40 protein-coding genes, 1 tRNA gene and 1 pseudogene are annotated in these 50,457 nt (G+C 55.4%); 14 read left to right on the forward strand and 28 right to left on the reverse strand.

Annotation, left to right across the window (positions count from 1 at the left end):
* The 7 genes from VKV18_RS10615 to abc-f form a co-directional block, all read right to left on the reverse strand.
* Nucleotides 1-786, reverse strand: a 786-nt coding sequence (locus VKV18_RS10615) for a hypothetical protein (RefSeq protein WP_324204182.1), incomplete at its 3' end; no start/stop codon positions are given.
* Nucleotides 786-1,559 carry a DUF6754 domain-containing protein gene (locus tag VKV18_RS10620; RefSeq protein WP_324204183.1) on the reverse strand — a complete coding sequence of 258 codons (774 nt, stop codon included), beginning with the start codon at nt 1,557-1,559 and terminating at the stop codon, nt 786-788. The genes VKV18_RS10620 and VKV18_RS10615, both read right to left, overlap by 1 nt.
* Complete coding sequence (locus VKV18_RS10625) at nt 1,543-1,869, reverse strand: hypothetical protein (RefSeq protein WP_324204184.1); 327 nt, start codon at nt 1,867-1,869, stop codon at nt 1,543-1,545. The genes VKV18_RS10620 and VKV18_RS10625 overlap by 17 nt, the downstream gene beginning before the upstream one ends.
* On the reverse strand, nt 1,869-2,351 hold the full coding sequence (locus VKV18_RS10630; protein ID WP_324204185.1) for a hypothetical protein: 483 nt from the start codon (nt 2,349-2,351) through the stop codon (nt 1,869-1,871). Before VKV18_RS10630 ends, VKV18_RS10625 begins: the two co-directional genes overlap by 1 nt.
* A 135-nt stretch (nt 2,352-2,486) precedes the next feature.
* The gene (locus tag VKV18_RS10635) at nt 2,487-3,926 is read right to left on the reverse strand and encodes a glycosyl hydrolase family 79 C-terminal domain-containing protein (protein ID WP_324204186.1); all 1,440 of its coding nucleotides are present in this window, start codon (nt 3,924-3,926) and stop codon (nt 2,487-2,489) included.
* A 99-nt stretch (nt 3,927-4,025) separates the two neighbouring features.
* Complete coding sequence (locus tag VKV18_RS10640) at nt 4,026-4,268, reverse strand: hypothetical protein (RefSeq protein ID WP_324204187.1); 243 nt, start codon at nt 4,266-4,268, stop codon at nt 4,026-4,028.
* A 363-nt stretch (nt 4,269-4,631) separates the two neighbouring features.
* On the reverse strand, nt 4,632-6,635 hold the full coding sequence (gene abc-f / locus VKV18_RS10645) for a ribosomal protection-like ABC-F family protein (RefSeq protein ID WP_324204188.1): 2,004 nt from the start codon (nt 6,633-6,635) through the stop codon (nt 4,632-4,634).
* Between the two features lie 331 nt (nt 6,636-6,966).
* On the opposite strand from abc-f, the gene VKV18_RS10650 reads away from it, so the two are divergent.
* Together VKV18_RS10650 and VKV18_RS10655 are read left to right on the forward strand one after the other, a co-directional pair.
* The gene (locus VKV18_RS10650; protein WP_324204189.1) at nt 6,967-7,818 is read left to right on the forward strand and encodes a hypothetical protein; all 852 of its coding nucleotides are present in this window, start codon (nt 6,967-6,969) and stop codon (nt 7,816-7,818) included.
* Between the two features lie 63 nt (nt 7,819-7,881).
* Nucleotides 7,882-10,278 carry a tetratricopeptide repeat protein gene (locus VKV18_RS10655; RefSeq protein WP_324204190.1) on the forward strand — a complete coding sequence of 799 codons (2,397 nt, stop codon included), beginning with the start codon at nt 7,882-7,884 and terminating at the stop codon, nt 10,276-10,278.
* A 77-nt stretch (nt 10,279-10,355) separates the two neighbouring features.
* Here VKV18_RS10655 and VKV18_RS10660 read toward each other — a convergent pair whose 3' ends face one another.
* A complete protein-coding gene (locus VKV18_RS10660; RefSeq protein ID WP_324204191.1) occupies nt 10,356-14,084 on the reverse strand; it encodes an alpha-mannosidase in 3,729 nt (1,242 codons plus the stop codon).
* Nucleotides 14,074-14,679, reverse strand: a complete 606-nt coding sequence (locus tag VKV18_RS10665) for an isochorismatase family protein (RefSeq protein ID WP_324204192.1) — start codon at nt 14,677-14,679, stop codon at nt 14,074-14,076. The genes VKV18_RS10660 and VKV18_RS10665 overlap by 11 nt, the downstream gene beginning before the upstream one ends.
* A gap of 235 nt (nt 14,680-14,914) precedes the next feature.
* Between VKV18_RS10665 and VKV18_RS10670 the strand changes: the two genes are divergently transcribed.
* Nucleotides 14,915-16,570: a PQQ-binding-like beta-propeller repeat protein gene (locus VKV18_RS10670; protein ID WP_324204193.1), complete on the forward strand. Its 1,656-nt coding sequence runs from the start codon at nt 14,915-14,917 to the stop codon at nt 16,568-16,570.
* Complete coding sequence (gene dprA / locus VKV18_RS10675; protein WP_324204194.1) at nt 16,557-17,723, forward strand: DNA-processing protein DprA; 1,167 nt, start codon at nt 16,557-16,559, stop codon at nt 17,721-17,723. Before VKV18_RS10670 ends, dprA begins: the two co-directional genes overlap by 14 nt.
* Before the next feature lie 2 nt (nt 17,724-17,725).
* Here the strand turns inward: dprA and VKV18_RS10680 are convergent, their stop codons facing one another.
* From VKV18_RS10680 to VKV18_RS10700, 5 genes are all read right to left on the reverse strand, one after another.
* Nucleotides 17,726-19,033: an MFS transporter gene (locus VKV18_RS10680; RefSeq protein ID WP_324204195.1), complete on the reverse strand. Its 1,308-nt coding sequence runs from the start codon at nt 19,031-19,033 to the stop codon at nt 17,726-17,728.
* Complete coding sequence (locus tag VKV18_RS10685) at nt 19,026-20,321, reverse strand: ABC transporter permease (protein WP_324204196.1); 1,296 nt, start codon at nt 20,319-20,321, stop codon at nt 19,026-19,028. The genes VKV18_RS10680 and VKV18_RS10685 overlap by 8 nt, the downstream gene beginning before the upstream one ends.
* Nucleotides 20,322-20,327: 6 nt before the next feature.
* Nucleotides 20,328-21,110 (reverse strand): ABC transporter ATP-binding protein, encoded by a 783-nt coding sequence (locus VKV18_RS10690; protein WP_324204197.1) that lies wholly within the window; start codon nt 21,108-21,110, stop codon nt 20,328-20,330.
* Nucleotides 21,110-22,888: an HlyD family secretion protein gene (locus VKV18_RS10695; protein ID WP_324204198.1), complete on the reverse strand. Its 1,779-nt coding sequence runs from the start codon at nt 22,886-22,888 to the stop codon at nt 21,110-21,112. Before VKV18_RS10695 ends, VKV18_RS10690 begins: the two co-directional genes overlap by 1 nt.
* Nucleotides 22,889-23,226: 338 nt before the next feature.
* A tRNA-His gene (locus tag VKV18_RS10700) sits at nt 23,227-23,300 on the reverse strand.
* 121 nt (nt 23,301-23,421) lie between these two features.
* Here VKV18_RS10700 and VKV18_RS10705 point away from each other — a divergent pair.
* Genes VKV18_RS10705 through VKV18_RS10715 form a run of 3 tightly spaced genes read left to right on the forward strand, consistent with a single transcriptional unit; the run spans nt 23,422 to nt 26,942 of the window.
* The gene (locus tag VKV18_RS10705) at nt 23,422-24,522 is read left to right on the forward strand and encodes a glycoside hydrolase family 53 protein (protein ID WP_324204199.1); all 1,101 of its coding nucleotides are present in this window, start codon (nt 23,422-23,424) and stop codon (nt 24,520-24,522) included.
* Nucleotides 24,523-24,549: 27 nt separating this feature from the next.
* Nucleotides 24,550-26,001, forward strand: a complete 1,452-nt coding sequence (locus VKV18_RS10710; protein ID WP_324204200.1) for a hypothetical protein — start codon at nt 24,550-24,552, stop codon at nt 25,999-26,001.
* 5 nt (nt 26,002-26,006) lie between these two features.
* Entirely contained in the window at nt 26,007-26,942 is a 936-nt protein-coding gene (locus tag VKV18_RS10715; protein ID WP_324204201.1) for an ABC transporter ATP-binding protein, read from the forward strand.
* 12 nt (nt 26,943-26,954) lie between these two features.
* Here the strand turns inward: VKV18_RS10715 and VKV18_RS10720 are convergent, their stop codons facing one another.
* From VKV18_RS10720 to panD, 3 genes are read right to left on the reverse strand one after another with little or no spacing between them, the layout of a single operon-like run.
* On the reverse strand, nt 26,955-28,040 hold the full coding sequence (locus VKV18_RS10720; RefSeq protein ID WP_324204202.1) for a quinone-dependent dihydroorotate dehydrogenase: 1,086 nt from the start codon (nt 28,038-28,040) through the stop codon (nt 26,955-26,957).
* Entirely contained in the window at nt 28,037-28,855 is an 819-nt protein-coding gene (locus VKV18_RS10725; protein WP_324204219.1) for a metallophosphoesterase family protein, read from the reverse strand. Before VKV18_RS10725 ends, VKV18_RS10720 begins: the two co-directional genes overlap by 4 nt.
* Entirely contained in the window at nt 28,824-29,171 is a 348-nt protein-coding gene (gene panD, locus VKV18_RS10730) for an aspartate 1-decarboxylase (RefSeq protein ID WP_324204203.1), read from the reverse strand. The genes VKV18_RS10725 and panD overlap by 32 nt, the downstream gene beginning before the upstream one ends.
* 358 nt (nt 29,172-29,529) lie before the next feature.
* Between panD and VKV18_RS10735 the strand changes: the two genes are divergently transcribed.
* Entirely contained in the window at nt 29,530-29,979 is a 450-nt protein-coding gene (locus VKV18_RS10735) for a cell division protein SepF (RefSeq protein WP_324204204.1), read from the forward strand.
* Between the two features lie 502 nt (nt 29,980-30,481).
* Here VKV18_RS10735 and VKV18_RS10740 read toward each other — a convergent pair.
* The gene (locus VKV18_RS10740; RefSeq protein ID WP_324204205.1) at nt 30,482-31,768 is read right to left on the reverse strand and encodes a hypothetical protein; all 1,287 of its coding nucleotides are present in this window, start codon (nt 31,766-31,768) and stop codon (nt 30,482-30,484) included.
* 88 nt (nt 31,769-31,856) lie between these two features.
* A complete protein-coding gene (locus tag VKV18_RS10745; RefSeq protein ID WP_324204206.1) occupies nt 31,857-32,894 on the reverse strand; it encodes a Gfo/Idh/MocA family oxidoreductase in 1,038 nt (345 codons plus the stop codon).
* Nucleotides 32,895-33,103: 209 nt separating this feature from the next.
* On the opposite strand from VKV18_RS10745, the gene VKV18_RS10750 reads away from it, so the two are divergent.
* The 3 genes from VKV18_RS10750 (at nt 33,104) to VKV18_RS10760 (ending at nt 35,237) form a co-directional block, all read left to right on the forward strand.
* The gene (locus VKV18_RS10750; RefSeq protein ID WP_324204207.1) at nt 33,104-34,570 is read left to right on the forward strand and encodes a glutamate synthase subunit beta; all 1,467 of its coding nucleotides are present in this window, start codon (nt 33,104-33,106) and stop codon (nt 34,568-34,570) included.
* A 139-nt stretch (nt 34,571-34,709) separates the two neighbouring features.
* Nucleotides 34,710-34,928, forward strand: a complete 219-nt coding sequence (locus VKV18_RS10755; protein ID WP_324204208.1) for a hypothetical protein — start codon at nt 34,710-34,712, stop codon at nt 34,926-34,928.
* A 99-nt stretch (nt 34,929-35,027) separates the two neighbouring features.
* The gene (locus VKV18_RS10760; protein WP_324204209.1) at nt 35,028-35,237 is read left to right on the forward strand and encodes a hypothetical protein; all 210 of its coding nucleotides are present in this window, start codon (nt 35,028-35,030) and stop codon (nt 35,235-35,237) included.
* Here the strand turns inward: VKV18_RS10760 and VKV18_RS10765 are convergent.
* Both VKV18_RS10765 and VKV18_RS10770 read right to left on the reverse strand, forming a co-directional pair.
* Nucleotides 35,234-37,486, reverse strand: a complete 2,253-nt coding sequence (locus VKV18_RS10765) for a hypothetical protein (protein ID WP_324204210.1) — start codon at nt 37,484-37,486, stop codon at nt 35,234-35,236. The two genes, VKV18_RS10760 and VKV18_RS10765, sit on opposite strands and share 4 nt — an antisense overlap.
* Before the next feature lie 132 nt (nt 37,487-37,618).
* Nucleotides 37,619-42,322 carry an MG2 domain-containing protein gene (locus VKV18_RS10770; RefSeq protein ID WP_324204211.1) on the reverse strand — a complete coding sequence of 1,568 codons (4,704 nt, stop codon included), beginning with the start codon at nt 42,320-42,322 and terminating at the stop codon, nt 37,619-37,621.
* 293 nt (nt 42,323-42,615) lie between these two features.
* Between VKV18_RS10770 and sat the strand changes: the two genes are divergently transcribed.
* From sat to cysC, 3 genes and pseudogenes are all read left to right on the forward strand, one after another.
* Nucleotides 42,616-43,788, forward strand: a complete 1,173-nt coding sequence (gene sat, locus VKV18_RS10775; RefSeq protein ID WP_324204212.1) for a sulfate adenylyltransferase — start codon at nt 42,616-42,618, stop codon at nt 43,786-43,788.
* Between the two features lie 11 nt (nt 43,789-43,799).
* Nucleotides 43,800-44,585, forward strand: a complete 786-nt coding sequence (locus VKV18_RS10780) for a sulfite exporter TauE/SafE family protein (RefSeq protein ID WP_324204213.1) — start codon at nt 43,800-43,802, stop codon at nt 44,583-44,585.
* Between the two features lie 48 nt (nt 44,586-44,633).
* Nucleotides 44,634-45,191 (forward strand): annotated as a pseudogene (cysC, locus tag VKV18_RS10785) (adenylyl-sulfate kinase); the annotation flags it as partial.
* A 1,167-nt stretch (nt 45,192-46,358) separates the two neighbouring features.
* On the opposite strand, the gene VKV18_RS10790 reads toward cysC, so the two are convergent.
* From VKV18_RS10790 to VKV18_RS10820, 7 genes are all read right to left on the reverse strand, one after another.
* Nucleotides 46,359-46,748 carry a YraN family protein gene (locus VKV18_RS10790; RefSeq protein ID WP_324204214.1) on the reverse strand — a complete coding sequence of 130 codons (390 nt, stop codon included), beginning with the start codon at nt 46,746-46,748 and terminating at the stop codon, nt 46,359-46,361.
* Nucleotides 46,735-47,373 carry a ribonuclease HII gene (locus VKV18_RS10795; RefSeq protein WP_324204215.1) on the reverse strand — a complete coding sequence of 213 codons (639 nt, stop codon included), beginning with the start codon at nt 47,371-47,373 and terminating at the stop codon, nt 46,735-46,737. Before VKV18_RS10795 ends, VKV18_RS10790 begins: the two co-directional genes overlap by 14 nt.
* Before the next feature lie 23 nt (nt 47,374-47,396).
* Nucleotides 47,397-48,215, reverse strand: coding sequence for a signal peptidase I (lepB, locus tag VKV18_RS10800; protein ID WP_324204216.1), 819 nt, complete (start codon nt 48,213-48,215; stop codon nt 47,397-47,399).
* Between the two features lie 9 nt (nt 48,216-48,224).
* A complete protein-coding gene (gene rplS / locus VKV18_RS10805) occupies nt 48,225-48,533 on the reverse strand; it encodes a 50S ribosomal protein L19 (RefSeq protein WP_044950560.1) in 309 nt (102 codons plus the stop codon).
* Between the two features lie 130 nt (nt 48,534-48,663).
* Nucleotides 48,664-49,512 carry a tRNA (guanosine(37)-N1)-methyltransferase TrmD gene (gene trmD, locus VKV18_RS10810; protein ID WP_324204217.1) on the reverse strand — a complete coding sequence of 283 codons (849 nt, stop codon included), beginning with the start codon at nt 49,510-49,512 and terminating at the stop codon, nt 48,664-48,666.
* Nucleotides 49,513-49,536: 24 nt separating this feature from the next.
* Nucleotides 49,537-50,085 (reverse strand): ribosome maturation factor RimM, encoded by a 549-nt coding sequence (gene rimM / locus VKV18_RS10815; protein ID WP_324204218.1) that lies wholly within the window; start codon nt 50,083-50,085, stop codon nt 49,537-49,539.
* 26 nt (nt 50,086-50,111) lie between these two features.
* A complete protein-coding gene (locus VKV18_RS10820) occupies nt 50,112-50,378 on the reverse strand; it encodes a KH domain-containing protein (RefSeq protein ID WP_324199273.1) in 267 nt (88 codons plus the stop codon).
* Nucleotides 50,379-50,457: the final 79 nt, after the last annotated feature.

Raw genomic sequence — 50,457 nt, forward strand, 5'->3', positions numbered from 1 at the left:
GTTTCCGCGCTCCAGCCCAAGCCATATCCGTAGCGACATCGCGAGAGCGCCTATATCGAGGCCAAACGCGATAGCACGTATTACCGCCACATTGGCCTGCGTGAGAATCCAGTTGCGGATGTTCTCCACCCGCAAGGGGGCGGGAAAGGTGTGCGTAAGATAGGTACCAACCGGAATTTGGCCCAACATCACCACAAGCGCGGTGACGAGCAGAATAGTGGCCTCCAACGAGCGCACCCGAAACGCCCGATAGGCTGCGGAGGCGATATAGAAGGCGATGAGCGAAAACATGGTGGCGTCGAGCGACTGGAGAAGGCCATCGAACAGAATGTGGTTCAGCGCTCTGCTGAGGGCGTTCGGGTGACTATGATGCCACAGGCTCACAAGGAACATGGCTAAGAAACTTAGAAAGAAGGCCAAACTAAACATCGCATCGCTCGATCGCTTTACAAGACGTCCGAGATGTACCTGAAAAAGATTGATCACCCCCAATCCAATGGTAAAGCCGACAATGGCCTGACTAATGTTTCCGAAGGCGGTGGTGTAGGGGGTTAAAACGTTTTGGTCGGCGTGAGGGCCGCTTTTGGCAACCGGCAAAAAGAACTCAAGGGCGTAGAAAAGCCCGCCAAGAAACGTAACGAACCGGATAACATGCCGTCGTGCCGGCACAGGAATGAGCTGTAGCACCAAAAAGAGCACAAGACACGCAAAAAGCACCCCCGCTATATATAATGCCAACAGGGTTTTGCTATGAACCGGGTGAAAGAACCCACTCCACAAGCCCACTATCCCGCTCCCAATAAGAAACTCTTGATTAGAGGGAGATAGATCGGCCAAATAGAGGCCACAACAATTCCGACCAGCACGCCGAGGATGAGAAGAAGCTTGCAGAGGTCTTGGCCGATGATGCTGCCCAACAGAACCGGTTCGCGCGTGAGGTAGGCGCTGGCAGCATAAAACTCATCTCCGATGATCACATAATCGCAGGTAGCGATGAAAAAGGGTATCTGAAGCGTCGAGGGCGTCCCCGCGATCTGAATCGCACCAATCTGCTGGCCAACTTCAGAAAAGATAAGGGCCTCGGCGTAGAACAACCCAAAATAGAAGCAGGCTGCCGTGCGCTCTCGCAGAATCGTTCCGGCGACCGCAGCGGCGAAGGAGAACTGGCGATTCGAGAGAAAGCGCACGTTTTCGGGGTCAAAAAGTTCGGGCTTTCCTTCCGACACATAGACATCCTGCAGTGTCTCTTGCATCAAGGGCAGAAGGGTTGTGTCGGCAACAGGCACAAGCAGTGGGGTTCGGTAGCGACAACCGATGCGCGCTACGTAGGCCAGGATAGCAACAGCCTGTAAAGTAACAATGTCAATGCCGCCTAAACCGGGGACGCCCAGCATCGGCCTACCCATTTCCGTAGCTCTGCCCACCGCCTCTTCAATAGCCGTGAGGCCGTAGATACGCCGTATAAAGAGCGAGCGTTGACGTGCTACATAGATCGCAGCGAGGATGATGAAGCTCAACAGAGGGACGAAAATGCGCACGGCACTATTGGCATGAAGCATGCTTCTCTCCTTCCGAAGCTCCGGCGTTAGGAGCCGATGCCAGCGTCTCGATGCGCTGTATAAGCCGCTCTATGTTTTCTCGGTTTTCAAGCAGCCGCGAAAACTCCTGCACCTTTTGGGCGCCGAAAAGCGGGGCGAGCAGTGTAGCCGAAAACACAACCCCCTGCCCCATAAAGAAAGCGATCGGCTTGTGCATCTCCAGCAACATAATGGCCGGAACGTGTAATTGACGACGATGCACCCATTGGGCTATCTCTTCGATTAGGGCTTCCAGGCGCTGCTGGTCGAGCGGGCGGTTCCAATCGAACATTAGAGTGCCTCGTTGATCATAAGATGAGGTGCCCACCTGGTAAGCGCGTCTAACACCATAGTGCGGTCACCGACAGAGCCGTCGTTTGCAAAACGGAGGCGGAGGCCGCGAAATCGCTCTAACGGTGAGGGAACGGCAAAAGGAGAGACGTACAACCCATTCTCCTCGCTTACCAGGCGTTTAGCCTCCTGCCACCGAAGCCCTTGACGCAACAGAAATCCGTTCAACCACACGCCATCGGCATCGAGACGATAGGTCAGCGGAAACAGATATTCGCCAGCAGCCTTGCAAAGCAGCATAAGCGCCACCAACGCCAACAGCGGTTGGCCAAAAAGCACCCAAGCGCTTAAAACGCCAAGCAGAACAACGGCTCCTACGAACGGCAGCTTTTGCGGTTGACGGCGTAACAGATGCACCTGCCACACCACGGCATCCTTAGGAACAGTAGCGTCAGCATGGAGTTGTTCATGGCCGTTTTGCATACGTCCATTATATCATCTCCTTGCAGATTTTCAAGTGTGAGGTGCCGGGTGGGCAATGTGGATGCCGCCTCAGTCTCGCTCCGGAAGCAGCCTTTTCCGGGATTTCGCAGAGGCTTTTAGGGAATACAAGCGGAACTACTTGTAGAACGTGATCAGAGCGGCACTAAGCGCAGGGACCGAGACAACCGCCATTCGATCGCTCACCTTCACACGTTCGGGGTCTGCCGGGCTCCAGGTCCCATCTGCCGACACCGTTCGACCTCCCAGCGTTATGCCCTCTTGGGCATTTGCGGCCGGCCCGCTTAGGCGAAGCATCTCGCCATGCCGAAAAGACGATGGCAGTTGCAAATGCACCTCGGCGCCGTTCTGAAAATCCTTGTTGATGATCGCCACGTAGAGCCGACCCCTTGAGCCGGCCACCGCATGGGCCACCACATTGAGATCGGAAGGCACATCCACTTGCACCTGAACCGGTCGGCCTTGGGCTGCCTTGTGGAACAACAGGATGCCGTAGTACTCCGGTGCTGCCGAGAACACCCCGTTCTGTTCCCAAATAGGGCTATAGCCGCCTCTAAAAAAGCCACCATGAAAATTGACTCCGCTCAGACCATGTTCGGCCACACGAAAGAGGTAGTCGGCAACCCAAAGCGCGGCGACATAGGTATCGCTCACGCCCGGCATACCCCCTCCTGCAACGGAGTTCGTCTCCGCCATGCGCAAAGGCAAATGGTAGGGTGCCACATCGGAGGCCAGCTCTTGCAAATGCTGATCTTCCCAATTCGCCACCTTCGTACTCAGCAGCTGTTCTGCCGTAGGCCCCTTGCTGCCGGGCGCGTGATACAACGGATACATATGGAACGAAACGAGATGGATTTTTGAGGCGTCATCTCGAAGGAGCTGCGGTAGCCAACGATAGCCTTGAGAGCAACAAAAAGCTGGAGCGACGATCGGGGTGCCGGGTGTCTTCTGCTCGATGGCGCCGACATAGGCAGTGAAATCGTGATGATACTGCGTATAGTTCCACTCCCTTGTGCGCCACCCGTTGCCGCCATAGAGATCGGCCTCATTACCGATTTCAATGCCCGTTAGCGCGCTGCCCCCATGCGTCACCGCATAGTGCGCCTCATCGGCCGCCATCTGTGGGTCGAAATGCCCTAAGTTCACTCCGAGAATGACATGCCAGCCGATGGCGTGCGCGAACCTAAAAACCCTATCGAGATCAGAGCCTGTTATCACGGTGGGGCGTCGAAGAGGTCGGCGAGCCGTCTGATTCGCGCCTATAGGCGCCTGCAGCCAAAACGTGCTTTCCACGCTGTTGCCGCCGAATCGAAAAGAGCCTGGCCCCAAATTCCGCAGCAGCTGTACATAAACCTTATTCGAGAGATCAAAATAGGGGCTTGTGAGGGCGGGCGCCTCATAGCTAAGCCCCAAAAAGTCCTTGGGAATCGCCGGGGCTATCGGCTCTTGTGTCACGCGAACGTTTACCACCGGCGCTGATTGGGCAAAGGCATAAAGAGGCCACAACAAGGCAGTAAAAAGCAGCCCGATCCAAGACGATGATTGACGAAAACGCATCCTCTCTCCTTTCTGAAAGGAAATTCCTCGCTAACACGCAAAATCCTCGACCTTTTAGACGTAACAAGGCCGAGGATGTTCATCCGTTGCGAAGAGACCTCAGGAGGAGAGAAGAGAATAGTCGGTCGGTTTTTCTACCGTAGGTTGCTGCTGTTGGATGAGGGCCCAGGAGTAGACACGCCGATAGCAGGCGACGCGCCCATCGAGACTTGCAGGTAACACGTCCTCCTTATCGAGCCACACCTCTCGCTTCCCATCCACCTGCCGGTAAAGCCCCGGCATCACGCGCTCTCCGGCCAAATAGAGGTCTTGAAACTCTTCGCGCTCTACGAAGTCCCACATCACGATGATTCTCCTTGTAAGCTATCGCCTATGGCGAAAATGCAAAGTAGGGTCTCTGTGTCTTAGGCGTGCCCGAAAGCCTTCTAGGGCCTCCGAGCACGCAAGGGGAAGAAACGATAGTGCACAAGTCTGGCCACTCGATAAGCGGCTCCGAGATGGCTCCAGACGTACTGCGAGTGCTCTACCAAGTAATATTATCGGGTTGAATTGAAAACTTATGTAGAGTGTTTTAAGCGAACAAGAGGGTAAGGATTCCTGTCTGAGCGAATCACAAGCGTTTTGATAGCCAGCACTAGCCCTAACTAAACACGAATGGAGACAACTCCGTCTTCAAACCATTCGGCTTTTTGAGATTTAAGGTGGTCAGGCGCCGATCTTTTCGGCATAGCGTGCAGCTTCCTCCCATAATCGCATGGCCTCCTCAAGCGCCTGCTGAACGCCACGATACTCTTGAGAAAGAGCTACCACATTGTCGGAAGGGGTTGGATGAAAAAGGCGCTCTTCTAGCTCCTTCAAGCGATTTTCGAGGGCCTCCACGCGCTTCTCAGCCTCTTCCACCTGCCTGCGCGCTTTGCGGCGCTCCGCGTTTAAAGCGTGCAAGCCGGGTCGTGCTCCAACCAAGCCCGCCGGCCTGTGAGGCCGCTCTGAGAGCAGACGTTCAAGAGCGGGATTGGAGGTGGCAGATTTCGCCACAGGGCCAGCCGAACCCGAAACACGCGCGCTTATCGGCTGGCATCGCTCTCTATACAGGCTGTAGGGCATATCGTACCACCGTGCTTGGCCACCGGCGATCTCCAAAGTCTTTTCCGTTGTCTGATCTAAGAGGTAACGGTCATGCGAAACAAGCAGGAGCGTTCCTTCGTACTCTTTTAGCATCTGCACGAGCGCTTCGCGCGATTCGATGTCGAGGTGGTTTGTCGGCTCGTCCAACACCAGAAGATTGGGCTTAAGCCAGGTGATCTGGGCCAACACAAGCTTATTTTTCTCGCCGCCCGATAAGAACTTCACCTGGCGAAAAACATCGTCGCCCACAAAGAGAAAGTGCGCGAGGTGGGTGCGCGCTTCAAGTGGGGAGATCGTCCCTACCTCCAGCATATTTTCCAGAACGGTGGCCTCCAAATCAAGATCACTCGTATCTTGCGCGAAGTAGCCCACGGTAACGTTCTGCCCGAAACGCACGGTTCCTGCATCGGGCATCTCCCGCCCTAAAAGGATACGCACAAAGGTAGATTTACCGGCCCCGTTTGGCCCTACAATCCCAAGGCGATCGCCGCGCTGCACAACCCCGCTAACGTTTTCAAAAAGCTTTTTGCCCTCATACTGTTTGGTAAGTCCCTCAAAAACAAGCACTTCGCTTGCGCTCAACCGTTCCGACTTAGGAGAAGGGCGTTGGCTTTGAAGTTTTATGCGAAGATTTTTACCGGTTGCTTTAGGTGGCTCGACAAGTCGGGCTTCCAGACGCTCGGCCCATCGTTTCCGGGCCATCGCCTGATTGCGTCGCGTGGGTGTGCTCTTCCATTTTTCGCAGAACTCCATCAGACGAGCTATTTCGCGCTTTTCACGCTCGTATACCTCCTCCATACGTTTCTGACGAGTCTGCTTCTGTAGTTGAAAGTGGGTATAGTCGCCTCGATAGAACGTCAATTTACCTGCCTCCATCTCGGCGATCTGAGTGGCGATGCGGTCTAAAAAATAGCGGTCGTGTGATACCAGAAGCAGGGCACCGCCAAACGCTTTCAAATAGCTCTCTAACCACTCGATGGCCTCGATATCGAGATGGTTTGTAGGCTCGTCCAAATAGAGAACATCTGGGCCAGAGAGAAGTAGCCTTGCAAGTGCCAGTCGGGTCTTTTCTCCTCCCGACAGGTACCCGCAGGGCTTTGACAAGTCCTCCGGAGCAAAACCAAGCCGATAGAGTACCTGGGGGACATCACGAAGCACCGCATATCCTCCCATAATCTCAAAGCGCTCCTGCAGTTGACTATATTCCCAGATGACCGGTTCCAAATCTTTTTGCTGCACCTCCGCCGGAGAGAGAGCGCCCATCTCGGCTTCGATCTGACGCATGCGCCGCTCCATCGCCAAAATAGGAGCGAAAGCTGCCTGCGCTTCCTCTAGCACGGTCTTCTTCGGATCAACGGCATCCTCTTGACGCAGGTATCCAAAGCGAACACCGCGTGCATAACGCACATGCCCCCGATCCGGCTCCTCTTCACCGGCAAGAATGCGCAGGAGGGTTGTCTTGCCGGCTCCATTGCGCCCTACCAACCCCACCTTCTGACCCCAATCCAAGCGAAAGGTTACATCGGCAAAGAGGGGGTCGCTGCCATAGGATTTTTCGAGGTTTTCGACATACACTAAGCTCATGGTGCGCTTTCCGCTTCGTCCACCATTTTATGCTGACTTCTAGACGTTCTTACTATGCGAAGCGGAGTCTATATACCAGATTTGATGAGGAACTAACAGCGAGGGTAAGCTGTTTCTTTTTAAAGGGGACACCACCTAATTACGCACAACTTTGGCCGACTAGGCAGCAGCAGCTTCAAGGAGGTCATCGAGGTTCCCTAAAATTTTTTCGTTGAACAGAATCGCCTTGCACGTCGTCAAAGCATTAGGATATAATAATTTAGACTATTCAAGCTAAGATGGATGGGCCACAGCGCTTTTCATAACACACTTATGGAGGGAGAAAACACCTATGACACATCCGTTAACCGGTCTGGCTTCTTTCGGTAAGAAGGCCGTCGCTTTCATCATTCTAAGTGCTGGTGGCCTGCTTCTTCAAGGGGCCTTGCCTGCAAAGGCTGCCCCCGGTGTGCCCCCCGGGGCGTTTTTGCTTTATCCGGCCAATAGCACCCGCGAACTCGTCCAAGAAGTTGAACGCGAACCAATAGTTGCCGATAGGTACAAACGCCATTTCGATATCGCAACAACGGGCGATGTAGAGCTTGCCCTTGCCCAACTTCACCTTACACGCCTTTCCTCCGATCGCGACCTTCCTGTGTGGTATGTCCACATCATCAACGGGGCTGAAATCATGGGCTATAAGCTGCGCCACGTTCCGGCAGGAACCTTAGTGTTCGCCGACAGTAAAAACGCGCCCGTCCTGATCGCCGAATGCGGTAACCCCATCGGAACCGTGTCTTTGCCACCGGCTAAGAGCGTGGCTCATAACCAGTTTGACTTAACGCCCTCCTTAACCACGCCCGTCTCACCGATCAACCCACAGCCCTACACTCCTATCTCTACGCCAACACGGATCGCCGATCTCGAAATTCCCGCTTCAGCGGATGCCCTCCCCTTGCGTCCTCCAGGCTTGCCGCAAGCCCATTTTTCTGGCCTGCCGTACACCGGTGCTCTAGCTCTGCCCTTTTTCTTTCACAGCGGTGGCTCTAGTGGGGGTAACCTCCTTGGAGCGCTGCCACCGCAGTTTTCCAGCTCAGGCGGTTTCTCACCGCATGGCATCGTGCCAGAAGGGGGTTGGCTCTCCTTTGTCGCCGGTATGGGGCTTCCTCTGGTGTTTATGAGAAAATATAAGAAGCGAGGCTAGTTTTACCCTATGCAAGGTCGAACCTCATGCTTTATCAGATGTTCTGCATGGGTCACTCTGAGCTTGCTTTCCATTTGTTCTTTTTCTGTGGCCTATGCCGACTCGGTGCAAGAACACTTCGATAGAGGGTTTCATCTCTACGAGTCCTGGGTGCAAAACCATCAGTCAAACGATCTAGAGCAGGCGCTCAAAGAGATGCAAGCCGCCCACCGTGAGGCCCCTAAAAGCCCCATCATTCTCCAGTGGATAGGGTTTTTACAAATCGCGCGGGCCGACTACGCGGACGCCATAGACCCACTTCAGCAGGCCATCCTCCTCGACCCCAAGCAAGGCCTTCCTTATGTGGATTTAGGGTTTGCTTACCATAAACTCGGTCTCTATCCGGACGCTGCCGAGGCCCTACAGCACGCCATTACGATCTATGGCGCTATGCCGAAGCCCGATGTACGCGATCCTTATCTCTATCGCTGTTACTTCGACCTCGGCACCGTCTATTTTGATGCGGCCACAAAAGCTCAAAACAGCTCCCAGAAAACCGAGTTTTTGAAGGATGCCATCGCTGCCTACCAAAAAGCAGCGGCCTTACCTCCTAGCGCCTCCGTTACGGCGCCAACGGGCATTCCAAGCTTGCCCCCCCAATCCCTCGACCGTCCAGCCCTCTACATCGCCCTTGCTTCCGCTGCACTAAACGTGGGAGACATCCAACTTGCTACCGATTCGGCCACACAAGCCACGCAACTTGCACCCGACCGAGAAACCGCCTGGCGCCTTCTCGGCTTTATTTGGCTTAAAGCAGCCGATCAATCAAAAAATCTAAACGCGCTGTCTAATGCCCAAACCGCCTTCGAAAAGGCATTGTCTCTCAATCCAAAAGACTATGAGGTGCGCGAGGGGCTAGGACGTATCTACCTCGCTCAGAACCACTATAAAGAGGCCTATGAGGCGTTTCAACAGGCTGCGGCCGACCGCCAAGTAGCAGGTCAACAGGCAGCTTTACCCCCAAATGTGCTTTATAATAGCGCCGTCGCGGCTCAAAAAGTAGGAAAAATCGAAGAGGCCATCCAGCTCTTCCAAACCTATCTTAAGACCAACCCCCACGATGAGAGCGCCCTCGCCTGGCTCGGTGCGTGCTATCTTCAACAACACCAATACGATCAGGCAACCGCAACCCTCCGTCAAGCACTCGATCTATCTCCGTCCGACACCACAGCCCGTCTTAATCTTGCCAGCGCCCTTATTGCGCAACAGCAGTATGCATCGGCTACCAAACAGTTGCAAGAGCTTGCCCAACAAGAGCCTAACTCCCCCTTAGTCGCCTACCTACTCGGCACCACCTTGGCCAATACCGGCGACTATGCAGCCGCAGTAACCGCCCTGCAACGCTATACCCAACTCGATCCTCAGGGCAATGCGGTGCCTAACGGCGATGGATTTTGCGCCCTCGGCGATGCCCTTCAGCACCTCGGCCGCTATAGCGAAGCGATCGCCGTCTACCAAAAAGCCACAGAGATCGCTGCCTCTAACGCCGTGGCATGGCACAACCTCGGCATTCTTACCCTCCAGGAAGCCCTCCAAAAAAAGCTTCCTCTCTCCGATCCGGCATGGCAAACGGCCAAAACGGCGCTCGATAACGCCACCCGACTTCAGCCCAACGACTATGCTGCCCTAGAGGCCCAAGCCACCCTACTTGCCCAAGAAGGCAACAATGCCGCAGCGGCAGAAAAACTCCAGGCTGCCTTAAGTCTCCATCCCGATTCGCTCTCTGCGCTACTTCTACTCGCCAAAACCCAAACCCAGTTAGGGCACTATCCGGATGCCGACAGCGCCTATCAGCAAGCTCTCAACCGAGACCCACAGAATGTGGATATCGCTCTTCTCTATGCGCAAAACCTTTTGCATGAGCAGAAATACGCAGAAGCGTCCCATGTGCTGGCGCCGATCTACACGGCCAATCCCTCTCATCTTCAATTGGCCCTGTTCTATGCCCGCAGCCTTCAGCTTGACGGCCAAAAACAGGCGGCAATGCAGGTTCTTCAGAAGACAGTTGCCCTCCCTCGACATGGGCCGGAGATGGCTCTCGCCCTACGCATGTTAGGCTACCTGCTTGTTACCAGTGGAGATCGTGAGAATTGGCATCGTGCCAAAGAGGTGTACCGGCGTGCCTTGATAGAACAACCTAACAACGCCGAAGCCCTTAACGGACTTGGGCTTGCTGTTCTCGAACTCGGCCAGCCGAAGGAGGCAATTCCCTACTTTAAGAAGGCCATCACCATAGACCCTTCCTACGTAGATGCCATTAACAACATTGGGGTTGCACGTGAGCAGCTGGGCGATATCCCCGGTGCGCTTGGCGCTTTTCGCCGCGCCCTCCAAATCGATCCGCAGAACCAGGTAGCACAGGAGAACATCCAGCGCTATCGGGGCTGGATCAAGGTGTTCGAGAAAGGTTCCTCTTCTTAACGGAGCCTGCTTCCGTATAAATGAAAGAAGAGGCGGCGCATTGGATGCGCCGCCTCAATACGCTTCCAGTTCCTTTGTTAGTCCGGTTCGGGCAACGCCGGATTCGGAGGCGGAGCGACCCCAGCATCCGGTAACCCAACAATGTGCAAGGTCACGATCTTATCGTGGCCGACGGGTAGGGTGAATACCTTCCCTTTACCCCGAAAGCCGCCGGGCAACGGATGCTCCAAAATATCCGTTTGCGTAACCTGCACCGGCACCGAGAAATGTAGCACGGCCACGGTATCGCGTCCCTGTGTCTCGAAAAACCGGAGGATAAAGCCTTTACCGTCCTCGCAGTGCTTGAGCGCTCCAGCTACCAGATCGCCCCATCCTTTCGCATCGGTTAGCTTAAAGGAAGGGATGTCATCAGACTTAGCCGGATGGGCGCTCGTTAGCACAGCCTGCAGGGGTATGTTAAAGGCCTTTCCCAACTCTTCGGCCCGTGCCGCCCGCCAATCCCCAGAATGTGGTATCAGGGCATAAGCGAAACGCTGCTCGCCCTCGTCCGGATCGGGGTCTGGGTCATGGGAGGAACGTAGCAAACTAAGGCGAAAGACCGGCCCGTTCGCATCGTTCCCATATTTGCTGTCGTTCACAAAGGTAACTCCCCACAGCGCCCTGCCGGGGCTTACCGTCGCCACCGTCGCCGCAAAGAGATGCAGATTCGGATTTTGCGGCAACTGCATGCGTACCACCCTCTCCCCATTCGGCAAAGCGACAGAGATCATCCAAAGGTGAGCCGGCGTGTTCTCTTTATCGGTGCCGTTGTTGATGAGTCGATAGGGAAAATCCATGACGTCGGTTTCCGATTGTCCGCCGGTTACCCAGTCGCCCATAGCGATGGCTAGAGTGATCTCCTGTCCGTTTGCAAGTTGCAGCTTCAACAGCCCGCCCTGGCTGCCCAATGCGCCGGCTCCTACAAGAAAGAGGGTATTGCCTTTTGCCGTCGGCGGTAGCGAGACGGTTTGGCCTTCACAGGCGATGTTATCCGGGCCGGGTGCATCGCCATGGAGAACGATGGGAAGCTTCATGCTGCCTACGGCGCGAAGGCCGGGTGGTGGAAACAGGTTACGAGGATAGCCACGCCCTTGTGAATCGAAATCGGCGTTACTATCCGAATTAAACCAGGTGTGCAGGTCGAGAGGAGTCGCCGCCAGCACTTTGGCACCGCTATAATTGGTCATATCCATCCATTTCTGGCCGGGGTTTTCCTGCCCGTTATCCGGTCGGTCTATACTTCCGTAAGGGATGGAGACGTGCAACTTGGGGTGCTGCATGGCCAACGGAAACGCCACCTTCAGCATCTCGTTGTGCTCATGCCATTGCACATCGTTCTGCACATCCACTCGATCAAGCCCATCATAGAGCGATATCTCCTGCACGTAAGAGGATTTGTCTAGCGCGTGCGTTACCTGGATGGTCGCCATAACCGGGCCGCTTGATAGCAGGCGGACTTGGGCGCCCTGGGTTGTCAGTAGCTGCTGTTGGCCGGTGAAGTTGATGTTCCAGGCACTGCCCGTATCCCCCAGCAACTGCAGTTCGTTGCCTGAAGCCGCCAAAAGCTCTCGTCCCATACGAAGGTCTTCCAAACGCTGTATAAGCCCGGTTCTGGGGTCGATCTCAAGGCGTAGAAAGGCGTTTTGCAGCACATAATCGCCGGTGCGGCCTTTTGAAACCGAGAGATGCGATGCACAGGATTTCGTAGAGAGAAAATAGAGTTTATGCCCAAAACCGGGGACATCCCTAGCGATAAACAGTAGCGTGTCAGACGATAGAGCCTGTGCAGGGAAGAGATGGCCTACTGCGTCTCTAACGGAATGATATAAAGTTGCCTGAGGAACGCTCACTTTGACCGGACCGGTGCAAGCATAGGAAAGGGCATTCCAAACAACAACTGTTTTTTCTCCCTTTTTCGCCCCACGAGTATCTACATGGCTCGTGAGCGTTTGGATGGCTCTGGCGGTTTGCTGCTCTGCCCATTGGCGCGCCGGAGTTAAATAGCTCTCCATCCAAGGATAGGTCGAATGGATGGCCGAACCGCACATGATGTCGTGGAACTGCGCAAAGGCTGTCGGTTTCCAAGCCTCCTCAAACCCCTGCACCGGATAGGGAAGACCGCTCATCGCAGCCAGAGAGGAGAACGCCTCTGCTGTGTAAAGTGCATTCTCGGTGCTGCGCACCGCCTTTTTAATGTCGGCGTGTGTCGTGTAGCATCCCTCGAATGTGTACTGTAAATCTCTATCCACGACCGGGAGTTGAGCCGTATTGGGGTCGGAGCGGAGAATATCGAAGAACTTATCGGCGGTGCAAAAATGTACTTTTGGCATAAGAGGGTCTTGCTGAAGCTGCTTGCCCACCAGGATCATCTGGCGTGTCGGCCCTCCTCCGTGGTCTCCTACCCCGAAAACAACCAAAGCCTTTTTCAGCCCAAAGCCGTTCTCTATTTGCCATGGGCGCACCATCTGGTCTACCGTTACCGGTTCGTCGTAGCTGTTTGTGCTGGCTTTCAAAACACGAGAGCCATCCGGCGATTCCCACCAGCTGAAGTAGATGCCATCGTTACAGCGCATGTGGTAGTAGTTAACGATGCCTACATTACGCAGCAATTGTGGGATTTGCCATGAGTGGCCGAACGAATCCGGCAGCCACCCGGTTATGGCATAGCGTCCAAAATGCTTGTAAAAGTAGCGCTGGCCTAAGAAAAGCGAGCGAGCAAGGGCTTCACCGGAGGGCATGTCGGTATCCGATTCGTCCCAAAAACCGCTCACCGGGTCCCATTGGCCGCGTTGAACCGCCGCTTGCATAGCGGCGAACTCTTGCGGATACCGATGCTGAATCGGCACGTAGGCGCCTGGCTGGCTTTGCACAAACCCAAAGTCGGGGAAGGCGTTCATCAGCTTTAACGCGCTGGCCCAGGTACGATGACATACATCTATGGTCTCCGGCCAGGGCCACAGCCAGTTCATGTCTATGTGGGCATGACCTACATAGTAGACATCATAGTTTTGAGTAAGTGGACGTAGGCTCATGAGGGTTTCATGAGCTGCGGCCAGTTGCGCTGCCGATTGCTCTAACGGGAGGCTCGAAAGATGATCGATATCCACCTTGGCCTCGGCTGCGGCCAGCGTGCTACGAATTCGCTCGCTCTCTTGGGCGGGCACCTGCGAGGCAAGCTGCTGTAGAAACTGCGTCTCCTGAACCACCCAATCAAAATTGGGCTGCCATAGACCCGGCGGCCCAAAAACCAAACGGCTAAACATCAGCCGCCCGTCTCCTGGCCCGTTGATGCCGCGTACGGCGATCAAAAACTTCTCACCCGGCCGTACATGGGGAGAGATCAGCACATTGCCTTCATCCCAATGAAAACTATCTCGCAACTCTCCATTTACGTAGACTTCCCCGTCGTCGTCCACGCCTATCTGCAGGTACATCGGGGCTCCTTCTGTTGAGACCCCTGCAACCTCGCCGGGCACCACGATCTGGGTGCGGAACCAGACGCGTGTGTTCTCTCCATGCCAAACAAACCCAGGATGAACCGTCTGCCAATCCGCATCCGACACTTCAGGCATCTGGCCATTTGGGATATCCGGCTGGTGGAACTTCCAATCGTTAACTGTTATGACACGACTATCGCGCAGGAGGACAAGGGCATCTGTAAAGGAATCGGCGCGTGCCCTACCGGGCGAGCCGATGAGAAGAGCAAGGAACCCGACAACAGCCCCCCACAAACCGATTGTTTCGAGAATCTGTCTCCTACTTCGCATGAGAACCTAACTCCTTACGTTGATTCTGATGTGCTTTAATAAGCGGTAATATCGCACGAAACGCGGTGCTTCCCGCCTCCCCTACCCATTCATAGAGCGCCATTTCAACCGAAGAGGGCAGCGCTCCTAACTGAAACATCTTCTTTAGCCCCAGCTCATGATCCCATTGGGAACGTGCAGCCACGGCATCGGCAACGATATGCACCTGATAGCCCTCTGCAAGCATCCCTAAAGCCGTTTGGCATACGCAGATATGGGTTTCCACTCCACATAGCACCACCTGCCGCCTTTGTAGCGCCTGCAGCCGTACTAGAAAATTCGATGCCCCGGCACAATTAAAGCAGAGCTTGTCGAGCCAGGTATCTTCCTTTGGGAGCAGGTCGGCTAGCTCCTGCGTAACTCCACCGAGCTTGGCGCGATTTTGCGTTGTAACCAACAAGGGTATCCCCAGCGCCTGCGCCCCCTGTAATAAGAGGCGCGTGCTCCTCAAGAAACTTTCGGTATTGGGCAGGGCGCGTAGGAGGGAGTCCTGAAGGTCAATAGCAACTAAAACGCTTTCGGTAGCGCAGAGCGTGGCCGTATGTCTTGTCGTCATCAAAACTCCTCGATTCGTGTTTTCTGGTCACGTTTTAAGTTTCTCCTCGAAAACAAAAATTCCTACCTTATAGAAAGCCCTCTCTTGACAGAGAGGGCTTTTGGGTTTATAATTGCAACGATTAAGCGGTTGGTCTTCACGGTGTTACCTCGCCAACGTTTCCATCGTCCAATATTCGAGGAAATCACAATACAAACACGAACAACGTTTTAGAAGAGGGGGGTCTCAGAGAATCATGCTGCCAACACCGCCGGGCGGTCTAAAAAAATCGCTTTCCATCCCACTGATGCTGCTTGCCGGAGTGTTTTGGGCGCTGAGTGGTTCGCACCCACAAGCCATTGCCGACGACAGCCTCACCGGCAACGCGCTTAAAGCGCCGTTAGCGGTAGACTGGAAATACACCGGGCAAGCCTATCCCAACAACCCAACCGGCCCCGTTGTTGCCGATGGCACCATCTACTATGCTTCCGGTACTCGTCTCTATGCACTCGATGAACATACCGGCGCCCAGAAGTGGGTCTACCCGGAAGGCAGCTACTTGCCGAATCCCATTATGGCCACACCGACCATCAGCGGGGATACCCTTTTTGTGCCCGAAGGCGACGGCCTCTACGCCCTCGATGCGGAAACCGGTCGGCAAAAGTACCCGGCCTACAAAGTTCGAGGTGGCGTGATTAGCCATCCGGCCGTTTCGGGCGATAGCGTCTACTTCATCTCCGGTTCAGAACGTCTCTATGGTATCAAGGCCTCAAACGGTCATCCCCTGAACCCCCTGCTTGGCGGCGGCATTCCTCTTCCTGGGGCGGTAGAAGGCGATGTTGTGCTTTATAATGGCATGCTCTACTTCTGCACCTCCAATGGGGAGATACACGCGGTGGATGCTCAATCCGGCGCTCAGAAGTGGCATTCTCCGGTGCTCGGCGTCACGGCATTCTCTACCCCAGCCGTCTCACAGAACTACACCTATGTTGCCGGCCAATCGGCTGTAACCTGCCTACGCACCGACAACGGTTTGGTGGTGTGGTCTTTGCCGGCAAGAAACGATTTTACCGCTCCTGCAGCCACCGATTCCGATGGAAACGTCTATTTGTGCGCAGCGAACCTGAAGGTCTATGCCCTAACCTCCCAAAGAAAACCTCTTTGGAAAACAATCCCCGAGGTTGATTTTCCGGTAAGCGCTGCCCCTATCGTTTCCGGGAACCTGCTTATTGTGTGCAGTGCGGAAGCCGGCGTCTACGCTTACGACCGCAACACGGGCGAACTGGTATGGAACTACTCTATCCAACCCTCCTCACTCGACCCGAACAAAGTGCCCCAAGAGAACCATGTGCTGGCAACGCCTGCTGTAGATAACGGCCACCTGTTCGTCGTATCCGACGATGGCTCGGTGACCTGTTTCAGCAACGGTGCGGTAGACCTTATTCCTCCCATCATTACACCGCTTGCCCCAGAACGCGGGGAGTATTGTAAAGGAGAACCGCCTTTCATCGTTCGTGCCCGCATTTTCGATTTCGGTTCGGGTCTCAAGCCATCGAGCGTAACCCTTTCGATTGATGATCACCCCATCAACCAAGTCACTCGCGAAGATCTCATTAACGGGAAAGATGGTTTTACCTTCGACAAGGACAAGGGCATTTTAGAGTACGATATTCAGCCCAAAACGACCGGGGTCTCGAATGCCTTTTCCGACGGCCATCATACCATCACCATAACGGCCCAAGACTGGAAAGGTAACCAAAAAACCGAAACGTGGTTGTTTACCACCGGCGATGCCTATCCTATCGAACGCGCCCAACGCACCCAAAACACACAGGGCACGAACACTGCAGGTGGTAAAAGCGGGCGTCCTGGACTTGGTAGCGGTGGGGGCGGAAACGGTGGAGGAGATTAAACAGACTGCCTCCAACGCCAACGAAACCTCTCTTCTCGCGCTTCTCAGGTTAGCTAATTTACAGTTCAGCCCTAAAATTACCGGAGCGCTTCTCGAACGGTACCGTGCGGCGCCAGAAGCGTTGTTTGAGGCCACCAACAGAGAGTTGGCAGAGATTCCCGATCTGGAATTGCAGGCGCACCATGTGGTGCGCCTGCGAGATTCGGCCTATGTTCCCACCGCATCCCAACGGCGATGGTTGGAACGGCCCGACACAACCCTCCTTTGGAAAGGACACCCCAGCTATCCCAACTCCCTCCTCGATATCTACGACCCACCGGCGATCTTGTTCTTACAAGGAAGCTATCGGAAATTCGATCCCACTTCGGTTGCCATCGTAGGTTCGCGCCATGCTACTCCTTATGGCGTGCATGTCGCCGAACGTATGGCACGTGAGTTGGCCGCTTATGGCATCCTCGTAATTAGTGGAGGCGCACGCGGGATTGACGCTGCCACCCATCGCGGTGTATTGGAGAAAAAAGGACGCACCTTGGCGGTGCTAGGCTGTGGCCCCGATATTGTTTATCCTCGCGAGCATCGCTCTCTGTTCCAAGCAATTGCGCAACAAGGTGCACTCGTTTCAGAGTACCCACCAGGAACCCAGCCGGAGGCTTGGCGCTTTCCTGCCCGTAATCGCATTATCAGCGGCCTTGCCCAGGCAGTCCTCGTTGTCGAAGCTCCTATTAACAGTGGGGCTCTCATCACGGCACGCTATGCACTTGAACAGGGAAGATCGGTGCTTGCCGTGCCCGGCGATATCAACCGTCCGGCAAGCGCCGGTACAAACGCCCTGTTGAAAGAAGGAGCCATTGTGGTTACAGAAACGGCCGACATTCTCTACGCTCTTGGGCTTACCGCCTTGGCCGCCAAGCCGCGTCAACCCGCTCTTGACTTCGATACAGGCCAATCGAACACGCTGAATACCTCACATCTGAACGAATTGCAACGCAAACTTGTGGAATCTCTCTCCCTCACTCCACGCCACATCGATCAAATCGCTCAGGAGGTTCAGCGCTCCGTGGCCGAAGTCAGCACCGAGATGACCTTGCTGGAGCTGTCGGGCTTCGTACAGCGCCTGCCGGGAAACACTTATGTGCGCGGCCAGTCGCTTTGAATTTAGGTGGCCGGCTCGGAAGTCGTCTCTAAAAGCTCAATAGGCAGCCCCTGAGAGCGTCTGTCTAGCTGGCTCCAAAGCAGTGTCAGCAATACACACAGCAGATAGCCCCCTACATTCAAATAGACCGCTTTTGGAGCGCCCACATGGTTAGCAACAAATCCGATCTCTAGCCCTCCTAACGGCATCAGCCCTCCAAAAACGAAGGAGTAGATGGCCATAACTCTGCCTCGAAGCGAATCGGGAACCTGTTCCTGTACTACCGTGTTCGCCGTGATGCCAAAGGCAGTCATAAAAATGCCGCTCAGCATGAGCGCGGGCATAGCAGGCAGCTCCGAACGACAAGCTCCAAAGAAAAGCAAGGTAATGCCGAAGAAAATGGCGGCTGTGTAGAGGAGAAACCGACGAGCAAAACGGTGAGAGAAAGAGGCCACTAACAGTCCACCAATAGCGGCTCCCACCCCGCTTGCCGACATCATGCGCCCTAAGATGACGGCAGAAGCCTGCTTTCGTGCTGCCAATGAGAGACCCGCTATTGCGGCAAATCTATCGGAATAGACCGGATAGAGGGTCGAGACCGACCAAGCCCCTAAGCTTGCAGCGCCCACAAGCAGTATCACCCGTAGAGGGCCTCGGTTCCTGGCCAAATAGTGAAAACCGCTTATTAAAGAGAGTTGACGGCTTACCGGCACAAAGGGCGGAAGGCGCATCATAATAAGGGAGATGATGACGGCAATGTAGCTTAGGCCGTTGAGGAAGAAACAGGCTGTCGCCCCAAAACGTGCAAGTGTAACACCGGCTAAAACGGGGCCGCATACGCGGGCCACATTGAACTGCAGAGAGTTGAGCGCAATGGCGTTTCCGAGCATCGTGGGGTCGTCCACCATTTCGCTCACGAAGGCCTGTTGTGCCGGCATATTGTAGGCATTTACCACACCGGAGAGAGCCGCTAACAAGGCGATATGCCAAGGGCGAATAGGTACCACCCAGTTGGTGTTGAGCAGGGCAAGGGCAAAGGCCAAAAACATAGCAGCGGCCTGTGTTATCACCAAGATTGTCCGGCGCGGGTATCTATCGGCCGCTTTGCCGCCGTGCAGGGTCAAAAGAACATAGGGAACCGCTCCGGCCCCGGTAACGATGCCAAGCCAACTAGCCGAGTGGGTAAGCTCGTAGACTAACCATTGTTGGGCCATGGTCTGCATCCAGGTGCCGACCACGGAAATGAACTGCCCCACAAAAAAGAGCCGAAAGTTACGAGAACGAAGCGCAAGAAAGGGCGTAGGCCGGGTTGGCTGCGCCGGGCTATTCAAATCGCAGTGCCTCGATGGGATTAAGCGCTGCGGCCTTACTCGCCGGATAGATTCCAAAGAACAGGCCTACGCCTGCCGAGACAACCAGACCGGCGATCACCGCACGTGGGTCCACAATCGTGTTCCAGCCGCCTACCGTCGCCAAGAGATGCGCTCCGATCACTCCGAGAGCAAGGCCTATGATCCCTCCAATGAGGGAGATGATCGAGGACTCGATGAGGAACTGCAGCAAGATGTCGCGCGGAGTAGCACCAATGGCTTTACGAATGCCGATCTCGCGTGTGCGCTCGGTAACCGAGACCAACATAATGTTCATGATCCCGATACCACCCACAACCAGCGAGATAACCGCGACGATAGAGAGCAACGAGGTCATTGTGCCGGTCACACTCTGTTGTCGATTCATCAAGTCGGTTTGGCTTCGTATTTCGAAGTCGTCGTTTTGTGGGAACGGCGGTTGCAGATGGTGCTGGTTTCGCAGATAGTTCGCTATCTGCTCCATAGCCAGAGGCATCATTTTGGCACTTGTACACCGCACATTCATTGCATCAATATTGGTGGTGTTTGCAATGCGCTGCATGACGGTGGTGATCGGCGCAAGAATGACATCATCCTGATCTTGCCCCCAGATGCCGGAGCCTTTCGGTGTTAACTCGCCGATCACCAAAAAATCCTGATTGTTGATAGAGATATGCTGACCTACGAGGTCGTTATCAGGACTACCTGTCAGGCTTTCCACAACGGTTTGTCCTACGACACACACCTGACGCACGCCATCGATATCGCTTTGATCAAAGAAGCGGCCGCGCATAACGGAGGCATTATTAACGAATGGATATTCCGTGTTCGTTCCTTGCAAAGTGGTGGTAGCGTTATTGTCTTGAAAACGGATTTGCACGCTGCGTCGCACAATAGGCGCGACGGCCGCTATCGCCTGAGTGAAGTTTTTTGCGATGGCGTTGGCCTCATCCAAGGTGAGACGATTGGGCGGCGCCGGTGGCGTCGGGAAGCCGTTGCTGGTGGTCGTGGTGGTTCCACTACCGGACTGCGCCGCCAAGGCAGCTGCCGGGGCTATATGAAGGCGCGGTGGGCCGTTCCACACAAAAAGCAAGTTCGTTCCTAGCTCGTCAATGGTCTGCTTTACGCGTTGGGTCGCCCCTTCACCTATAGCTACTACAAGGATCACGACCCCGACACCGATAATGATGCCGAGCATCGTGAGAAACGTTCGCATCTTGTTTCCGGCCAACCCTCGAAGGGCAATACGTGTGGATTCTAGCAGATTCATCTCTTTTTACACCTGCTGCATTTGAACTTCTAGACGACGTTTTTGTTCGCGTTCCCGCTCGGCCATCATCGCTGCGAGTGCTTCACGCGCATAGATTCGATCGGTAACCGGCTCATCATCCACGATGCGCCCATCTCTAATGGTAACGATTCGCTTGGCGTGGCGTGCTATATCCGGCTCATGTGTCACCATGACAACGGTAATGCCCTCGTCGTTGAGCTTTTGGAAGATATCCATAATCTCTTCGCTTTGAAGGCTTGAGAGATTTCCGGTAGGCTCATCCGCCAGAATGAGAAGCGGCTCGGGGGCAAGAGCACGTGCGATGGCCACCCGCTGCTGCTGCCCGCCGGAAAGCTGATTCGGCCAGTGATCGAGTCGATCTCCCAAGCCCACTCTCTCTAAGGCCGCAATAGCGCGCTCGGTTCTGTCTTTTCGACGTGCATAAACCAAGGGAAGCTCTACGTTCTCCAGAGCCGTTGTCCGCGGGAGCAGGTTAAACCCTTGAAAGACGAACCCTATTTTACGATTACGGATATGCGCCAATTCAAACTCATCCATCTCGGCTACCTCGATCCCATCAATCTTATAGGAGCCGGTTGTGGGGGTATCGAGGCAGCCGATGATATGCATGAGGGTAGACTTGCCCGATCCGGAGGGACCCATAATAGCCACAAACTCTCCGCGATAGATGTCGAGATCAACACCATCGAGAGCCTGCACGAGCTGATCACCCATTTCATACACTTTGGTAATCCCTCGAAGGCAGAGCATGGGTTCTTCAAGCGACATTAAGACCCTCCGTTGGACGGTTTCTTCTGTTTGTTTTTATTGTTGCTCGTGAACGGCGAGGCATTGCCCCACATAGGCCTATTCGAGCTGGCCGTACCGGCACGCACAATGGTGTCGCCTTCATTCAGGCCGGCCAGAATAGCGGTATTAACGCCATCGCTTCCTCCTACTTTCACCACATGAGGCGTGATGACCTGCTTGCCATCCTTCATCGTCAACACATCCACAGTAGCCCCATGCACGCCTAGATGTACAGACTCGGCGGGCACGAGAAGCACATTGGACAGTTTGCCTACGTGAATGATGACGTTAGCCGTCATATCGGGCTTAAGTCCAGGATATGGATGGTCAAGCGCAATCGTTACGTCGTAGGTCACCACCCCCTGCATGATCGTTGACCCCGATGCGATCTTGGCAACATGCCCTTTAATCACCATATGTGGGAAGGCGTCTACCGTGCAATCGGCCTCCTGACCAAGCTTTACTTTACCGATATCGGTCTCATCCACATAGGCATCTATCTGGAGGCGGTGTAGGTCGGCCACGATAATGAGGGTAGGTGCTGAAAGCCCAGCCACCAGGGTTTCACCCTGTTGCGAGGCCAGCTGAAGAACCGTGCCGGTAATCGGGCTACGGATAATTGTTTTGTTGACCTGGGCGTTCCAATAGGCCACCTGTTGGCGTGCTGCGGCCACCTGGTCTTGGTCTTGCACAATAGTCTGTTGCTTCAAGAGGTTCTGCGTGAGGTTCGCCTGGACAGAGATGAGATTGGCTTTCGCCTGATTCACGGCGGCCTGAGCGTTACGTACATCGGCCTCTTTTACAGCGTTCTGATAGACCTCGGCTTTGGCGGCATCGTAGGCGGCTTTGGCCGAGTCCAGATTCTGTTGGGCTTGGGTCACCTGGTCTTGCGCAGTCTGCAGGTCTGCCGTCACCTTTTGCCGAACAAGCTCCACATTTTGCTGGGCCGCAGCCACCTGAGCCTCATCCACCGTGTAGGTTGCCTGGGCATCGTCCACAGCACTTTGAGCGACAAACCCTTTTTGCAGCAGTTGCTTCTGTCGTTGAAGGTTCAGCTCAGCGTTATGTGCGGTTGCCTGGGCTTGAGTAAGCTGCGCCTGGGCAGTGGCGATCTCAAGATTGGCGCTCGCCTGGGTTTGCCGAAGGGTAGCTTGTGCCGTGCTGAGAGCGGCTTTGGCTGCAGAAAGGGCCGCTTGCGCCTTCTGTATGTCGGTGCGTGTTTGCTCCTCCTGCTGGCGCGCCGCTGCCTTAGCCGATGCGAGCTGAGCCTCAGCACTACGCAGTTGTGCCTTTGCCTGAGTAACGGCACTGTTGGTTTGGTCTTTAAGCATCTGAACACCGGAGAGGTCTTGCTGCAACTTCATCTCGGCAGCCGCAAGGTTTGCTTGGGCTTCATTGCGCTGCGCGGTGATATCCGGCAAATCCAATTCGGCGATGGGCGCTCCCTTGTGTACGATCTGACCAACATCGGTATAAAGGCGTTTGATAACACCGGTAATTTGGGAGCCAATCTTCACCTCAGCCCCTGTTTGGGCGGTAACGCTGCCTGTGGCGGAGATGGTCTCCTCTAAGTCACCTCGCACCACCTTGGCCGTGATCAGTGGAGACCCTGTATCCTTCGAGGCATGCGTAGCACTCCACCCCCACCATCCAAGCGCCAAAAGCACACCTATCGCCACAGCACTAGGCCAAGGGCGGAAACGACGGCGTGTTTTACGGCGCAAAGCAGCTGTCTGTGGATTCGACACCGATTCCATTTTGTTTTTCCTCACCTGGTCCGAAGACCAAAAGTCCTAATTTTTGATCTGCAAATGAGTAGAGAAGAGCTTGTATGTAGGCAAGACCTTCTCTAAATACGTTTAGCAGAACCGTTTGTGCGCCCATTTTCGGCACAGTGGTTCGTATATCCTTATTATTTTGGACGACAAAGTACCTGAAAAGTTATCCCGAATTTCCCAGGCCTACCCTATCCCCAAAAGAGCTTCAGCTGCCACTGAAGCGACTACGGGACTTCTGGCATCCAAACTCGCATACTACAAACAGAACAGGGAGAGACGGTGCGCCTCCCCCTGTACTTCACGATGTACCCTCTGAGGGCGACTGGTCGGACTCGAACCGACGACCTCCAGGGCCACAACCTGGCACTCTAACCGGCTGAGCTACAGTCGCCATATCATTTCTTATGCTAGCACGGAAAGCTTCTTTTTGTCAAGAGGAGCACGACGGCTCAAACCGTTTTTGAGGTATGCTTTTACTAACGGAATTCGTCATCAGAAGGCAGATCGGTTTCATGAGCTTCATAAGGCATACACCGCCTCTTCTCACCTTATTTTTCCTTTTCATCCTGCCATTGCGTGGTCTCTGCACGCCCCCCTCCTTCATGATAGGTGCCGATCTCTCTTTTCTTAAATTTGCGGAAGATCAAGGCGACGTCTTTTTGGAAAACGGCAAGCCCGTAGACGTGCTTCAGCTGCTCAAAAACCATAGGTACAACTGGATTCGGCTTCGCCTCTTCGTTCATCCCACCGACCTCCCTAATAGTCTTGACTACACCATCGCTCTGGCGAAGCGCGCGAAGGCATTGGGCTACCATTTCCTTCTCGATCTACACTACTCGGATACGTGGGCGGACCCACAGCACCAGATAACGCCGCAGGCATGGCAAAAACTAAGTCACCCCCAACTCGTGCAGATGGTCTTCAGTTACACAAAGAGCACTTTAGAGGCTTTTCGCAACGCCGATGTATTACCCGACATGGTGCAGATCGGCAACGAGATATCGGCCGGATTCCTTTGGCCGGATGGCAAACTGCCCACAAATTGGGACCATTTCGCCGATCTCCTTAAAGCAGGCATTGCCGGTGTGCACGCCGCCTGTCCAGGGAAGTCGTGCCCCAAAATCATGATCCACATCGATCAAGGGGGTAATGTTGCTACCACACGCGCCTTTTTTAATAAACTGGCCTCCTATTCTATCGCCTTCGATATCATTGGTCAATCCTACTACCCCTGGTGGCAAGGCCGGCTTGAGGCTCTGCGAGAGAATATGAATTTTATGGCCACCACCTATCATAAACCGATCGTGATCGTCGAAACCGCCTACCCATGGCAAACAGCCGAATATCCAAACGGCAATGGGCCTTTTCCGGAAACGCCGAAAGGACAGAAACAGTTCTTGCAAACCCTCTATCAGATCGTGCAGAATACACCTAACCATTTGGGTGTGGGCATCTTCTGGTGGGAACCTGCCGTTCCGTTCCAAGGGCCCTACTCTAGCTTAGTATCCCGAAGCTTCTTCAATGAAGACCATGAGGCGCTTCCCGTCATTACAGCCTTCGAGGATCGCAAGCTCGATACAAGTGGGCCATCATCCACTTCGTCGGAGAAATAGTACATTTTAGTTTGGGAGGTCTCGCGCATGTCGCCTGTCATCAAACACAGCGTCTACAACCTACTGTGCGTCGGAGCGTTCCTTATCGGAACCATCTCCTTTCCTTCGGCCCAGACATTGCCGGGGCTGCCGGCGCAAACGCCCCCCTCTTCCCAACAAACCACCAATCCCCCAACAACGCCTCCACCGGCACCCGGCTCCGCCGTAGATTTTCGCACCCGCCCTCCCTGGCCTGTTGCCGCTCATATTCTTAAGCGTACCCCCGATCTGAACGGCATCATTGAGGACGATCAATGGAACCCGTTCTATACGGTGACTTCCGGCCCCATCACCGGCACCGTTTTTTGCGACTGGGACGATAACTATCTCTACGTCGCCGCCCGAACCTCTCAACCGGCTACGCTCATCATTGATGTGGATGCTTCCGACAACGGATGGCTGCGTGGCTCCGACAACCTCGAGCTGGTGGTAGGCCCTGCCGGCCCCAACCAAAAGCCGGCTTTGGTAGCTCGTGTGCTCGATGCGTCGAGCGCTAAAGATGTTCCCTTTTGGACAACTCAAGGACTCGATGTCAACACCATTCTCACCGCCGGACGCCTTATCGGCAGCACCCAAGAGGTCGAGGTTGCTATTCCTAAAGATACAGCAGGGCTTCTTCCTACCGCCGGCGCCACCATAGGCCTGCGCGTCGAGTTCATTCCCCCCATCGCCCCTACAGCCTATACCCCCACAGCCCCCTATGAGCCACACCTTCTCCTCGATGCAAACCTCGTTAACTCCGAAGTACAGACCGTGCCGGGCATTAATCCTCACTTAGAGCTTTCCGATTATCGGTGCATTGCCGGCCAGAAACTTTTCGCCACCCTCTTCTTGCTCAACCAAACAGACCAAACCATTCCCTTACGCTCGGTACTATGGCAGGGGGTCGGCAACTCGAAAAACGCAGTAGATACCATCAGCACGGTAACCCCTCCTCCACTGCCCCCACGCAAAACGGTAAAATTTGGCTACAAAACCATCCTTCCAAAAGACCTCCCGCTGGGCAACTATACCCTGCAAGTAACGGCCACCTTGGGCGACGGACGCCAAGTGAGCGCCTCAGCCTCGTTTACCGTCGTAGAGCCTATCGAAGCGCACCTTCAACCCTATCCCGACCCTCTCTATATCTCCGGCACAACACGCCTCGATCTTCGTGTGGTGATCACCAGTGCGGTGCCCGACCACTTCCGAGGGCGACTAGAACTGCTTCAATATCCTAAAACCTGGCAACTTGAGGGCAATCCGGAACGAAGTGTTGTGGTCTACGGAGAGGACGCCACCGGCACCTCCCATGTCTATTTCAACCTGCCGGCCGATACGAAACCGGGGGACTATCCCGTAGAAGCGCGCATCGTATGGTTCGATAAAACATGGCCGCTCCACTGCACGGTGCACGTTGCGGGAAATGAGGCCCTAACCCCACCCCCGAATAAGAAGTAGCCGTCATGACCGAGTATGCCATCGAAACGGTCGGGCTTTGCAAACGGTTTCGTGGGATCGAGGCCGTGCGAAGACTCGACCTGCAAATACCGCGTGGTGAGGTTTTTGGGCTGCTCGGCCCCAATGGCGCAGGAAAAACCACCTCCATTCTCATGTTGCTCGGCAACATTCGCCCAACCGACGGTCACGGCTCCTTATTGGGGAAACCTTTGGGACACATTGAGGTAAGGAAATATGTGGGTTTTCTACCGGAGAAGTTTCAATTTCACGACTTCCTTACGGCCACCGAGTTTTTAGACCTCCACGGTAGGCTGGCGGGAATGAACGCCTCAGACCGCGCAAAGCGCATTCCTGAAGTGCTCGAACAGGTGGGGCTATCCGAACGCGCTCATGCCCGCATTCGCGAGTTTTCTAAAGGCATGCAGCAGCGCATCGGTCTTGCGCAGGCGATGCTCCATAAACCCCAATTGATCGTTCTTGACGAACCGACCTCCGCCCTCGACCCCTTAGGGCGTCGGGAGGTACGCGACATCATTCTGCAGCTTCGCAACGAGGGCTGCACCGTGTTGCTTAACTCTCACCTGCTCTCCGAAATCGAAATGACCTGCGATCGTGTGGCGATCATGAAGAAAGGCGAGGTCGTCGCCCAAGGCCCAATAGAGGAGCTTCTGGCCTTTTCGTCGGTGGTAGAGCTAGAGGTCGCCGACATGAACGATGCGGCGATGCAAGCGCTGCGTCAAGTGGCAACCCGCCTTAAGTTTGAGAGTGTGCCGCCACGCAAAATTTGGGCATGGGTACCATCGGAGGAGAGCGTTCCTGAGTTGGCACACGCTGTGGTTTGCAACAATGCCAAACTGTTAGCCTTGGTACCCAAGCGGGAAACGCTGGAAGAGCTTTTTCTGCGCATCGTTGCAGAGAACGAGCCGACCACTAAGAAATAGCACAGAACGCCCTCAGCACGATGAGATACCGACGGCCTCCCCGATGTGCTTGAATCCGTCCCGTTCCAACAGCCGCAACAAGCCCTGATTGATCCGAAGCGGCAAAAAAGGCCCTTCATAGATCAAAGCCGTGTAGATTTGAATGAGCGAGGCCCCGGCCTTTATGCGTGCGTAGGCCTCCTCTGCACTATCTATACCTCCAACCCCAATAATCGGTATCTGCCCACCCGTTGCCCGATAGAGCCGTTTTAATGTTGCAACGGCACGCTCACGCAACGGAGGCCCGCTCAACCCACCCTCCTCATGTAAGCCCCCGAAAGCCCCCTCTCTTGCCACGGTTGTGTTCGTCGCAATGATTCCTGCGATCCGTTGTTCCATCACAACCTCGGCCACATCGCAAATATCTTCTGGTGCCATATCTGGGGAGACCTTCACAAACAGCGGCACTGCCCGCTGCCCGCGGGCCGGCATTTGGCATTCGCTCTCCTCTTTCAACAAGGTCAATAGATTTCGCAACCGGTTTTTCTCTTGCCATTGACGCAGCCCCGGCGTATTTGGCGAGGAGACGTTAATCGCGATGTAGCTGGCGTAAGGGGCGAGCCGTCGAAAACTGGCCCGGTAGTCGTCGAGCGTGGCAGCCTCACCCTGAACATGTCGCGTCTTTCCAATATTCACCCCGAGAGGGAAGGGAAGCCCTTTTCCGCGCTGAACCATCGAAAGGCGATAGGCCACCATGTCCGCGCCATCGCTGTTAAACCCAAGCCGGTTGAGAATGGCTTTGTGTTCGGGAAGGCGAAACAGGCGCGGTTTTGGATTGCCCGGTTGGGGCTGTGCGGTCACCGTGCCCACCTCTACAAACCCGAACCCCAAGCGCGGCCAAATGGGAACGGCCAGGGCATTTTTATCGCAACCGGCAGCAAGCCCAACCGGGTTTGGGAAAATGATGCCGGCGATCTCTTGACGTAGGGCGGGATGCGTGAAAGGACGGCTACACCTCACAAGATTTCCCATTTGAGCCAAGAGGGCAATGGTGCGCTCATGGGCACGCTCGGCATCTTGAGCGAAAAGCAGCGGACGCAGAACACGCCGGTAGATCATGCTGGGTCGTCCTCCTCCTCACGCATATATTCCACCTGGACGATCTCAATAGTTGCCGCCTTATGCCCAAGAATAGGTGCATCAGGGTCAATTACCGCCGCCGTCAAAGGGCCTCCGTAGACGGCCCCTGTGTCGAGGCCTATTTTGTTGCGTTGGATCAACGGCCGGCCATCCGGCTGGGGCGTGTGACCAAAGACGATCAGCCGCCCCCCTATCAAAGGTTTATAGGAGAGAAACGGCTCCCGAATCCAGAGACGAGGGTCCAAACCATACGCCTCATCCTCCCATTTCATACCGGGGGGCACGACCCCGGCATGAACAAAATGGTAGTTACCACAAATATACTCCATCCGGGTCGCTCGCAAAAAGGCGATATGTTCTGGTGGAATGGCCTCTTGCCAATGTAGCATGTCGGCAGGTTGATACGAGAGGAGGGTTTCGACCCCACCGTTCTCCAGCCAAAGATAGGTCTGCTCGCTATGGAGTACAAACCCCTCTTTTGCCGCCGGTTGTGTGGGGGGGCCGTCGAGTGCATCAAGCATGAGCTGCTCGTGGTTACCACGTAAAAAAACGGTGTTTGGCCGCTCTTTTTGCAAAGCGATCAGCAGCTCCACAACCGCACGGGAATTTTCTCCCCGATCCACATAATCTCCGAGAAAAACCAGCCGGTCTATCTCTCGCAAGGGGCGTGTGCGTAACCTCTCTAAGAGAACCCGGAGTTGCGCTATTTGGCCGTGAATATCCCCTATGGCAATGATCAGAGGTCGGCCTTCCTCCATCGCTTTAGAGATCGTGGAGGTAACGGTTCTGCGCATCAACAAGGATAGCCCTCGCTTTTATCGGTTCTTCACTCAAACAGAAGGCCACAATAATCACGCGGTCACCAACACGCACCCTATGAGCAGCCGCTCCGTTCACCACAATCTCCCCTTTGCCTGCCTCACCTTCCATCACGTAGGTCTCAAAACGTTCGCCGTTCTCGACATCCCATACATGCACCAACTCACCGGGCAGCAGTCCCACACGCTCCATCAGCTCACGATCTATCGTGATACTCCCTTCATAGTTCACATTGGCATCGGTTACCCGAGCATGGTGTATCTTGCTCTTTAAAAACGTCAACAGTCGCATAAGTCTCCTGCGAAAAGCGGCTCCTCACTTCGTGTTTTTCCAACTCGGCATTATACCCCTAACTCTCAAGCCTATGTCACACAAGCCATCGAAAACGGTTTTATCCTTTCAACACCATAGAAAGGGGGGCGAATATCGCAAAAAAGTGACGAAATTTTCTAAAAAATTCATTGAACCTCTTGCATCCTCGCTTTTTTTCTGCTAAACTAAGAGTAAAGCGATATACTTTCTAACAGTGGCAACGGCTGAATCGGCATCTTTTCCCTTATTCGTCTTAAATGCAACCGAATTAACTTCTATACTATCGGAGAGAGTTTCATCGCTACATTCGATCAACACCTTCCAAAGGAGGTAGACCGTGAATTCACCCTCATACGAAGAACAAGAGCACCGAAGCCTGCTTCACCGCATTAAAGACATGTTTTTAGGCCCTGATGATCAGGAGGACGAGGCCGAAGAGCACGTCGGTGAAGCCGAGGTCGCCCGCAGACCTCAGCAACCCCTGCGCCTCCACACAGCTCGCACAAGCCGTGTGGCCGTGCGGCGTAACGCCCAGGTTTTCGAGGACGCGCGCGTAACGGCCGATGGGCTTAAAATGGGCGAGCAGCAGATCGTCAACCTAGAAAAAGCCTCCCCTCAGATGGGCGAGCGCATTATAGATTTTCTCAGTGGCGTCTGCTATGCGCTCGATGGCACGGTGGAGCGTATTGGCGATCGCGTCTATCTCTTTGTGCCCGCCAACGTTGAAGTAGAGGTAGACGAAGGCACAACCAACTCGGGCAACACCACACGTTCCACAACGCCCTAAAGCCGATACGATAACCTAAGCCGGCACTGTTGGCAAAAAAGAGACCCCTTCATTTTGAAGGGGGATGATTGGTTTTGTCTGCCCTCACACCGAGATTTGTTTGGCAACCTCTCCAAGATAAGCTCACTTTGCTACCTTGCTCTAGAACCGCGAGATTGGCAGTCTCTGCAAACCCACCCATTTCCCGCGGAACTGGTAGGATTGGAAACTTAAGATTTCTCGCCTTCGGCTCGAAATGACAGTCGTTTATCTCGTCTGCGGCTTGAAAGGACAGTCGTATCGCCGGCTCTTCAAGCCCCCACCCCCCGCCCTTCAAGGCCGATACCCTCGCCCCAGTGGAAATGAAACGAAAAGACCTCCCAGATTCGCTTCGAGGTGACACGGCCGCCGAGGCACTTCCCCCCTTAAAAAAAATTATGACCGATTTAACCACACGTTCCACAAATTAAAAACCGCTAAAATCCCATCTTCTCTCATTCTCCAGTTTGAGCTAATGATTGAGCTAATTTTGGCCAGAATTACCTTGGGGCACCACGGGGTTGCCTTGAAGGGTCTGGTTTGGCCGACGGCGCAACAGTTGCCTACGTTGGGCCGCCCTTCTTTGCAACAGCCGTTTTCGTGCCCTACCGTAAAGCAGCTCCTGTTCGGCCTGTTGCACATCCCCTCCCAGTGCGGCGCGGTCGAGCACATAATCAAGGAGAGCCTGGTTCGGGTTATAGCGAATCAGACGTGTGAGCGGCACGGCCGTCCAACCGTAAACGGTGTTTGGACTGGCGCTCACCCCAGAATGGGTTAACGCAACGTCGTGGACAACAGAAAGGAAGGGTGCCGACCAGTATCGAACGGTAAAATCCATCTGGGTAGTCGGATCGGGAGTCACCAATGGATAGACATAACAGAAATAGCGAGCCTCTTGGGAAGCTGCCGGCAGGTTTAGTTTATCCACCAGGGTATAGTTGGAGGGTTGGTCGTTCCCTGCCGGGTCCGCATCCCCTTCCCGATAGGTTCGGCCCTCCACGGTGAAGCTTACGGGCACATCGGGGTTTGGTTGTTGTGGTAAGCTGCCCAGCACATAGAGAGCCGCTTGGCGCCCGTCCGGCGACAGCCCAACCAGCACCGTAAAATCATCAATGGCTGCGGCCTGCGCTTTTTGCAACTCATCCGCAATGAAGTTTTTACGGTTTACCCCCTTGTTCGGCTGGGTATTGTTATTCCCTGCGGTCGGCTGGGTGTTGTTAGGCACCGGAGCAACCGTATTCGGCGCATTAGGCGTTACATCAGGGGCAGACTGTACCTTTCTACCACGCTTTAAAAGCCGATTGGGATTGGCAACAATACGCGCCCTTCGTTTTCCACCAAACACCGCATTGAGTTCGTTGTAAGTGTTGAAGCCGGCATTTGGGTTGGCCTCTAAACCGGCGTAAAGAATGGCCTGCTGCAGGGCCTGTTGTAGCCCGGGGCCTATACTTGCATCGTTTAAGAACACGGCCAACGCCTCATCATTCGCAATAACCTGCCGTACTCGTGCCATGTTCAAATAGATATGCCGGTTAGCCCCTTTCGAGAAGTTGGCCAACTGCAAGGCGCTATCGGGAATAGGTGGAATGGAATCGGGGTCGGCGCTCGAATAGAACCGCATAACCGGCCCGGTAAGATAGAGGTTTTGCATGCCTTGCAGAACTTGGCCATCGGTATTTTGGGGCAACGCGCTCGTTTTTATCGGAAGCCCGTTCAGTAAGACGAAGGCTCCCAAAACAGCGCATATGGGGCAGATAATACGTTGTTTCACCAACATAGCTCCTCCTCTAGGCGTTCACGACGCCTATACCCTTTGCAACGCTCGATTGTCGGTATAGACGCAATGGAGGCCAAAAAGTTCAATCGTCTAATGGGGTGCGCTCGACATCGAAGACGAGGCCGACCTCGGCACGCCACCGGTCAAGCGCCTGCATATTGCCCAACGTGTCCGCATGAGTCATGGCGGGTGTCGGCGCTTCCAACCGCCCTTCCCTTAGACACTGCGCGAAGAGATCGGCCTCAATGGTGTAGGGGTCGCTGTTCGTCTCGACCCTAATCTCCTCGGTCTTTCCCCCACGCTGTAGGCGGATAGTGTTTCCCTCGGTAGGCGGTACCCATAAGTTGGCCACCTCAAGGCTACCATCCGACCCAAAAAGACGCACGGTGGCATCAAAATGCACCTGCGTGCCGCAGGCGAGATAGGCCACGATCCCTTCCGGAAACTTCAACGCCGCGGTGGCCTGTTCATCTACCCGGCTCACCGTCCCGATATGTGCACAGCCTTTCAGCTCGATCGGCTCTGTGCAGGTTCGGCCCACCGCAACGCCGGCCACAAGGCGGGCAAAGGATATCGTATAGCATCCCACATCCATAATGCCTCCACCGGCTGCCGGATTAGAAAGCCGAATGTTATCGTATTTCGGGCCGAGATTGTACTGAAAGCTCGCATGGATGAGCTTCAATTCCCCGATGGCCTTCTCACGGATCAGCTCACAGATGCGTTGCATCGTGGGGTGGCAGCGATATTGAAAGGCCTCCATAAATAAAACCCTCGCCCGCCGAACCGCATCGAGCGCGTGCTCGGCCTCAGCCGTGTTCACGGTAAAGGGCTTTTCACACAGCACGTGTTTCTTGGCATTTGCACAACGCACCGTCCATTCCGCGTGCAGATGGTTTGGCAGCGAGATATAGACGGCCTCCACATCGGCATCATCCAAAGCACGAGCATAGCCCTCATAACGCCGTGGAATGCCAAACTCCTCCCCAAAAGCGTCGGCGGAGGCCTGTGTTCGACTTGCAACGGCCACCAGCTCTCCGTGGCGCGAGTGGCGTATGGCATTGGCCAGCTTGCGCGCAATGCCTCCCGTGCCCAAAATAGCCCATCTTACCTTATCCATAGCGCCTCATCCTTTTCAAATGCAAAGAATCGTATTTACATGGTACCCGTTCCCACAGCAAGGTTTGACAAAATAAAGCCCTATCTTTTATCTTGCGATTCCATAGTGTATAATAATAATCCGTGCTTTGAACGAGATTGGTGGCAAATTTGGGTGTGCCCCGATAACCGCCCAAAAGCGCGGAAACTTTCATATAGAGACGAAAGGCCATGGCAGACCCAAAAGGTTTTTTAAAGTATCAGCGTGAGTTACCTCCGCGTCGCCCTGTGGAGGAGAGAAAGAAAGATTGGTGCGAGTTCTATTTGGAGTTTCCTCGCGAGAAGCTACAACGCCAAGCAGCACGCTGTATGGACTGCGGCATTCCCTTTTGCCATCAGGGATGCCCTCTGGGCAACATCATCCCAGATTGGAACGATCTCACCTATCGTGGCCGCTGGCGCGAGGCCTTAGCCGAACTTCATGCGACCAATAACTTCCCCGAGTTCACCGGAAAACTTTGCCCGGCTCCCTGTGAGGCCGCCTGCGTGCTCGGCATCAACCAAGAGCCGGTAGCCATTCGTCGCATCGAGGAGAGCCTCGCCCTCATGGGCTGGGATGAGGGCTGGATTAAGCCCGAGCCGCCGGCCAAACGCACCGGGCGCAAAGTGGCTATCGTCGGCTCCGGCCCGGCCGGTCTCGCCTGTGCCCAACAGCTCAACCGGGCCGGCCATACCGTTACCGTCTTCGAGCGAGCCGACCGCATCGGAGGCCTTTTGCGCTATGGCATCCCCGATTTTAAGCTGGAAAAATGGGTGCTAGACCGACGGCTTAAACAGATGGAGGAAGAGGGCGTGATCTTCCGCCCCAACGTCAACGTAGGGGTGGATATCTCCGGTGAGGAGTTGCGGCGCGACTTCGATGCCATTGTGCTGGCCGGTGGCTGCACCGTGCCGCGCGACCTTAAAGTGCCCGGACGCGAGCTAGAGGGCATCTACTTTGCCATGGAGTTTCTCCCTCAGCAAAACCGTCGCGTTGCCGGCATCTGGCCCGAAGATAAACCTCAAATCACCGCGGCCGGCAAGCGGGTGGCCATCTTGGGTGGTGGCGACACCGGCGCCGACTGTCTTGGCACCGTACATCGCCAAGGCGCCATCGAGGTCTATCAGTTTGAGATCATGCCCAAACCCCCTTCAAGCCGCGACGAGACCATGCCTTGGCCGCGCTATCCCATGATTCTTCGCACCTCCGCAGCCCACGAAGAGGGTGGTATCCGCGAGTGGTGCGTCAGCACCAAAGCGTTTTCCGGTGAAAACGGAAAAGTTAAAAAACTTCACGCCGTGCGCGTACAATGGAGCCAGCCGGATGCCGAGGGACGCCGCCGCATGGAAGAGATACCCGGCTCCGAATTTGAACTCGACGTAGACCTCGTGCTGCTGGCACTCGGCTTTGTGCACCCCGAACATGGGGGCATATTAGCTCAATTGGGCGTGGAGCTTGATCAGCGCGGCAACGTGAAGACAGATAGCAACTACGCCACCAGCGTCCCAGGGGTATTCGCCTGTGGAGATATGCGGCGTGGGCAGTCGCTCATCGTCTGGGCTATTGCCGAAGGCCGTGAAGCGGCGCGTGGGGTAGACCTCTACCTTATGGGGCACTCCGATCTGCCGCTTACCCGCGCAACGCCCATCTGCGTTTGAAAGCTCCATTGAGCGGCAAAAAACTCGCGCTTCTCTCAGTTAGCGCCTAAAGACCGCCATCCGATAACCTAGTGGCGTGTCAAATCGCCTCACCAGCCGATCGGCTGATGAGGCGTTGGCGTAGAAAGGAGGAGGTGATATGCCGCTCGACACGCAAGGGAGCGGTGCTGCCGGCACTCCCGAAGGGCAAATAAGGTATGCACCTATCCCTAATCGCATCCATTATGCGCCGGTGACCGATCAAGTGCGCTTCATTCCTGTAAAAGATCGCGTCGTCGTGCGTGGTTCATCGGAGCATGTTCGTATCGCCGGCCTGCTTACAAACGACTCGCTGCCGATTCTAGACCAAGAGGCCTAAAATCCGGTAAAAGTAGGAGGCACGCGAAGCAGGAAACGACCGAACATACAATCGTCTTGCCGCCGAGGGGGCCTTTCGCAGGGAAAGGAGGAACCTCATATGAACCAGATCGGCACGCAAGACAGACTGCAGTTCAGCCCTGTGCAGGATCGCCTACAGTACCAACCTGTGCAGAGCCGAGTTGGATTTCAGGCTTTATCGAATCGCGTGGAATTTCAGCCTATCAAGAATCGGGTGCAGTTTAACCCCGAAGCCAATCGCGTTAAGTTCGACTATAGCAACGCTTCCATGCTCGATTTAGCCGCTTAGGGGGGCGTCGGGGCGCATAGAGGCAATGCGCTCTCACGCCCCCTTTTCTCTTCGGCTGCATCCTGTAACGCATACCATAAGAGAATCGCACAGGTCGTTCCCAAAAGAAACGTAGCGCTTACCACTCCCGAATCCTTAAAAAGCAGCGCGGCGATTACGGCGGCAGGCAACACGTTAAGGCCTCTCGCCGTGTACGGGCGCTGCAGCAGACTCTCTCGTACCTCGACCCGTACCAACCCAAAAGCGACCACTAAAATTGCTACGATCACCCCTATGCCTAAGTATAGATAGGGCGAGACGAGCAGATGAACGTTCATGGTCAGCTTGCGGATCACAATCTCGCCTAAATAACGTAGACCACGCCCGTGAGCGGTCTCCTGCAACACATAGCCGGCATGAGAGCTAGCCCCACGTGCCAACACAACATCTAGCTCGCCGAAGAGAAAGGCAAAAATCATGCCTACCCCGCCTAACACCACCGCTTTCGTCACAGTTACCGCCCGCTCCCAAAGCGCTTCCCGCCCTAAGCCAAACGCCACGCCGGTAACCACCAAGCTGCCGTAATTCGCCCCCCAATAGGGCCAACCAAAGAGAAAGGCCATTCCCATCCATAGCCCTACCAACACCCCGCGATAACGTCGGGCTTGGCCTGCCCGAATCGTCTGCAAATCGTCAAGCCAGGCACACCCTCCTATCAATGCCATGCCTACCAGAACCCCCAAATACTCGTTCCCAATGCCATAGTAGCGAATGCCCGACAACGCATACCCACTCAGCAACGAATCCTTAATGAGTTGCTGACCGGTACACAGATCGAAAGTTATTAACAGGATGCAAATGAGACAGGCTACACTCGGGGGTCTCCAGCGTACCCATCGCCCCACCGCATAGCAACCCGCTGTAAGCACACTCATCCAGGCTACGATCCGAAGAATATACTCCCATCGTGTGGGGGGTACCCACAGCGGTGCCAGCAGCAATGCCGCGGGGAGATTAAGTCCCCACACAAAAACGGCCGAAAGAGCGCGTGCCAGCCTCCAATGCTTGAGGCGATGTGCTGTCAACGCCCCTACAGCGGCTATGAATCCAAGTACCCCGATAGTTACCATACCCACTACCACAGTCTGCGCATTGAGCACACTCACATAGTCCGTTCGCGCCAACACTGCGATTCGGTGTGCCCCATCCCCATAGGGCATCGAGACGATGGGACGGCCCGTCATGGTAGGCGGTATAGGGACATGAAAGAGGCTTAAAATGGTGGGTGCCAGGTCGGTATTTGCCACGAGGCCTAGCGTGCGCGTCGTCGGCGATGTCAGCAGCCCTGCCGGAAAGTCCGGCCCTATCGCCACCAGAGGAGTAAGGCGCTGCCAACTGTCTGGTAACGCTCTCCCTCGCGCGGCAACGGGCGAAACAAGCATTAAATCCGCATGTCCGTTCTCACGAACGAAGCTCCACAGCATATAGAGCAGCACATCGAGCCTTGAAAGGGCCTTCTCACGCAACGTCTTAAAGGTTTTCGGCGAAAGTTTTGTTTGCAACGCGGCTAATCGCGTCATGTCGCCCAGCTGGATCACACAGAGGGATGCAGCGCTGCTCAGCATCTTGCCATAAAACCAGTCCATTCGCCTATCACGCTGCCCCAAAGGAGCCTCTGCATCGGGCTGTGTAGAAAGCAGGTCGCCTTCTGCCTGTCCAAACGCATCGGTGACCAGCAGGGTAGCGCTTCGATTGGGAAGGCTCGCATCGGCATTTCCATAGATCGCCGCAACGATGGGTGGCCTAGCCCTATTCAGCAGGGAGCCTACCAACACCGTATTCAGCCCGCGTCGCCAAAGCGAGGCGATGCCTAAATGAACGATAGGCTTTGTAGGAACCAGCCCGGTATACCGCAGATAGAGCATGCCAGCCGTTCCCCGCGCGCTAGGAACTTGCTCCTGTTGCTGAAAAGCCCAGCCATCGGTGGGCTGTGCCGCCTCCATTTGGCCTGCCGCCAATGTAAGCAGCGCCGACATGGGGGAATAGGGTTGGGGTGTGCGCACGTTCATAAGGCCGGCTGCGCCCGACCGAGCGAGAAGATAGAGAGCAGGGTGATGCGGGTTCTCCAGGTCTTCTATGGTAAGCCCATCACAAAGCACAAGAATGAGCTTCGTGGGTGCAGAGGTTGGTTGCGCCCTTGCGCTTTGCCGGCAGAGGAGGCAAGCCACAACAACAAACGATAGATAGGCATAAAATCGCTCACGTCGCAAAGGCGGTTCCTCTCCAGGCGTTCTACAGGAGGCATTATACCGCTCAAGCCCTCTCGCCTTAGCCGTTCGCAAAAGATTAGGGGGCAACATCGAATCTTGCTGCCCCCCTAATCCCCCGGATTTTAGGCCTGCCTACTCAACCACCACAGCCTGAGGTGGAACGATGGTAACTTTTTCCGGGTCGTAGTAGGGGTAGACCTTGCTCAGCGGCGTAAGCGCCTTTACCGGGAAGAGCGCGCGCACCTTGTAGTGTAGCGTAATCGTCTGATTAGGTGCGAGCTTTTGGAGATAGACGATGATCTGCCGTGCTGCCACCGTGTATTTATCTATGGTTTTCGCTTTAACGGCCTCCTCTAAGCCCCCCGTCTCCACCGTAAAGCCGGGCGGTACTCCTAGATCGATCAAGGGCATCTCCACCGTGCCCTCGGTGTTGTTATGGATGGTGACCGTCACGCCCACCGTATCGTTCTGTGCCAGGGTCGTTCGGTCGTAGTGCACGGCCAGGGCAAGCGGCGCCGCATTCGGCACTACGGGTGGCATGGTGTCGCGCCACGGCAGATAGTAGCGGCTAACCACCTGGTAGCCCAGCGCCCCTTTTCCAGCAAGAGGAAGGGCGTCGGCCTTGAAACGAATTTCGAGCCGATTCACCCCCTTTTGCAGGGGCTTTTGAATTTCAACCTGCTGCATAATATCGCGGTTCGCCTCGGTAACCGAAAGCGTGGCGACTTTTTGGCCGTTCACCGTCACGGTAACCGTGCCGGTTCCCTTTGCAGTGCCCTGGCTGCTGGCATAAAGAAGGGCACGCATACACCAAACCGTGGCCTGCGTCGTCTGCCAGGTTCCACCAGCGTCGCGATGTTGTACGATATAGTTGAGCGCTTTGGTGGTAAAAGCAGGTTCCCCTCCCCAGCGCGCCAACGCATAGGCTGCCAGACCGCAGGTTTCCAGATCGGCCCCCAAATTCGTGGCTCCCGTAAAGGTCATCGTCTTCCCTTCCCACCATGCGGTGTCGTCGGTGGTATGCGCTAGTGCGATAAGCTTTTGGGCCACGCGTGCTGTGTTCGGATCGTCCCTTCGTGCGGCCACCAGCAGGTTCAAAACCAGCGCCAGGGTGTAGGGGTCGTCGGTCTCATCGAGATGTTGTTCGACATAGGCGATACCTTTTGCCACCTCCGGTCCGGTATAGCCGCTCTCGGCCAGCGCCCAGTCCACATAGGCGGTGGTACGCAAGGCACCGGTCTGCCTATTGATGATTCCCTCGGCGATCCCAGGCCCTTCTTCCAGCCAGCTGCCATCGGCCCGCTGTTTTCCTGCGAGCCATTTTTGTGTGCGACTGACGAGCTGCGGGTCTATATCGCGTACTTTGGCCATGTCGGAGAATTCGAGCAGTCCGTAGGCCGTCAGCACCTGGTTCGCCGGCGGGTTGCCAAACCATGAGAATCCGCCGCCCTGCACCTCAAAGGTAACTAAGCGCTGATAGCCGATGCTTATATACTGCTCGGCCCGCATCTGTATGGCCGGATTCACCTGATGGGTCTTTTGCAGATAGGATAGGATCAGGATATTGGGGTAGGTAGTCGAGGAGGTCTGTTCGAAGCACCCATAGGGCATTTGCAGCAACCCGTCTAGCCCCTCCACAACCTGGCTAAAGGTGCCCGGATAGATTTTCACAAGCACCTTGCTCGCTCCCGGCACGGCATCGGGCGGCAAGACGATCTGTTGGGTAACGGTGCCCTGCAGCGTTCCGTTGTGAACGATCTCCATTTTTTGTCCATTTGGCTCTACCCTTATCTGCCGCCGAATCGCGTCGGAGAGCTGACTTCCGTAAGCCATCACGGTGAGCGACTGCTCACCTAACCCCTCGGCCACGATGGGGAAATGCACTACGGTGACCTCTTCCGGCATCACCGTTAGCTCGCGCTCGTTGCTGCCCTCAAGCCGAAACCAGGGCTGCAACTTCAACACCAGCCTCACCTTTTGGGCTTTGGGCAGATAGTTGTAGATGGTAACGGGCAGGGAGATGCGATCGCCTTGCGTTAGCGCCACGGGCAGATTGAGGTCTACAAAGAACGGTTGAAACACGCGAACTTTCTTTGTGGTGCTGCCGATGGCTCCCTGCAGACTGTTGGCGAGCAGGCTCATGCGCCAGGTAGTGATCGAGTCGGCCATCGGCAGTCGCAAGGTGGCTTCGCCTTGTGCATCGGTGACGAGATTGGGGTTCCAATAGAGGGTCTCCGGGAAGTAGCTTCTAACGCGCGGTTCGGGAGTGCCGGCCCCCACCGGATTTGCAAGAGAGTTTACACTTCTCGCATAGGTAATCACTTTGGTATCTCCTTCTGGCGCCATAAGCGCTCCGCCAAACCCGCCCACTGCAGGCGGAAAAGCAGCCCTAGCCTGCAACTGCCACATCGCTCCCGGCCCCCAAAGCGTGAAATCATCGCCGCTGTTGAACTTTCCATCCAAGCCGGCGCTCGTCAGATGTATCTGAACGTTCGCTCCCGCTCCCTGAATGTTTATCTGGTAGGGACGCCCCCAAGGGTCTTGCAAAGCCTCCTTCGGCAACAGTCCGCGATCCACTAACTGCATCGGCGTCAATCCGGTTACGCCATGGTTACCGGTTTGCGTCTCATAGGCCTTTACTGCCTTTTCGATCTGGGCAAGCGATTCCTCCATCTTCTGATAAACGGTCTGAACCAATTTCTGATATCGTTCCTGATAGGTATCTATGTTCAGAGTATAGATGCGGGAGTTCTGTTGCTGCTGTGCCGGCACCATGCCAACCTCTTGAGGGAGAGGACGCCGTATAAAAACTCCAAAGGCCGGGCCGGGCGGCATGGTATTCTCCGCCTCCTCCCGCGCCGCAGCAAACAGCAGTTGCGCCGCGCGCTGCCGCTCACGCCATGGCAGCGGATTGCGGATAGGTATTAGCTGCTCCGGCGTGATCCCATGAATCTCGTATCGAGGGGTGAGAAGCTGCTTTTCTAACAGGAAGTAGATTTTGGCCAGCCCGGGCTGCAGGTCGGAGAGCGCAAAAACGCTCTCATCTACCATGGCCACCCCCAGTGCTGCCGCCACCGGATGCCCCTTCTGGTCAGAGACATGAAAACGGATGACGGCATCGGCGCCGGGGCGGTACTCCTCCTTATCGGTAGCAACGGCTATCCGCAGATCGGTGGCCGGCAGCACCACCGCATAGCGCACATCTTGAGGTATCTGCTCGTTCGGCAAAACCTGATAGGCACGCAACTCCAATGTGCCCTCCATATCGGGGCTAAGCGGTAAGTTCAGCGTTCCTTTGCCGTTCCGAATGGGGATGACATCGGTGAGAATCGTTTGGCGGTTGCGCAGCACATCGAGGTAGACGGTGCCCGTTTTTTGCTGTGAAAAGCAGGTGAGCTGCAGCCCATCCCCTACCTTCGCCAGCGGCTTGTCTACGCGTAGCAGGAGCGCTGCAGTTTGCCAAGAGCCTAAAGCCATTGAGAGAGTGCCTTTTCGGTCCTGCTTGTCCGAAGCCGTACAGAGCACCCGGTATTGGCTATCCTTAGGAACGAACTCTATCTCCCCTACCCCCAAAGCATCGGTGACGCACTGCAATGAGAGATTGGTGGTGCTTCGATTGGGGGTACCGAGATCGGCCACAATCTGGAAATGGACTTGCGCATTCGGCACCGGCTGCCCATCCGGAGTAGAGACGGCCACATAGACCCGATTGGGCACGTTCGGCAGCAGCGTTTCCGATTCGGGCACTATCGTTATATGCAGAGGCTGGCTCGAAACGGGCACACTCACCGCCTCCTCCTGTTCCTGCTCGGCCGTATCTTTCACCTTTACATCGAAGTTGACCAAGGCGTTCCCTTGTGCCATGGGCTGTCCCACAAGTGTCTCCGGCAGCCGATAGCGAAACGTGTAACTCCCTACGGCATCGGTGTGCCCCTCAAAGGTCGCCAGCTCATGGTTCTCTACATCCAGGGTGCTTACCGTTACCTTCACCTCGGCGTCGGCCACCGGCTTGCCAAAGAAGTAGAGCGCACGTAAACGACAGGTTACCAACTGACCCGGCCGGTAGTAGCCTTGATCGGGCTTCAAAGTGATCTGGAATTTGGGCAGAACGTAGGGTTTCACCTCCACCGTGCGCGTCACGGAGGTATCGAGCGCTTCGGCAGTAATGCGATAGCTGCCTGTATTGACCTCGTCGGCCAGCTGAAAATCGGCGCCGACCGTGCCAAAGTCCGAAAGCGTCTTCTCCTCCTTAAAAACTCGGTTCCCGCGTCCATCCGTTACCGTAAAGGTGACGGGCGCTTTAGCGAGCGGCCGTAACGTGCCGGCGTCAAGCGCCAGCGCGCGCATGTGGATGACCTGCCCAGGCTGATAGAGCGGTTTGTCGGTGGTGAGATAGATTTTGGTCTCCTTCGCCAATCGTATTTCCGTTTGGAACCCATCCTCCCCGATCGGCGTCTTCACCTTCACAGTCAGCCGATAGGTTCCCGGCGAGAAAGCTGCTGTCGAAAAGCTGTTATCGAGCGTTCCGTAGCGATCGGTGGCTCCTTCAAACAGAACCTTTGTCTCCTGAGGTCTGTTTTTTGGCGACAAAACGATACGAACCTGAGAGGGCAACGGCCGGCCGGTATCATGATTCTTCACGATGAGCCGCAAACCGGCGCGAGAGCCACAAATCCATGTGTCCTGACCACGTGCAATGACTTCGATAGGGGATATTTTTATCATATTTTCCTCTGGTGAGGCTGGCGACTTCTCCTGCCCTAAAGCCCCAAAAAGGACAAGAGCGCCGCTGAACGCGCACACCATCCCCGTTGTCCAGGGTGCCACTTTGCTCATCGGTAACCTCCCTTCCGCCATTTCACAGCGGATTCGATTGACGCCTTTTAGACGAATCCTTCTAGCAAAAGGTTACTCCCGTGCCGTAAACGATCCACAACGGAAAAGGTGCCCAAAGCCTTCTCTCAGAAATACCTCCTTCTACACAAAAACGGAAAATGCCTTTTCCAGACCGTTCTATACTTGACTAAAAAAATCAAAAAAGTATTGATTTTTCATTTCCAGATCGGGTATCCTATCTTCCGCAAATCTGACGACCTTAGGAACAGACAAGAAAGGAACCGATAGCTCCGATGTCCGCATCCACCGGCCTCATAGCCCCTCACGGAGGGGTGCTCGTCAATCGTTTCGTGCCCCAAGAGCGCTACGAAACCACTCTCGCGCTCGCAAAAACCTTGCCTACCCTCCCCCTCAACCCACGACAAATCTCCGACCTCGAAATCATCGCCATCGGCGCTGCCAGCCCCCTTACCGGCTTCCTTAATCAAAACGACTATCAGGCCGTGCTCCACTCCATGCGCCTCGCCAACGGCCTCCCCTGGACTATCCCCCTCACCCTCCCCATCTCCCAACAACAGGCCAAAGCCCTCGACGCCTCCCAAAAAGCCACCCTCACCACTCAAGAAGGACAACCCCTCGCCATCCTCCACGTCCAAGACATCTACTCTTACGATAAACGCCAAGAAGCCCAAGCCATCTATAAAACCACCGACGAAGCCCACCCCGGAGTGGCCATCCTCTATGCCCAACCCGAACTGTATGTCGGCGGCGAGGTGGAGGTGCTCACCCTGCCCCCCCACGCCGACTTCCCCGAATACTACCTCACCCCCACCCAAACCCGCGCCTACTTCGCCCAAAAGGGCTGGCGCAGCGTGGTGGGCTTTCAGACCCGAAACCCCGTGCATCGGGCCCACGAGTACCTGCAGAAGGTGGCCTTGGAGATGGTGGACGGTTTGCTGCTGCACCCCTTGGTAGGAGAGACCAAAGGCGACGACATTCCGGCGGCGGTGCGGATGCGCTGCTACCGGGTTCTGCTGGAGAACTACTATCCTCAGGAACGCACCCTGTTGGCGGTGAACCCGGCCTCGATGCGCTATGCGGGGCCGCGGGAGGCGGTGTTTCATGCTCTGCTGCGCAAAAACTATGGCTGTACCCATTTTATTGTGGGACGCGACCATGCCGGGGTGGGCAACTACTACGGCACCTATGAGGCTCAAGAGATTTTCGATGCCTTCTCTCCTGCAGAGATAGGGATCGTGCCGCTAAAGTTCGAGCACTCGTTTTGGTGCAAGCGGTGTGGGAGCATGGCCTCCTCCAAGACCTGTCCACATCCCTCGGAGGCGCATGTGACGCTATCGGGGACGAAGGTGCGGGAGATGTTGCGTGCGGGTCAGCTACCTCCGGTGGAGTTTACGCGTCCGGAGGTGGCCCAAGTGTTGATCGAAGCGATGCGGGAGAGTTCTTAAGGGGGGGCGAGATGGACTTTCGTTATACGGTGGTAGGCCTGTTAATCGGTTTCATTGTGGGTTTAACGGGGACGGGGGCCGGTTCGATAACGACTCCGATGTTGATATTTTTGTTAGGTGTAGAGCCGAAGATAGCGATAGGGACGGATTTGGCGTATGCCACGCTTTCCCGTCTTGCCGGAGTGGGCGTGTTCTGGCGTAAGGGCCAGGTGAACCTGCATTTGGTGAAGCGGTTGGCGGTGGGCAGCGTTCCTGGCGCCTTAGTGGGGATATGGGGTTTGTGGGCTTTGCATCATTATCGATTGGTAAGTGCCGAAGCGGTACGCCATCTCACGCTGCATCTGTTGGGAGCAACGCTTTTACTTTCCTCAGGATTGATCGCCCTGAAGGCCCATCCACGTTTTGCGGAGTGGCGTTTGCCCTTAGCGTTGGGTAAGCCGCGTCGGACGGCGTGGATAGCCATACCGGTGGGTTTTGTGTTTGGGATGATGGTGGGCGTGACCTCGGTAGGGGGCGGAGCGCTGTTCGGGCCGGTGCTGTTGTTGGTGTTTGGGCTAGGTGCCACCACTACCATCGGGACGGAGACGGCCCATGCGGTGCTGCTGACCGGGGTGGCGGCTTTAAGCAACGTGGTATTGAAGGGGATAGACTATGCGATGCTGGGCAGTCTTCTGCTAGGGTCTATTCCTGGGGAGTTGCTAGGGAGCTATCTGTGTGTGAAGACGGCGGAGCGCCCGATGCGTCTGGTGCTGGCGGTTGTGCTGTTATTAAGTGGCCTGAAGGCCGTAGTGGCCTAAGGTTTCCGGTGAAAGTAGAAACAACAAGCAAAGAAGGAGAAGAAAGGACAGAACATGGGAACACATCAAGGGTTTATCTTGTGGTTTACGGGGCTATCGGGTGCGGGCAAGTCCACCCTGGCCAACGCCTTGTTGGCGGAGTTTCGCATTCGGGGCTACAAGGTGGAGTTGTTAGATGGGGACGAGGTACGTACGCATCTATCGAAGGGTTTAGGTTTTAGCAAAGAGGATAGGGACACCAACATCCGTCGGATAGGTTGGGTAGCTCGGGTATTGGCACGCAACGGGGTGATAGCGATAACGGCGGCGATCTCTCCGTATCGGGAGATACGGGAGGAGATACGTCGTTTAACGGAGGAGGAGGGCCGGGCTGCCTTTGTGGAGGTGTATGTGGAGGCTCCGTTAGAGGTGTTGATAGAGCGGGATGTGAAGGGTTTGTACAAGAAGGCGTTGGCCGGGGAGATAGCCAACTTCACGGGGGTATCGGACCCTTATGAGCCACCGGAGCATCCGGAGGTGGTGGTTCACACGGCGGTGGAGAGTGTAGAGCAGTCGGCTCAGCGGTTGTTAGCGTATTTAACGGAGCGAGGTTTAATTTGTGAGTGAGGGTTAGCGAGGGGCATGCACCTCCAGTCCCACCCCTCCTCCTGTAGGAGGAGGGGAGCCAGAAAGCTCATTGGCGGTTTTCTGTGAGAACCTTCCCTTCGGAAACTCAACACAACCGCCTCCTTTCTTCAACAAGTCAGACCCAATAAACGCCTCAGCGGCCAGAACCGTTTCTTTCAAAGCCAATCTCTCTGGCCGCTGCGTTGCTGTCCGCGAGGACGAAAGGATGGGATAGGGGGCGAACAAAGTCGGCTTGCTCCAAGAATTGGCTCTAGAACCGTGAGATCGGCAGTCTCTACAGCCTTACCCCTATCTCCTCAGAGCGGGTGGGGATTAAAATCCCAGATTTCTCGCCTTCGGCTCGAAATGACAGTGATATCGCCAGATCTTCAAGGCCCACTCCTCAAGGGTTACCCCTACAGGCGGTTTCCTCTGATAACCTCCTCCTTGAAAAACTCAACACAACCGCCCCCTTTCTCCCTAACAGGGGGAAAGGATGGGATAGGGGGCGAACAAGATAAGCTCATTCTGCTAACTTGCTCTAGAACCGTAAGATTGGCAGTCTCTACAGCCCTACCCCTATCCTCACAGAACTGGTGGGGATTGAAACTTAAGATTTCTCGCCTTCGGCTCGAAATGACAGTTGTTCATCTCGTCTTCGGCCCGAAATGACAGTTGTTCATCTCTACAGCCCCACTCCTTCCCCACAGGAGAGGGGCACCTAGCGGTGAGCCACTCAAGGCCGACGTCTTCTCCTTCAGCGGCCTGATTCACTCCCTTAATCGCCCATCTCTCAGGCCGCTGCTGTGCCGTCTGCTAAGACCGCTGCGTTGCTGTCCGCGAGGACGCAAGGACGGGATAGGGGGTGAACAGGATAAGCTTGCTTTAGGAATTGGCTCTAGAACCGTGAAGCCGGTAGTCTCTACAGCCCTACCCCTATCCTCACAGAACTGGTGGGGATTGAAACTTAAGATTTCTCGCCTTCGGCTCGAAATGACAGTTGTTTATCTCGTCTTCGGCCCGAAATGACAGTCATATCGCCGGCTCTTCAAGTCCTAGCCGCACTCCACCCCCTCTCCCTGCAGAGGGAGGGGGTGAGCAAGATAGGCTTGCTGTACGAACTGGCTTTAGAACCGGCGATTGAACTGTCCTCAAGCCGATTTCTACCTACGGCGAGGCATCGAAAGCACCACGGAAGAGCGTAATCTTGGCGTTACCGTTGGAACCTATCGAAACGGCTGCCACATCAAAACGGCAGGCAGGCTCTGCCTCCCCCATTGCATGTTCGGCCAACCACTGGTAAGCAGTTGCCAGCAGACGAGCCTGTTTTGTTCCGCTAACGCTTTCGGCGGGCGTGCCATATCGCCGGCTCCGGCGGGCGCGAACCTCCACAAAAACCACAACCGGTCCGTCTTTGGTTGGTTCTAAAGCAACGATATCCAGCTCGCCGAACGGGCTTCGATAGTTGACATCCAGGATTTGCCAACCCTGCTGCTCCAAATAGAGGCGCACCACCTGCTCCCATCCTGCTCCCAAAGCGCGTCTAGGCACGCTCATAGATCAACTCCCGCCCTTGCAGGGCCTCCACAACGGGGCGAAAACTGCGTCTGTGCAGCGCACAAGGCCCAAGAGTCTGCAATGCCCTTATGTGCTCGCGTGTAGCATAGCCTTTGTGTTGAGCAAACCCGTAACCGGGGAAAAGGGCATCTAGAGAGCACATCAGACGATCGCGCGTTACCTTAGCCACAATCGAGGCCGCCGCAATGGAGGCCGAACGGGCATCGCCTCTCACCAAAGCCTTTTGCGCAATGGGGAAGGGCTGAACCGGCAGCCCGTCAATGAGCGCTAGGTCGGGAAAGAGGCCTTTGGGTAAAGCGGCTAGGGCAGAGCGCATAGCCTCGTGCGTTGCCTTTAAAATATTGATGGCATCAATGCGTTCGGCTTCGACCACGCCCACACCCCATCCTCGCGCACCGCGTGTGATCGCCTCATAGAGTTTCTCCCGCTCGGACGGAGTTAACTGTTTGGAATCGTTTAGGCCTTCAGGAAGCCATTCAAAGGGAAGCAGCACACAGGCGGCAACCACCGGACCGGCGAGACATCCACGGCCGGCCTCATCAATCCCAACAATGCAAGTATAGCCCTCTTTGGCGGCGGCTCGCTCTTCCGCCCACCAATCCATCGCCGATGCTCCTTAACTTCACTTCAATGGATGAAGCCGATGCGGTTCAGAGGCCAGAAGATGAAGAAAGCTTTACCGATAATACGGTTGCGCGTCACCACGCCCCAATAGCGGCTATCGAAGCTATAGTTACGATTGTCCCCCATTACCCAATACTGTCCTGGCCCCAAATGCACGGGGGTTTCATAGCCATATTTGAAATTGGGATTGAGCGATGGGTCCATGGGGTCTTTGATGCTGTAGGGCAGTTTCAGGTTGTGATATTCGTTCAATTGAACCCCGTTGCGGAAAACGTAATCGTAAGAGCCCACCTGTTTGATCTGAATGGTGTCGCCCGGAATACCGATGACCCGTTTAATGAGGATATTCTCTTTGAGAGGCTTACCGAGCGCGATGTCATCCGAATCGGCGGCTTTAGGAGCACGAAACACGATCACATCGCCACGTTTCGGGTTGGTAAAGCGATAGATGAGCTTGTTCACGAAAATACGGTCGTGCACGGCATGGGCGTAGGTTTGGCCGGTAGTTGGGTCGTAGGTATCGTGCCCCATGAGGGTGTTCTCCATCGACTCGGTGGGGATGTAGAACGCCTGAATGAAGAAGGGGCGAATGATAAAGAAAACGAGCACGCCGGCCACAAGGAAGGATTCGCATATCTCGGCGATGAAGGCCCAGAACGAGCCGGCATCCTCCACCGCCCTATGCGCCTCAATGGCGGCCTTATAGCGCTGTAGTGCAAAGACACGTACAATCGTGAGAATGAGGGCGGCAAAAGCGACCTGCGCCGTAGAGAGATAGGCGAAGAACTCTAAGGCGCCCGTTTCGTGCGGAGTGGGAGTCATCGCCTATCTCTAACGCTTCGCGTCACGGTCTTCTTTAATTCGAGCCTGTTTACCGATCTTTGTCCTCAGGTAGTACAGCTTTGCGCGACGCACCTTTCCATAGCGCACCACCTCGATCTTTTCAATGCGTGGGGAGTAGAGCAGGAAGGTGCGTTCCACGCCCACCCCATGGGAGATTTTACGAACGGTGAAGCTCTTGCGCACACCTCCGTTATTCATGGCAATAACCACGCCCTCGAACACCTGAATTCGCTCTCTATCGCCCTCCACCACTTTTGCGTGCACGCGCACGGTATCGCCTGGGCGAAAGCCGGGGATGGGAGCGCGGTCTTCTACGGAGACGCGTTCGAACTCGGCACGCTTCTTCTCTTTCGCATCCTGCTCGCGCCGTCGGTTTTCCGTTTCGGCCCATATTTGGCGCGCCCGCTCGATCTCTTCTTTCTCTATCTCACGAATGATCTCTGGTCCTAGTGCCATCGGTATCTTTTCCTCTCTCTTGTTGCGACGCCGTCTCCTCCAAGCTTTCGGAGGTCACCGGCAGATGTTTTCGTGATTTTGGAGGAACCGTAATTTCCTCATCTAAAAGCTTCAGGTCGTCCGCACTCAGTGTAAGGCGGTTAAACAGGTCTGGTCGCAGATCGCGCGTCAGCCGAAGGCTTTGCTGTCGCCGCCATCGAGCGATCTGGGCATGATGGCCGCACAACAAAATGTCGGGCACGCGCCAGCCGCGAAACTCCACAGGGCGCGTATAGTGCGGATATTCCAGAATCGGCTCAGCAAAACTATCCTTTTCCGGCGCCTCTTGGTCACCAAGCACCCCCTCTTGCAGGCGTGTAATGGCATCCGCGATCACCAAAGCGGGCAGCTCGCCCCCCGTCAGCACATAGTCGCCGATGGAGACCACATCGGTAACGAGGTGCTGGCGCACACGGTCATCCACTCCTTCGTAGTGCCCGCAGAGCAGAACAAGATGGCTCTCTTTGGCCCACTCTCTGGCCAGCTCCTGCGTAAACTGGCGCCCCCGCGGATCGGTGAGGATGACTCTCGGTTTTTGTGCCCCACAGGCCTCTGCCGTCAGCGCGTCTAGAGCACGAGCGATTGGCTCGATCTTCATCACCATCCCCCCGCCGCCCCCGTAAGGTACATCGTCGGTGGTACGGTGCTTATCGGTAGCATAATCGCGCAGATTCACCACGCGAAACGTCACAAGCCCCTTCTCTCTGGCCCGTCGGAGGATGCTCGTATTGAGCACGGCCTCCACCATTTCAGGAAAGAGGGTGACAATGTCTATACGCATTTTTTTGCGGGCGATGTTGCCCGCCTACACTTCCTGTTCGTCGGGCGAGAGCAGGCCAGGCAGCAGTTGCACCTCGATTCGCTTCGCTTGCGGGTCTATGGCGCGCACGATCTCACGGACGGCCGGCAGAAGCACCTCGTTCTTTCCGCCACGGCTCACCACGTAGATGTCGTGTGCCGGGTAGCGAAGCACCTCCTTCAAGCGCCCGATGAAGGCGCCCTCTTGGGTCACCACTTCAAAGCCGATAAGCTCATGAATGTAGAACTCATTTGGCGGCAGCGGCACAGCCTCTTCGGGGCGAATACGCAGCACGGCGCCCCGCAGCGCTTCTGCCATTTCGACGGTGGCCACATTCCGAAAACGCAGCAGAATCTGCCCTTTATGCAGCCCATGGAGACGCACATCCTCGATCTCCATAAGCCGCATGGCACCGGACGGCAAACGCACACAGACCTGTTTGAGAGAGTAGAACCTTTCGGGAAAATCGGTTTCAAGGCGCACTTTCACCTCTCCACGAATGCCGAACGGCGCCACGACCTCCCCGATAACGAGGGTCCACTCCTCAAGCGACATAGCTCGATAGCGATGTTTTGGCCCGATTAAGAAGCATCAGAGATAACTTCCACCTGCACGCGGCGTTCGCCTCTCGCGGCCGCTCGCGCCACGGTGCGCAGGGCATTCACCACGCGCCCTTGTTTTCCTATGATACGCCCAAGGTCTCCGGGAGCCACGCGCACCTCGTAGATGGTGATATCCGGTCGCTCCACTTCCGTAATGGTAACGCTCTCCGGATCATCCACCAATGACTTGATGAGATATTCGAGCAAACCCGATATGGATTTCGACTCGGCAGCAATACTAGACACCTGCTTCCACCTTCTTCTTGCTTTGTGCTTTTTGTTGCTGGAACCTCTCCAGCACCCCAGTTTTCTTTAAGAGGGCTCG

The sequence above is a fragment of the Chthonomonas sp. genome, from assembly GCF_035294505.1.
In the GTDB taxonomy this organism is placed as follows: Bacteria; Armatimonadota; Chthonomonadetes; order Chthonomonadales; family Chthonomonadaceae; genus Chthonomonas.

What these genes read in the sequence shown, in the direction of transcription:
- VKV18_RS10620 (WP_324204183.1), bottom strand. Translation starts at nt 1,559, where the DNA reads ATGCTTCATGCCAATAGTGCCGTGCGCATTTTCGTCCCTCTGTTGAGC.
- VKV18_RS10625 (WP_324204184.1), bottom strand. Translation starts at nt 1,869, where the DNA reads ATGTTCGATTGGAACCGCCCGCTCGACCAGCAGCGCCTGGAAGCCCTA.
- VKV18_RS10630 (WP_324204185.1), bottom strand. Translation starts at nt 2,351, where the DNA reads ATGCAAAACGGCCATGAACAACTCCATGCTGACGCTACTGTTCCTAAG.
- VKV18_RS10635 (WP_324204186.1), bottom strand. Translation starts at nt 3,926, where the DNA reads ATGCGTTTTCGTCAATCATCGTCTTGGATCGGGCTGCTTTTTACTGCC.
- VKV18_RS10640 (WP_324204187.1), bottom strand. Translation starts at nt 4,268, where the DNA reads ATGTGGGACTTCGTAGAGCGCGAAGAGTTTCAAGACCTCTATTTGGCC.
- abc-f (WP_324204188.1), bottom strand. Translation starts at nt 6,635, where the DNA reads ATGAGCTTAGTGTATGTCGAAAACCTCGAAAAATCCTATGGCAGCGAC.
- VKV18_RS10650 (WP_324204189.1), top strand. Translation starts at nt 6,967, where the DNA reads ATGACACATCCGTTAACCGGTCTGGCTTCTTTCGGTAAGAAGGCCGTC.
- VKV18_RS10660 (WP_324204191.1), bottom strand. Translation starts at nt 14,084, where the DNA reads ATGCGAAGTAGGAGACAGATTCTCGAAACAATCGGTTTGTGGGGGGCT.
- VKV18_RS10665 (WP_324204192.1), bottom strand. Translation starts at nt 14,679, where the DNA reads ATGACGACAAGACATACGGCCACGCTCTGCGCTACCGAAAGCGTTTTA.
- VKV18_RS10670 (WP_324204193.1), top strand. Translation starts at nt 14,915, where the DNA reads ATGCTGCCAACACCGCCGGGCGGTCTAAAAAAATCGCTTTCCATCCCA.
- VKV18_RS10685 (WP_324204196.1), bottom strand. Translation starts at nt 20,321, where the DNA reads ATGAATCTGCTAGAATCCACACGTATTGCCCTTCGAGGGTTGGCCGGA.
- VKV18_RS10690 (WP_324204197.1), bottom strand. Translation starts at nt 21,110, where the DNA reads ATGTCGCTTGAAGAACCCATGCTCTGCCTTCGAGGGATTACCAAAGTG.
- VKV18_RS10695 (WP_324204198.1), bottom strand. Translation starts at nt 22,888, where the DNA reads ATGGAATCGGTGTCGAATCCACAGACAGCTGCTTTGCGCCGTAAAACA.
- VKV18_RS10705 (WP_324204199.1), top strand. Translation starts at nt 23,422, where the DNA reads ATGAGCTTCATAAGGCATACACCGCCTCTTCTCACCTTATTTTTCCTT.
- VKV18_RS10710 (WP_324204200.1), top strand. Translation starts at nt 24,550, where the DNA reads ATGTCGCCTGTCATCAAACACAGCGTCTACAACCTACTGTGCGTCGGA.
- VKV18_RS10715 (WP_324204201.1), top strand. Translation starts at nt 26,007, where the DNA reads ATGACCGAGTATGCCATCGAAACGGTCGGGCTTTGCAAACGGTTTCGT.
- VKV18_RS10720 (WP_324204202.1), bottom strand. Translation starts at nt 28,040, where the DNA reads ATGATCTACCGGCGTGTTCTGCGTCCGCTGCTTTTCGCTCAAGATGCC.
- VKV18_RS10725 (WP_324204219.1), bottom strand. Translation starts at nt 28,855, where the DNA reads ATGCGCAGAACCGTTACCTCCACGATCTCTAAAGCGATGGAGGAAGGC.
- panD (WP_324204203.1), bottom strand. Translation starts at nt 29,171, where the DNA reads ATGCGACTGTTGACGTTTTTAAAGAGCAAGATACACCATGCTCGGGTA.
- VKV18_RS10745 (WP_324204206.1), bottom strand. Translation starts at nt 32,894, where the DNA reads ATGGATAAGGTAAGATGGGCTATTTTGGGCACGGGAGGCATTGCGCGC.
- VKV18_RS10750 (WP_324204207.1), top strand. Translation starts at nt 33,104, where the DNA reads ATGGCAGACCCAAAAGGTTTTTTAAAGTATCAGCGTGAGTTACCTCCG.
- VKV18_RS10755 (WP_324204208.1), top strand. Translation starts at nt 34,710, where the DNA reads ATGCCGCTCGACACGCAAGGGAGCGGTGCTGCCGGCACTCCCGAAGGG.
- VKV18_RS10760 (WP_324204209.1), top strand. Translation starts at nt 35,028, where the DNA reads ATGAACCAGATCGGCACGCAAGACAGACTGCAGTTCAGCCCTGTGCAG.
- VKV18_RS10770 (WP_324204211.1), bottom strand. Translation starts at nt 42,322, where the DNA reads ATGAGCAAAGTGGCACCCTGGACAACGGGGATGGTGTGCGCGTTCAGC.
- sat (WP_324204212.1), top strand. Translation starts at nt 42,616, where the DNA reads ATGTCCGCATCCACCGGCCTCATAGCCCCTCACGGAGGGGTGCTCGTC.
- VKV18_RS10780 (WP_324204213.1), top strand. Translation starts at nt 43,800, where the DNA reads ATGGACTTTCGTTATACGGTGGTAGGCCTGTTAATCGGTTTCATTGTG.
- VKV18_RS10790 (WP_324204214.1), bottom strand. Translation starts at nt 46,748, where the DNA reads ATGAGCGTGCCTAGACGCGCTTTGGGAGCAGGATGGGAGCAGGTGGTG.
- VKV18_RS10795 (WP_324204215.1), bottom strand. Translation starts at nt 47,373, where the DNA reads ATGGATTGGTGGGCGGAAGAGCGAGCCGCCGCCAAAGAGGGCTATACT.
- lepB (WP_324204216.1), bottom strand. Translation starts at nt 48,215, where the DNA reads ATGACTCCCACTCCGCACGAAACGGGCGCCTTAGAGTTCTTCGCCTAT.
- trmD (WP_324204217.1), bottom strand. Translation starts at nt 49,512, where the DNA reads ATGCGTATAGACATTGTCACCCTCTTTCCTGAAATGGTGGAGGCCGTG.
- rimM (WP_324204218.1), bottom strand. Translation starts at nt 50,085, where the DNA reads ATGTCGCTTGAGGAGTGGACCCTCGTTATCGGGGAGGTCGTGGCGCCG.